Raw genomic sequence first — 57671 nt, forward strand, 5'->3', positions numbered from 1 at the left:
CTGTGCTCGCCGACTGGCGAAAACGGATGTCGACGTGACTCTGCTCGACCGCTCCGCCGGCCACCTGTTTCAGCCGCTGCTGTACCAGTGCGCGACGGGGAAGCTCAGCATCGGCCACATCAGCCGTCCGTTGCGCGAGGAATTCGCTCGCTACGACAACATCAGGACCCTGCTGGGCGAGGCGATCGCGATCGACCCGTCCGCGCGAACGGTCACCGCGCTGCGCCCGGACGAAACCCGCTTCGCCGTCGACTACGACGTCCTCGTCCTGGCAGCAGGTATGAGGCAGTCATACCTGGGCAACGAAGCGTTTGCACACTGGGCACCGGGTATGAAGACGCTCGATGACGCGCTGGAGATCAGGCAGCGCATCTTCACCGCATTCGAGATCGCCGAGACCTTGCCGCCCGGCGCCGAGCGGGCGAGCTGGCTCACCTTCGCGGTCGCCGGAGGTGGCCCGACCGGAGTGGAACTGGCCGGCCAGATCCGGGAAATGGCCACTCGCACCCTGGCGAACGAGTTTCACAGCATTGAGCCCGAGGAGGCGCGGGTGCTGCTCTTTGACGGTGGCACGCAGATCCTGAAGAGCTTCGCGCCCGACCTCGCCACGAAAGCGGCTCAGAAGCTGACGGATCTCGGCGTCGAGATGCACCTCGGCGTGCATGTGACCGATGTGCGCCGTGACGGCGTCACCGTGACCCCCAAGAAAGACGGCCCCGACAGACATTTCGCGACGCGGACCGTCCTGTGGACCGCGGGTGTCGAGGCTGTCCCGTTCGCCCGGCACGCCGCCGAAGTCCTCGATGCACCGACCGATCGCGCCGGCCGGATCCAGGTCGAACCGGACCTGAGCGTCGCAGGGCACCCAGAGATCTTCGTCATCGGTGACCTCGCCGGCCGCGACAAGCTGCCTGGTGTAGCCGAGAATGCCATGCAGGGCGGCCTTCACGCAGCGGCTTGCATTCGACGGGACCTCTCGGGCCGGCCCCGCCGCCGATACCGTTACCGCGATCTCGGATCCGCGGCCTACATCAGCCACGGCAATGCGCTGCTTGAAGTGGGCCCGGTCCGGGTCTCCGGCTACCTTGGCTGGCTCGCTTGGGGCCTGATTCATATCGCGTTTCTCACCGGCGTGAGCAACCGCATCAGCACCGTCTCGACCTGGCTGGCCTCCATCGCGCGCGCCGGCCGCTACCACCGCGCTTTCATGCTCGGCGGGGCGGACCGTCCCGAACAGCGCTACACATACTCGACGTGGGATCTCCCGGAACCGCCGCCACCGGTACACCGCTCTTCTCGACCATGACCTCGCCCGGCATCCGCCGACGACTCCTATGGTCAGGTCATGGCGGCGGGATCTGCCGGGAGACGTTGTCGCCGTCCCGATTTGACTGATCGCAACTGCCGCACATAGTTGTCGTATCTGCTGTCGAACGGTGGTCTCTACGGACGGCTGGCTCTGTCGGTTGCCGTGGTGCTGTGGCTCTACCGTCTTTTCAAGCACCGCTCCACGCCTGACCCATCCAGCGCGATCGGCAGGCATTCTTCCGTGACAGACGGGTGCGGTGACTAGCATCGGCCATCGTGGGTGGCGAACCTCCGGTCCCCGTGACGCGGACGCATCGGGCTGCGCAGAGGTTGTCCCGGTTGAATTTCGCGCAGATCAGACGTATCGCGCTTCTGCTGGTTCTGGCCGCCACCGCCGCGTTCGGCGGCCTCGACACCGTCGACAAGCGTGTCACCCCGTTCAGCGTCGCGCAGAAGTTCAGCGACGGGCAGTTCACGATCACCGTTGAGCGAGCGCGGTTCCTTCGTGAACTCAAGGGCGGCATGGCGACCATCGGCACCGCCCAACCGGGCAAGGTCTACCTCGGCGTGGTGGCGAACGTCGACAACACCGGCACCGTGCCCGGACGCCTGCGCAATCTCTTCGACCTGCAGGATCTGCCCGGCAAGGAATTCTTCGGAACGTTCCGGTTCCGCGACGGTTCATCGCTTCAAACCCTCGGTCCGGGACTCACCGAACAGTTGGTGTTCACATGGCTGCTACCCGAGTCGAGCGCGCAGTCGGTGCAGGCGGTGACGATCCGGGTGTGGAAAAAGCAGTACACGCAGCTGCTGGTCACCTACGGCGGCAAAGAATGGATCGATACCGACGACTACGGCCAGATCGTCGTTCCGGTCCAGGGGCTGACATGAGTCCGCGCATGCGCCGGGTGCTGGTCGTGATCGGGACTGTCATCACGATCGCGGCGGCCGCCGTGGTGTGGCAGAACCTCCCAACCCCGCCGGACGTCACGGGGCCGTTCGACGTGTATGGCCAAGCCGGGCAACGCACCGCCGGACGTGACGTCGCGGCAACCGTCACCGACGTCCGAGCCGCTGCCCTGGTGAATTCCGTTGCTCCTGCCGGTATTTGGGTGGTGGTCGATGCCACGCTGGAGGCCCCGGTCAGCACGGAGCTGCCCCGCAGTGACCTCATCGTCGGGCCGAACACCTACACCCCCACCGACCGGTTCTTCCTCAAGACCCTGCGCGATGACGTCAGCCCCGGATTCGAGCAACGGGGATCGTGGGTGTTCGACGTCGCACCGGCATTGATCGAGCCCGGGTCGTCCGAGCCGGTGACGCTGCGGGTGTGGACGGGCTACGACGAACAACTCGATTCCCGGCTCATCATCGATATTCCGCGTGCCGACATCGACCGGGTGCGCGCCGTGACGCTGGAACCTCCCGTGGAGAGTGCGTCATGAGAAGGTGGCTGTCGAGGCTGTGGGTACGCAACCTGATCGGGGCCGTCGTTGCAGCGGGGGCACTCGTCGTCGTCATCGCAACCACGCTGGGCGATCAGTGGGCGACGTACCGCCAGACGACGGTGCCCGAAGTCGTTGTGGCTAAAGGCCAGTCGGGAACGGCCGATGGCTTCACGTGGCGGGTCGAATCGATCAAACACTTGAACCGTAACCCCCTGCGGTTCGGGCCCGACCTGCCGGAGGGGGCCGTGTTGACGGTCGTGACCGTGGACAGGTCGGGTCCGGCCCGCGAGAATCCGGCGACCTGCACCGGTGTCATCACCGACGGCCAGCGACGGTGGTCGTCCGAGAAGGCGGGTGGAATGGCGCCTATCGCACCCGACGGTGTCTCGCTGCGATGCGAAAAGCCCGGCCTACAGCAGTTCGCGTTCGTGTTGCCTCATCAAGTGGTGCCCACCGCGCTCGACGTCACGACCTCTGAGGGTCGACTTCTGCTGCGGATGCTGCTGTAGCCTCTTCCTTTTCGAGCTGCTCGAGGCAGTACGCCACCGTGGATGCGATCAGGCAGACCCGCAACGGCTCGATGATCAGGTGGGAGGCGACGGCGATCGTCTCGGCGAAGCCGTACCAGAAGTTCAACGGATGCGGTCCGAGAAGCCATGCCACGAAACGGAACAGATACCCGTTTCCCACCTCGGGGCGATAGAAGGCGCCCGACATGTCGAGCCACGCCAACCCGAGGTAGCCGAGTATGTACAACGACAGCGCGAACACGCCGCCGTGAAGGATGAGGCGCGCCGAGTCGACGATCGTGCGGTAGTTGCCAAGCTTGGACAGCAGCCAGGAGCGCACCTTCTCGCCGAATGTTTCGGGCACGTCCCATCCGCGCTCTTTGAGCCTCTTTCGGCTCGCCGCCGCGCGATCGATCACCACATCGGCGCGCCTGCCTACGACGCGGCGGGCCGCGCGACGCCAGTCCGGCATGGACACGCCGTAGACGATGCCGGCGACGGCGAGCCACAGAAGTGGGATCGTGGCTCCACCGAACACCGTCCGCAGCACCGCCATCGCCGCGTCCCACAGGGCCTCCAGACCCGCGAAGTGCGAGAACAACTCGGCGCGTGTGTCGTTGAACCACACGACGATCCGTCGCTCACCGATCCAGCCCATCGGGTTGATCACCCAGCCGACACCCTCGCTGGCGGCGAAGCTCAAGGTGAGGAAGACCCAGAGAGCGTCGACGTAGACACGGACGGCGATCATCCAGCCGGGCAGCTTGTCTTTCAACTTGCTCAGCACATAACGCAGGACCAATGCCGAAACGATGATGATCCATGTGGTCGTGCTGATCGGCAGCTGGTCCGGATGAAGCTCGGTGGGAGGTTCGTTCGATGTGAGAGCCGCGGTCACCGAATCGTTGATGCGATAGTCGAGCGCCACCGTCTCGAACTCCAGCCAGTCCTCGGCGAACAGCTTCCACGCCAGATAGATCGCAAAGAACGGCACGATGATGTTGGCGAAGACGTCGACGCTGCGGGCCGTCCGCCGGGGCAGCGCCGCGAGCGCGGGAATCGCCGAACGCAGCACCAGGAACATCGCCACGTATGAACCGAGCCGAGCCATACCGGCGAACGGCATGATCAGCGAAGCCCAGACGTCGTTGTCCCAGCCCACCAAGGCCGCGAGCTCGATGGCGCCCTTGCGGCCGAGCCAGCCCAACAGATACAGCGCCGCCAGTTGCGGGAAGTAGCGCCACCACAGGTGCAGCGGCCGCAACACGTAGCGCACGACCACATCCTAGGGCGGCTGCGGTCGCGGTCGCGGGCTGACGAGCCAATCCGCTGCTCGGGACCCGACGCCGCCCGCGGCACACGCACCCCACGTGCGCACTGCGAATTGCGCTGTTACGCAAACACTTCCCGCCGCGCGGCCGTCCACTTCGCGCTGCCGGGGCCATCCGGAATCCCGGGGGCCCCACCCCCTTGACCGTGACGCCGATCACAGTAATATGACCAGTGGTCATCCCTGGGAGGTGCCGATGCCGACGGTGACATGGGCCCGCGTCGATCCGGGCCGTCGCGCGGCTGTGATCGAGGCAGCGGAGGCGGAGTTCGGCGCGCACGGCTACTCGCAGGGCAGCCTGAACGTCATCGCGCGCCGCGCGGGGGTCGCCAAAGGCAGCCTTTTCCAGTACTTCGCCGACAAGCGCGACCTCTACGCATACATCGCCGACCTGGGCAGCCAGCGCGTGCGCTCCTACATCGAAGATCGGATCAGGGAGCTCGATCCCGGCAGGCCCTTCTTCGAATTCCTCACCGATCTGCTCGACACCTGGGTGGCGTATTTCGCCGACCACCCGCAGGACCGCGCCCTGCATGCCGCGTCGAGCTTCGAAATCGACACCGATGCCAGGGTTTCCGTGCGCACGGTGATCCACCGCCATTACCTGGAGGTCTTGCGACCGCTGGTGCGCGATGCGCATGCGCGCGGCGACCTGCGCGCCGACTGCGACACCGACGCGCTGTTGTCGTTGCTGTTGATGATCTTCCCGCACATGGCGCTGGCGCCGTACGTGCGCGGAATGGACCCGATCCTCGGGCTCGACGACCCGACTCCCGACCAGCCGGCGCTCGCGGTGCGCAGGCTCGTATCCGTCCTCGCGGACGCTTTCTCTTCCACCAGCACAGCCCGGAAGACGACCAAGGAGGTCAGCAGATGACACGCAAGAACTCAGCCTCACTCGACGCGGGCGGACTCAACTGGGACAGCCTCCCGTTGAAGCTGTTCGCCGGGGGCAATGCGAAATTCTGGAATCCGGCCGACATCGACTTCTCGCGCGACCGGGAGGACTGGGAGTCGCTGACCGAACTCGAACGGGACTGGGCCGCCCAGCTGTGTGCGGAGTTCATCGCGGGCGAGGAGGCGGTCACCCAGGACATCCAGCCGTTCATGGCGGCGATGCGCGCCGAGGGACGTCTCGGCGACGAGATGTATTTGACCCAGTTCGCCTTCGAGGAAGCCAAGCACACTCAGGTGTTTCGCATGTGGCTCGACGCCGTCGGGCTGACCGAGGACCTGCACCACTACCTCGACGGCCTTCCGGCCTACCGCCAGATGTTCTATGAAGAACTGCCGAGTTCACTGGAGGCGTTGGCCGCCGATCCGTCCCCCGCCGCGCAGGTGCGGGCTTCGGTGACGTACAACCACGTCATCGAAGGCATGATGGCGCTGACGGGATATTATGCGTGGCACCGTATTTGCGTGGACCGCGGCATTCTGCCCGGCATGCAGGAGTTGGTGCGGCGCATCGGCGACGACGAACGGCGCCACATGGCGTGGGGCACGTTCACCTGCCGGCGCCACGTCGCCGCCGACGACTCGAACTGGAGGGTGTTCGAGGAGCGAATGAATGAGCTGATCCCGTTGGCGCTGAAGAACACCGAAGACGGGTTCGCGTTGTACGACGAAGTGCCGTTCAATCTCCAGATGGACGAGTTCCAGCAGTACGCGAGCGACAAGGGTATGCGCCGCTTCGGCACGATCAGCAGCGCCCGCGGCCGTCCGGTCGGCGAAATCGACCTGGACTACTCGCCATTGACGCTCGAGGACACCTTCGCCGACGAAGACAAGAAGGCGCTGGCCGCCTCGGCCTAGGCCGTAAGAGGCTCCCGGAGCGACGCGCCTCACTGACGCGTCACGAAGTAATGCACGCTGTGATAGACCTCGCGCAGCAGCATCGGGACCCGCGTGTGGAGAGTCTGGAACCGGCTGGTCGGCGTCGGGGACGGGTGAGCATCGAGGCCTACGTCCGCGGCGATACGGGTGGCACGGCGCATGTGCAGCGGATCGCTGACGATCAGGACCCGATGAATACCGTGGTCGGCGAGCAGCGGTTGCGCGAACGCGAGATTCTGTCTGGTGGTGCGCGATTGCGTCTCGATGAGCAAATGGTCTGCCGGAATCCCCTCCGCGATCAGCCAATTGCGGCCTGCCTCGGCTTCGGGGAGTGAATCACCCTGTCCGATCCCGCCCGTCAGGATGATCCAGTCGACCTGCCCGGAATCAAACAGCGATGCCGCGTGCCGCAGCCGTTCCTCGAACACCGGTGACGGCGTATCCCCGTCGACGGCTGCCCCGAGGACGATCGCTGCATCGGCCTGCGCGTGGTCGGAGCGCCCGCTGAAGGTGTCGATATCGACGGCAAGGGTGAGGACGCCTATCAGGAAGAGGGCCGGGGCGATTGCGATTCGTCGCAGTTGCCTGACGAGTCGTACGGGTCGGGTCCGTCCAGCGATCCGCACCACCGTCACGATACTGGTCACCGCGCTGATACCTTCGCGGCTTCGGCGGTTTGCCGACCGCGATCACCCGCCCAGGCCCTCGACAAGTCGGTGGACGGCCGCGGCGATCTGCTCGGGTTGGTCTTCGGGAACGAAGTGCTTGGCGGGCAGCAGCGTGGCGGTGTCGAGGCCCGCGGCGCGCTGAGCCTCGAGACCCTGTCGCCGCCATGGCAGCATCGTGTCGCGCTCGCCCCAGACGATCTGTACGGGATAGGACCGCTGCCCGACAGCGGAGCGGTAAAGGCTCTGTTTGTCGGCAGTGAGCTCAAATCCCCGCATGATCTTCAGAAAGGCCCGACCACCGTCGTCGCCCAACAGAAGCGGTCGCCAACAGAGGATTTCGTTCGTCGGCACCTGGCGGGTGACGCCAACCAGGCGCATGACTGTCACGAAGCTTCCGGGGATCCGCAGCGACTGCAGCCAGGCTTCGCCGATGCCGCGGTGCGCGAACGGTTCCATCGGCCAAGGCCGATGGAAGGTCGCGACGTCGATGAGGGTGTTGAGCAACGTCAGAGATTGCACCCTGTCGGAGATCGCGCTGGCGACTTCGAAGCCGATGGGTCCGCCGATGTCGTGTACGACGAGATGAAAGCGCTCGATTTCCAGGGCGTCGATCGCCGCCGTCATCCACTGCCCCAGTCCGGTCCAGGTGTAGTCGGCGTCGACCGGCCGTTCGGCAAGCCCGAGGCCGGGCAGATCGACGGCGATTCCGCGCAGACCGTGTCTCGCCAACGCGGGCAGCGTCTTGCGGAACAGGAACGACGACGCGGGGACGCCGTGGATGCACACCACCGGTGGCGCGTCGCGCGGCCCGTCGTCCAAGACGAATGATTGGATGCCGGCGGCACTGAAGTAGCGGCCGCTGGACCGGTGGCGCGCCAGAAGCGCCTCGACTGCGGTGGATGCCATCACGATCTCCTCGCCTGGATCCGATCCAGTATCCGCGGCCAAGCTTGCCGAACGATTAGAAAACCCTGACGCCAGGGATGGTGACTCTCGCCGGCCGGCCATTACCAGTCGCGTCGTGGACGGTGACCATCTTTCTATGACTACACACACCAACACCCACCGCACCATCCACTGGCTCGTCGCCGCCGCCGCAGCGGCGACCGTCGGTGCGGCACTTTTCACCGGCAGCGCGGCGGCGTTCACGGGCGACGGCGTTTCGAACACCGATCAACAGAGCGGCGGCACCGTTGTCGTCGCACCACCGACGGCCGCCGAGCAGTCGGGCTCGTCGGGCGTCATGAAGAAGTACAACGACACCGCGAAGACAATCGTGAGGCACATCCGGGGCTGACCGCCGACCCCCACGAACAATCCGTACTCGGTCACTCCTCGACCGCGGCTTCGACCGCTTCGACGCCCGCGGGACCGTCCGGTGTGCTGGCGACCAGCAGCCAGACCAGCGTCGCCAGCCCGGTGAAGATGGCCTGCACCGTCAGCAGGAATGCGATGTACTCATGCCAGCGGGACAGCACGTCGCCGCATCCCTGGCCGTCCCAGGGAAGAGTCGACAGCGTTGCGACCAGGGCGGCGGCCAGCACCGTCACCGTCGCCGCGGTCGCCGCACGCTGGCCGGCGTCGGTCAGCGTCCGCCGGAAGTAGTTGAACTCGACGCCGAGCGCCAGCAGCAGGACGGGTATCACCTCCGCGACCAGTTGGAAGAACACCGGGCTGATCGCACCGGTACAGAGTTGCGAGAGCACCGACATCTGTTCTGACGCCGAGAGATTCGCGATCTCGGATTCGAGTGCCGGGTCGAGTGTCCGGACGGTGTCGACGTCGAACAGGTCGACGTAGGCCGTCGCGGCCAGGTAGCAGAACCAGGTTCCGATGACGAGCGGGACGATTGCGCGCACCCGGGACCAGTCGACGGGCAACCTCAGCCGACGCTCGCTGTTGATCAGGGTGAGGGGGTCGGCGTTCAGCGACGCGACGATGGTCAGGCCCATTGCCGCGGCGTAGACAGTCGCGGTCACGAGGTCCACGCCGATCGAGTCCAGCGATATCAGTCGGAACACGTCGATACCGATCAGGACGGCGACGCCTGCGGACCACCAACCCCACAATCGCGGTGCATCACCGTCTGCCCGTGTTATCGCGCGTTTCATCAATCCGGCCGCTGTGAGCACCAGGGCGTCGACGACGATCACCGCGATCCGCCATGCCATCTCTTCGCCGGATGCGTTGGAAGGAAACAGTTGTGAGACGACCTGCTCGCTGTAGGAGAACGCGAAAACTATGAGGAAGACGACGCCGAAGACCGCGCGGTCCGCGCGCGGAGGTGCGGTGGCTTCAGACACTCTCGGCCCTCTCGATGTTGCGTCGGTCTGGGTCGCTCACCACGAGAACCCACACGAGTGTCGCCAGCCCCGTGGCGACGCCCTGCACGGCGATCACGAATGTCAGGTATTCATGCCAATAGCCCAGGACTTCACCGCAACCGCTGCCGTCCCAGGGCAGCGTCACGACTGCGAGAGCCAGTCCGACCGACATCACGGTCACGGTGGCAGCGGCGGCGGCACGTTGGACGGGCTCGGCAAGAGTTCGTCGGAAATAGTTGAACTCCACGCCAAGAGTGAGCAGCAGCAACGGGATCACTTTGACGACTTGCTGGAAGAACGCCGGGCTGACGGCTCCCTCGCAGAGGGTCGCATTGGCGCCGAGCTGCTGCTCCAGCGGCAAGGCCGCGACCTCTGCCGCCATCTCCGGATCGAGGATGCGCACGGTGTCGAGGTCGAAGAAGTCGTCGAAGGCGGTGGAGGCGAGGTAGAGGACGAAGGTCCCGATGACGAGCGGGACCACCGACCGAACGCGCGCCCAATCCGCCGGCGCCGCCGCGCGGCGCTCCTTGCTGAACAACGTCAGCGGGGAGGCGTTGAGCGACAACGCCATCAGGACTCCCATGAGGCAGGCCATGACGACGGACATCGAGACGTCGACCCACAATGGGTGAGAATCCGGAAGGAGAATCAACAGCACGTCGATGACGACGACGGCGGCGAACGCGATCCACCATGGGCGCCATAGTCGTTGGGCGTCGTCGTCGGCTTGGGCTATCCGGAACTTCAGCGCACCCACCGCCGCGAGCACGGCCACGTCGAGGCCGACCAGCCCGAGGATCCAGCCGAATACGTGGTCGTTGCCGGTCACATCGAGCACCGCGAACACGATGTCTTCGCTGTAGGAGAAGACGAAGAGAAGAAGGAAGACCACTGCCAGCACGGCGCGGTCGCGGTTGTGGCGCGTCAGCCTCGCGCGGTAGACGGTGTCAGCTTGGACCACCACCGCCCTCCTCGTGCTACGGCCCTCGCGCCTCGCTCAGCAGGATCAGGCTAAACCGCGGGGCCCGCGCGCGGGGGTTAACGGAGTCCGGCCGGGCTTCCCGGGGTTGAGGTCTGGTGCGGTACAGAGGTCAGCCCGCAGAGCCCACATTCGTCAGCAGCAGGGCGGCCTCGTTATACGGAAACGCTCGGTAGAGAAGCCGAGAACGCGGTACGACGAGCGCCGCGGCCTCGGCCTTGCTCACCACCCGTGGGTTGCCGAGCGCGACAGCCCGTCCACGCTTGCGCAGCACCGCCGGGCCACCGGCCAGAACGTTCTTCAACCAGTCCGTCTGTGGGCCGTAGCCGATGAGGATGGCGTAGCCATCATGGGTGCTGAAAACCAGGAGAGGCGTTCGGTATCGCTTACCCGACTTCCGCCCGACGTGCTCGAGCGTCCCGAGGTTTGGAAGCCACGGCGTGATCGAGCGAGCGGCCGGATTGGTGACTCGCTTGTTGAACTCTGCGATTCGGCGAGGAACGCGCATTCTCGGAGTCTAGGTATCGGTTGAGGTTCCTCGCTGACGCGGTGGGGGCGAACGCGGTGAGCGGCTCGCCGGTATACCGAGCTGGCTCAGGAGTCATCCGCCAGCACAGCCGGGCAGGGCGTTGGACACATGAAGCCGAGCGGAAGCCGCGGTTCGAGCCGCGGCACCTCTGGGTATGCGGTGCGCAGGTGTGTCGATCCGATGGGAGGCGTGCGATGGTGGGGCTGGGTGTGGCGTTGCTGGTTTTGGCGGCGGTTGCGATCCTGACCGGGCTGGTGTTCTACGGCAATGGCGCGGGAACGGTTCCCGACCGCCCCATGCGCGATACGACTGCCACGCGGCGGGGACTGTCGCGCATCGACTGGTCAGCTCTCTTCAGCACGATGAAGACTTCGGTCAAGGGAGCCACCGACGGCGACGCCGATCGACGCCAGCGGATGGCATCGCTAGGTGCATTCTTCGTACTCGCAGGCTTGATCCTAGTGGTCCTCGCCATCTTGGCGTTCATCGTCGCCATGGTTTGATCCGCAGGTAGCCGCTCTATCCTGCAGTCCGCCAAGGCGGGGACCGCTACAAACTCGGTGCCCCCAGTCGGACTCGAACCGACACTGTGCGGATTTTAAGTCCGCTGCCTCTGCCAATTGGGCTATGGGGGCCGCCGCTGTCAGCGCGCCGATGAGCACGCTACCGCGCGCGATCGTCGCGCAAACCGACCTGGCGCACCTCAGGCAAGATCAAGATAATGTCGACGTGCAGGTCGTTCCACTAGGAAAGGCACGAGAATGTCAGCGGTGACGAGGTTGCGTATCGGTCGACGGCTCACGATCGCCGGTGGATTCGCGCTCGCTGCGGTGGCGCCGATATTCGCCGCCGTCGTCGCTACCTCACCCAGCGTCCCCACCCAGCTGGCGGCCTGCCCGGCAGGCGAGGACAGCGACCTCTACAGCGGGACGTGCGTGCCATACCTGGTGCCCAACACCGCCTCCCCAGTCAACAACGCCTGCCCGCCAGGCGTCAGCGGCGCCGAGTGCACAGGCTCGACCGGCAATCTGGTGCCGCCTCATCCAGCACCCGGGCCCTCCCCCGAGTTGCAGGAATTGGAAGACGTCGTCACGCCGGGCTACTAGCACTCATCTGCGAACGTCCAGCAGGTCGTGATCGCGAACCGCGTCGACGTCCAGAGTCCGGTACCCGTAGAGGTCGAACAGCACGGTGATCCGGTCCGCGTCTCCGCCGAGCACGGTGCCCGCGCCCCATTCTTTGTGTTCGACCGCCGTCCCCATGGCAATGGCCGGCTCACCGTGGTCGACGGCGGTGTGCTCGCGGCAGCGATCGCAGTTGCCGCACGGCTCCGGCAGATAATCGCCGAAGTAAGCCAGCAGGAACTGCCTGCGACAGTCCGGCGTCTCGGCATACGACCGCATCATCTCGACGCGCGTGCGGTCGACGCGCTCCCCGATCTCCGCCATGTCCACCGCCCTGCGGATCGCCGCTTCGACCGGCATCCCCGTGCTGGTGAATCCTGACTTCGACGATTCGACCGCGCCTGCCTGCTCGAGCAGGTTGATCGAGGCGGTGAGCCGACGGCCACGCTCGTCGACCTCGCCGCGGAGTTGCTTGAGCCGCTTCGGCTTCCGGTTGTCCATCGCGGTGTAGACGCGGGTGAGCAGCTCCTCGTCCGGGTTGCGGGTGGCGAAGAAGTTTCCGAGCGTCAAGTCCTCGGCGCGGTAGAACAGGATCGCGTCCGCAGGCCCGCCGTCTCGGCCGGCGCGTCCCACCTGCTGGTAGTACGCGTCGACAGAGTCCGGCACCGACGTGTGCACTACGAACCGGACGTTCGCTTTGTCGATCCCCATGCCGAATGCCGAGGTCGCGACGACGACACCAACCTCGTCATCCCGAAAGCGGTCATGAACCTCGTTGCGCTGCTTGGTGTTTAGCCCGGCGTGATAACTGACCGCGGCCACACCGCGCCGCGTGAGCTCCTCGGCATAGAACTCGGTGTATTTACGGGTTGCGCAGTACAACAGCCCCGGGTGTGCGAGCTGCTGCACCACATCGAGGATATCCGCGCGCTTGCGCGCCTCCTCCGTGTGATGCCGGAGGTCGAGCGAGATGTTCGGCCGGTCGAATCCGCCCGAGATCACGGTCGGCTCACGCAGACCCAAGAACTCGACGATCTCACGGCGGACCACCGCCGACGCCGTTGCGGTCAACGCTGCGACCGGCGGCCAACCCAAGCGTTCGATCGCGTCACCGACCCGAAGGTACGTCGGGCGGAACTCGTGCCCCCACGCCGAAACGCAGTGTGCCTCGTCGACCACGACCAACGACGGCTTCACACCGGCCAGCCGCTTCATCACGTCGTCCTTCATGAGCTGTTCGGGCCCCAGGAACACGTACCGGGCCTCACCATCCTCGATGGCCGCCCACGCCCGGTCGACGGACTTCGCGCTCTGCCGCGAGTTGATCGCCACGGCTGCGGGAGCGTCCGACTCCTCGAGCGCGGCAATCTGGTCGTGCTGCAACGCAATCAAGGGAGAAATCACGATGACCGCTCGCGGCAACAACACCGCCGGAACCTGGTAGATCGCCGACTTGCCCGAACCAGTCGGCATCACCGCCAGCACGTCCCGTCCGGCAAGAATCGCGGTCATCGCCTCGAGTTGTTCTGGGCGCAGCGTCTGCCATCCGAATACCTTCTCGGCGACGTCGCGCAACCGGTCAGAGTCGTTCACCGCGTCATCAACGACAGGATCGCGCGGTTCAGCTTCCGCCGTGGCCAGCCCAGCCGCCCTTCGCCGGCCAATGCGGCACGTGCCGCATTGCGGCCGCAAACACCGTGCACTCCCCCGCCCGGAGACGCGCCTGCGCTGCCGAGATAGACGTTCTCGACCGGCGTCTCGGCGCCACCGAAGCCCGGGAACGGCCGAAAGATCAACTGCTGGAACAGCTGTGACGTTCCGCCGTTCACCGCGCCTGCATGCAGGTTGGCATCACTGGCCTCGAGGTCGGACGGGCGCTGGATCGACTTGCCGACGATGTGATCGCTGAACCCCGGCGCGTGCTTCTCCAACACCATGTCCACCGCCGCCGACAGCTGGTCTGCGGAGGCATCATCGGCGACACCTCGCGGCAGATGCGTGTAGGCCCATGCGCTTTCGGTGCCCTCGGGTGAGCGACTCGGATCGGAGGTCGTCATCTGACCGAACAGCAGGAACGGGTGCAGCGGCACCGTCTCGGTGTTGAGGTCGGCCATCCACCGGATGAGGCCGTTGTGGTCGGCGCCGAGGTGGACGGTTCCCGCGTCGTTCAGGCTCTTGGAGCGCCACGGGATGGGCGCGTCGAGCGCATAGTTGATCTTCAACACCGGGGTGTCCCAGACGAATCGGTCGAGGCTCTGCAGCACCGAACCGGGTAGCGCGTCAGCCGGCAGCAGTTCGCGGTAGAGCAGCGGAGCCGAGGTGTCGGCGATGACGGCGCGGCGCACCCGAACGGTCTCGCCGCCGGCGGTGTGGACGGCAACTGCGCGGCCACCTCGGACGTCGATCCGCTCGACTTGCTGTCGACACTTGATCTGGGCGCCCGCTGATGTGACGCGGTTGACCAGCGCCGCGGCGAGTTGTCCCGCGCCGCCGATTGGAACCGGGAAGCCGCCGTCCTGGGCCATCATGATGAGCATGTAGCCCATGACGCCGCTGCCCGGCGCGTCGATCGGGACGTCGGCGTGCATCGCGTTGCCCAACAACAAGAGTCGTGCGGCCTCGCCGTCGAACAGGTGCTCGGCCATCACCCCCGCGGGGAGCAGGAGTAGGTGCGCCAGTTGGAGGGCTTCGGCGGTACCCAGCTCACGCAGCAGTCCCACCGCCCCGCGCATCGGAGGGAACGGCGAGAACAGCGTCTCGAGCAGCGGTTCCTTGATGCGTTGCCATTGGGAGAACAAGTCGCGCCAGCGCGATCCGTCTCCTGCAGTGCGACGTTCGAGATCGTCTACGGTGCGGTCGAGTTCGCGCCAGATCAGCGGGGCGTCGTCGTCATCGGCGGAGCTTGCATGGCCGACGACCGCCGGTGAGTGCGACCAGCGCAGCCCGTGCTCCTCGAGGTGCAGTGCCTTGAGAGCCGGTGAGGTGACCGACAGTGGGTAGAAGGCGCTGTAGAGATCGCTGACGTAGCCGGGAAACAGTTCGGCGCTCTTCACGGCGCCGCCAGGTTGATCCTGCGCTTCCAGAACCAGCACGTCCCAGCCCGCGTCGGCGAGCATCGCCGCGGCGACCAAACCGTTGTGGCCGGCGCCGATCACCACAGCATCGGCTGAAGCCGGCACAGTCACCTCGAGATCAGCCTGTTCGACGCCGCTTTGACCGAGTCGGGAAGGAACCGGTTTACCAGGCCCATGCCCTTCGAAAGTGGCGATGACGCAACGATTTTCTTCCTTCCCTGCATCAGCGCGTCGTATCCCTGTTTTGCCACCTTGCCGGCGTCGTCCTTCGGCATTTTGCCGACCAGGGTGTCGAGCATGTTGACGCGTCGGAAGAAGTTGGTGTCGGTGGGACCGGGCATCAGCGCGGTGATGGTGACGTCGGTATCGCGCAATTCGTCTTGGAGCGCTTCGGCGAACGACTGCACGAACGACTTGGACGCGTTGTAGATCGTCTGATACGAGCCGGGCATCATCGCCACGATCGACGACGTGAAGAGCAGCTTGCCCGAGTTGGCGCTGACCATGTCGCCGAGGATCAGCTTGGCCAGTTGCACCGTCCCTCGGACGTTCAGGTCGATGACGTTGAAGTCCTCTTCGAGGCCGCGGTCGACGAAGCGGTTGCCGCCGCCTCCGGTGCCGGCGTTGAGGGCGGCGGCGTCCATCCGTCTGCCGTCTTCGGTGGCGCTGCTGTAGAGGCGATCGACTTCGGCCTCTTTGCGCAGATCGACCTGAACCGCGCGCACCTCGGTGCCGCTGGCGGCGAGTTTGTCGGCGCTGGCGTGGATGCCGTCGTCGTCGGCGGCGACGATGAGGTCGTATCCGTCGTCGGCAAACAGCTTCGCCAGTTCGAATCCGATCCCGCTCGAAGCGCCTGTCACAAGCGCGAGTGGTCGTCCTTGAGCCATGGTGGCGGGCTACCCGACGGGGCTCCCGTCAAACGCGCGGAGCATGCCGCCGACGTCAGCCGGTGTTGTGGTTGTCGTCGCTTGGAAAGCCAGCCGTCAGCTTGCGTCGCGATCATTGCCGTGGTCATCCCCGCCGTCGTCAGGACCCGCTCCGCTGACTTCGTCATCGCCCTCGTCGGGTATCAGGTAGCGGTTTGGGTGGTGATAGTTGTTGACGCGGGCTTGGCCGGTATCGAGCTGCGGCGGAGGAAGCCATGAGGTGCGCCCGTCTTTGCGTTTGCGGGTGCGCCAGCCGCCGGGTTTGACCCGCCGATTGTCGGGCCCACACGCGAGGGTCAGCTCGTCGATGTTGGTCTGACCCTCAGCGGCCCAATCGTTGACCGCGTGGTGAACCTGGCACTGATAGGCCGGGGCGGTACAGCCGGGCCTGGTGCAGCCCCGATCCTTCGCGAAGAGCACCAGCCGTTGGGCTTTGGACGCCAAACGTCGGCCGCGCCCGAGGTAGAGGGGTTCTTCGGTGGCCTTGTCGAAAATCGCCAGATACGGATGCGCCGCCGCGGCTTCTTTGATGACCTCGCTCATCGGCAGCAGTGAACCGCCGCCGGTGACCGCCTGCCCGGTGCCGGACTCCAACTCCTGCAAGGTGGTGGTGATCAGCAGCGTGGCCGGCAGCCCGTTGTGCGAACCCAGTTCGCCCGATGCGAGCAGGGCCCGGCACATCGCCCCCAACGCGTCGTGGTTGCGCTGCCCCACCGAGCGGGTATCCGAAGCCACCGCCTCGGGCGACGGCTCACCATCCGGGCAGGTGTTCTTGCCGTCGGGGTGGTCGCCGTCGGGGTTGTTCCTGCCGGGCGCGGCTTCGGTGGCTAACACGGCTTCCAATGCGGCCCGCGTCGCGGGGTCGAGCAGCCCCCGTAGCTCACTCATCCCGTCGAGGCGTTGACGACCCAACCGCAACCACCGCTGCGCCGCGCGCAATTCATCGGAGAAGTCCCCGTCGGGGTTCAGATAGGCCGCCAACCGCTGCGCGGCCGCACGCAACTCCTCGGGAGTGTGCTTCGCCGCAAGGCCAGCGAGTTGGGCTTCGGCGGCCTCACGCACGTCAAACGGTGTCGAGGCGGGGATCTCCTTGGCCAAGAACCGCCGAATCACCCGCACATGCTCGGCCCCCACCAGGCCCTTTGCCACCGCGGCGGCCGTGTGCGCCAACTCCGGTTGCAGTGTTTCGCCGGTCATCGCCCGCCGCGGCGCCAACTCCGCCGCTTCAGCCACCCGCCGACTCGCCTCAGCCTTGGAGATCCGCAACAACACCGTCAACGCGCCGGCCGCACTGTGCTCCCCCAGCTCCGCCAACGGCGCGCCCTGCAGCCCAGCGACCAGCCGATGCCCCACCATCGCTTGGCGGCGCGTGAAGGCCTCCCATTGGGCGGTCAACGCCAACTGCTCAGCGGTGCTCAAGGTGTCGAACGACTCGGCGACCATCGCGGACAGCTCGCGGTCCATCGCCGCGATCCGTTGGCTGATCTGCTCCGCCGCCATACTCGAACAATAGTTCGACCTACTGACAGCCAGGCCCCATTTGTGACCACTGAAACCAAAGAGACACAAGTGAATTGAGAGAAGACGGCCGGGCGTGGAGCCGGCCCGCTGGCCAAATCAATCCGCAAGACGTTTGAGCCGCAAGCGGTCCAGCAGGAATGATGTACGGATGGGAATACTGGGACGCAAGACCGGGGACCTGCGCGTCTACCTCGGCGCCGCGCCCGGTGTCGGCAAGACCTACTCCATGCTGGCCGAGGCGCACCGTCGTCTCGAACGCGGAACCGATGTGGTCGCCGCCATCGTCGACACGCACGGTCGCCGCAAGGTCGGCCAGCAGGTGGCGGGTATCGAAGTGGTGCCTCCCCGCACGACGGAGCACGGCGACCACGAGATCGACGTGGCCGCGATCATCCAGCGTCGGCCGAAGGTCGTGCTCGTCGACGACTTCGCCCACTCGAACGCACCGGGCTGCAAGAACAAGAAGCGTTGGCAGGACGTCGAAGAACTGCTCAACGCCGGCATCACCGTGATCACCACAGTCAACATCCAGAACCTGGAAAGCGTGTCCGACCTGGCCGCCCAGATCACCGGAGTCGAGGAATCCGACCGCATCCCCGACGAGGTGGTGCGCGCCGCCGACCAGATCGAGTTGGTCGACATCACACCGGAAGCGTTGCGGCGCAGGCTGGCTCACGGCAACGTCTACCCGCCCGAACGCGTCGACGCCGCACTGTCGAATTACTTCCGTCCCGAGAACCTCACTGCACTACGGCAATTGACCCTGCTCTGGCTGGCCGATCAGGTCGACGCCGCCCTCGCCAAGTACCGCTCCGACAAGAAGATCAGCGACCGGTGGGCGCCTCGCGAACGCGTGGTTGTCGGGGTCACCGGAGGCCCCGAGTCCGAGGTGCTGGTGCGACGCGCGTCGCGAATCGCCTCCCGTACGGGCGCCGACCTCAGGGTTGTCCACGTCGTGGACGGCGGTGGCCTGACCGCCATCTCGGACCAGCAGAAGAAGGCCGTGCGCGAACTGGCGGCAAGCCTGGGCGCCACCATGCACACCGTCGTCGGCGACGACGTCGCCACCTCGCTCATCGACTACGCGCACGACGTCAACGCGACCCAACTGGTCGTCGGGACCTCACGTCGTTCGCGGCTGTCGCGCATGTTCGACGAAGGCATCAGCGAGGCCGTCGTACAACAGTCGGGCAACCTCGACGTCCACATGGTCACCCACGACCAAGCCAGCACCGGCATCTCGTGGTCCCGCCTCTCGACTCGCCAGCGTCGGCTCACGTCATGGCTTGGCGCCGTGGCGATTCCGGTCGCGGTCTGTGCTCTGACGCTGGTGTTGCCGGACCGGTTCCGTCACATCGGCGGTCCCGGCGCACTGTTCTTCGTCGGCGTACTCGGCACCGCCGTGCTCGGCGGCCTCGCTCCGGCGATCACCGCCGCGGTGCTCTCGGGAGTGTTGATCACTTTCTTCCTCGTGGCTCCGGAGAACACGTTCTCCGTCCACGACACCGACACAGCGATCGCGACGCTGATACTGCTGCTCTTCGCCGTCACGGTCGCCACGTTCGTCGTTCGCGCGGCGCGGCGAGTGCGAGAAGCGCGGCGGGCCAACCAGGAAGCCGCGCTGCTGGCACTCTTCGCCGACGGTGTGTTGCACGACGCGGACCTGGACGGTCTGTTGGAACATCTCCGCGAAACGTACTCGCAGCGCGGTGTGAGCCTCGTCCGCAGCCAAACCGGTGAGATCCTCGCCTCCGTCGGCACCGATCCCTGCGCGGATGTCGACGACGCGGACACCTCCGTCGAAATCGGCGACGACGAGTACTGGATGCTGTTGAGCGGCCCGGCGTTGACCGCGCGCGACCGCCGCGTCCTCGGTGGCGTCGGCAAGCAGGCCGTCAACCTGCTCAGGCAACGAGAGAGGGCCGAGGCGAACAAGGCCGAAGCCGTAGGGCAGGCGGACAAACTGCGCCATGCACTCCTCACCGCCGTCAGCGACGACCTGCGCACCCCGCTAGCGGCCGCCAAGGCGGCGACGTCTCGAATCCGCAACGGCGACGTCGACATCTCCGCCGACAACACCGCCGAACTCCTCGCCACCGTCGAGGACTCCGTCGACCAGCTGACCGCGTTGGTGGCCAACCTGCTTGACTCGGCACGCCTGGCCGCAGGAGCGGTTCGCCCCGAGATGGTGCGCGTCGAACTCGAGCACGTGGTTCAGCGCGCGTTGCTTGGAATTCGCGCCGACACAAGCGGTTTCACTCGCCCGGGCAGCGAGCGGGTTAAGGTGGAGATCGACTCCGACGCGGTCCTGGCCGACAGTGAACTGCTCGAACGCGTGCTGGCCAACCTGATCGACAACTCGCTGCGCTACGCCGAGGGCAGCCTGGTGCGGGTGACCGCGGGGCAGGTCGGCGACCGGGTGCTCATCGCCGTCGTCGACGAGGGTCCTGGGATCCCGCGCGGCAGCGAGCAGCAGGCGTTCGCCCCGTTCCAGCGGCTCGGCGACGACGACACGATCGGAATCGGGCTCGGGCTGTCCGTCGCCTCCGGATTCGTCGAGGCGATGGGCGGAACCATCTCGGCGTCCGACACCCCCGGCGGAGGCCTGACGGTCGAGATCGACCTGCCCGCCGCACCGAACTAGGCCGTCTCCTCCGCCAGCGCGACCAGCGCCGCGCGCACCAGATCGGGTCGCTCGTCGACGATGAAGTGGCTGGCATCGACCGTCTGCAACCGGTAATCGTCCGCATTGGCGTTCTCGGCCGCAACCCACGATGGATGCACCACCGCATCGCCCAGTCCGAACAGCGCGCGAATCGGCACCGTCGCCCGTCGCGTCTCAGGACTACGCGCGCTGCCCAGGAGCTCCTTCGTGAGGAAGGTCCGGTACGTATCGCGCGCGGCCCGGGCGCACACCGGGTCGCGGAACCGGTCCGAAAAGACCCGGACGTCGGCGTCGGACATCTTCGAGCCGATGCCGAAGATCATCTTCTCGAGGAATGGTGTGCGGCGCTGCACCAGCACTCCGGCCGTCGCGATCGGTATCTGGTACGCGAAGCGCCATAGCCGGTGCAGAACATCGCGCGTCGACAACCACGGATAGGCCATATTGCAGGCCAGGTAACCGTCGAATCGCTCCGGCGCTCGCAGGATCATCAGGTATCCGACGAAGGCGCCCCAGTCGTGAGCCAACAGCAGTACGCGATCGAGGCCCAGAGCATCCAGAAGGGCGAGAACGTCAGTGGCGACGTCTTCCTTGGCCCACCGGTGCGGTGGCGGACCGGACCATCCATAACCAGGCAGGTCAGGTGCGATGATCCGGAGCCCCGCCGGGGGATCGGCAAGCAGATCCCGGTATTCCCAATGGTGTTGCGGCCAGCCGTGCAGCGCCACGACCGGACGCCCGTCGGCGGGGCCGGCCTCGGTCACGTGGAAGCGCACGCCGCGGGCGGTGACATGCGACCGTCGCACCCCTTCGATCGGCGGAGGAGCAGAGGTCATAACGCGACTATAGGAACTGCCGTCGCGCTAACGTGCGGTATGGCCGGATACCGAGCGCTGTTCGACGCCAGCATCGCTGATCCAGAAGGATTCTGGGCCGATGCCGCACGCGCGGTGACGTGGACGCGCGAGCCCACGCAGATCCTCGACGATTCGAACCCGCCGTTCTACCGCTGGTACCCCGACGGTGAGATGAACACCTGCGCCAATGCGCTCGACCGGCACGTCGACGACGGCCGCGGCGAGCAGCCGGCATTGATCTACGACTCACCCGTCACCGAGACGAAAGAGACCTACACCTACCGCGAATTGCGGGACGCCACTGCGAAGTTCGCCGGCGGCCTACGCGGCCTCGGCGTCACCAAGGGTGACCGGGTCGTCATCTACATGCCGATGATCCCCGAGGCGGTGATCGCCATGCTGGCGTGCGCGCGGTTGGGGGCGATCCACTCGGTGGTGTTCGGCGGGTTCGCCGCGCACGAACTCGCGACGCGCATCGACGACGCCCAACCGACGGTGATCGTCTCCGCGTCGTGCGGCATCGAACCGTCGCGCACCGTCGCCTACAAGCCGATGCTCGATGCCGCACTGGAGATGTCGGAGCATCCGCCCCGCAATTGCGTCATCGTTCAGCGCGACCATGAGCGCTGCGAGTTGTCGCCAGACCGCGACCTCGACTGGGAGGACGTCGTGGCCGCGGCGGCCGTCGACCCGGTGCCGGTGGCGGCGACGGATCCGCTGTACGTGCTCTACACGTCCGGGACCACGGGCAAGCCGAAGGGCATCGTTCGCGACAACGGCGGGCACGCGGTCGCGCTGCTGTGGAGCATGCGCAACATCTACGACATCGCGCCCGGTGACATCTTCTGGGCCGCCTCCGACGTCGGCTGGGTCGTCGGCCACTCGTACATCGTGTACGGCCCGCTGCTGCTCGGCGCCACGACGGTGCTCTACGAGGGCAAGCCGATCGGGACGCCGGACCCGGGGGCGTTCTGGCGGGTCGCCTCCGAATACGGGGTGAAGGCGCTGTTCACCGCGCCGACGGCCGTACGCGCGATCCGCAAGGAGGACCCCGAGGGCGAGCACATCGGCCGCTATGACCTGTCGAAGATGAAGTACCTGTTCCAGGCCGGCGAGCGACTCGACCCGGACACCTACGAGTGGGCCGCACAGAAGCTGAACATTCCCGTCGTCGACCACTGGTGGCAGACGGAGACCGGTTGGGCGATCGCCGCCAACCCCATGGGCCTGGAGCCCATGCCGATCAAGCCCGGATCTCCGACGGTTCCGATGCCCGGTTACGACGTCAAGATCCTGCATGTCGACGGCTCCGTCCGCGATGCCAACGAGGAAGGCGACATCTGCATCCGGCTGCCGCTTCCGCCGGGCACGTTGCCCACGCTGTGGGGTGACGACGACCGTTACCAGGCGTCGTACCTCTCCGAGCATCCCGGCTACTACCTCACGGGCGACGGTGGCTACCTCGACGAGGACGGCTACCTCTTCGTGATGGGCCGCATCGACGATGTCATCAATGTCGCGGGCCACCGGTTGTCGACCGGATCGATCGAGGCCGTGCTGGCCACCCACCCGGCGGTCGCGGAATGCGCGGTGATCGGGGTCCGCGACGAAATCAAGGGACAGGTGCCGCGCGGCTTCGTGGTGCTCAAGTCCGGCGCCTCGGCCGACGGGCTCGCCGAGGATCTCATCCGGTTGGTCCGTGAAGACATCGGCGCCGTAGCGTGTTTCAAGCTCGTCGACGTCGTACCCGCGCTGCCGAAGACCCGGTCGGGGAAGATTCTGCGCAAGACGATGCGGGGCATCGCGCACGGCCGGGACGAACCGCTGCCCTCGACGATCGAAGACCCCGCGGTGATCGAGGCACTCAAGCCGATCTTGAAGGGCTGAGCCCGCTCCACGCGCCCGATCGGCCTATATTCGGTGGCAGGCCCGCTCGGTCGTCGCCGGCGGGCTCACAACAAAGGAGTTGATTCGCGATGCGTACGTCTGCGGTCAAGGCCAAGAGCGGCTGTACCTGCAACTGTCACAAGTGCGATCAAGGTCATCACTGCGGAAATCCACCCAACTGCTACATCAAGAAGTAGCTCGGCGCGTGAGGGAGTCGGGCCAGGCCGTTCGCAGACCTGAGCCGCGAGCCTCGCCGCGCCATCAAAATTCCGGGTTTGTATCGACTCTCCCTGGGTAGTTGTCGCTGACCTCGACGGAAAGGAACGACGATGGTCAGCAGCCAACCGTCCGGCCCCACGGCCGCAACCCGCTACGGAGCGCCCGTGCAGAAGGCAGCGCTTGCTGTCGGCGCGGTGTTCTTGCTGGTCGGCATCCTGGGCTTCATCCCGGGCATCACGACGAACTACGACACCATGACATTCGCCGGCCACCACTCGGAGGCCCAGCTTCTCGGCGTCTTCAACGTCTCGGTCCTGCACAACCTCGTGCATCTGCTGTTCGGTGTGGCCGGTGTGGCCATGGCGCGCAGCTTCGGCAACGCCCGCAATTACCTGATCGGCGGCGGTGTCATCTACCTGCTGTTGTTCCTGTACGGCCTGGTCATCGATCACGACAGCTCCGCGAACTTCGTGCCGCTCAACACCGCCGACAACTGGCTGCACCTGGTGCTCGCCGTCGGCATGATCGCGCTCGGTGTGCTGCTGTCGCGGCGCGTCATCGAGGCGAACACCCCGTTGAACCGCAACACCCGTTAGGCGGCGGGCCGGTTAGCGTCCGCACCCGCAGGGTATTACCTGCCAGTCCGTCAATAACGGTTCCGGACGGAGGCAAGGGATGGCGACGAGACCGAAATACATGGCCGTGCAGGGAGCGGCGGTGATCGTGGGTGCCGTTCTGCTCCTCATCGGCGCCCTCGGCTTCGTCCCCGGCCTCACCCACGATTACGACCAGCTGGCATGGGCGGACCACCGATCCGGGGCCAGCCTGTTCGGCATGATCGCGGTGTCCGGACTGGGCAACGTGGTCAACCTGGTGCTCGGCGCCCTCGGCCTGGTCATGGCCCGGACATATGCCGCCGCGCGGTGGTACTTCTTGGGCGCTGGACTGGTGTACTTCGCCTTGTGCGCCTACGGATTCGCCGTTGCCGACGCGTTCGGCTGGATGTGGTTCGGCATGGGCCTCGTCATGGTGATCCTGGGCCTCACGCTCGCCGGTCAGCACGACCCGACCAAGCGTCGCAGGAGGATTCGCGCCTAGGCTGATGCGATGCTCACCGCACTGCTCTGGGGCGGCGTTGCGGCATCGTCGTTGGTCATCGGCGCGCTCGCCGGGGTGCTACGCGACTGGAACGCCCGGCTGATCGGGTTGGTGCTCGGCTTCGGCGCCGGAGCACTGGTGGCCAGCATCTCCTTCGAACTGGCCGAAGAGGGTTTCCACGTCGGCGGGGCGATTCCGGTAGCCGCAGGTCTGGCCATCGGCGGCCTCATGTTCTTCCTCGCCGACAAAGGCGTCGCGCGGATCGGCGGCAGGGGCACCGGCGCCGCCGGTCTGCCGCTCGCACTGGGTGCGCTGCTCGACGGCATTCCCGAGCAGGCGGTACTGGGCATCGGGATCGCCGGCGGCGGCGCAGTGAGCGTGTCCTTACTCGTGGCGATCTTCGTGTCCAACCTTCCCGAGGCGATCGGTTCGGCCAGCGACCTGAAGGCGGCAGGCACGCCGCGGGGGCGGATCGTGCTCGGCTGGATCGCCGTTGCGCTGCTGTGCACCCTGGCCACGCTCGCGGGATTTCAGTTCCAGGAGGCGGCGGGCCGCCAATTACAAGGCGGAATAGACGGTTTCGCCGCGGGCGCCCTGCTGGTCATGCTGGTGACGTCGATGATCCCCGAAGCCACCGAGAAGGCTCGCGATCAGGCGGGGCTGGCGGCGGTGCTCGGGTTCGCCGTCGCCGCCGGCCTGTCCCTGAGTAGCTAGGCCGTCTGTACTTCGTTGCGGCGCAGCGCTTCATCCGAAAGCCACGCGGACTCTCATGACACGTGGTTGTCTGGGTGAGTGAACACGGCGGTCGCGCCGGACACTGGCGCTCGACGCACACTGAACTTGGCGCTGGCCACGTGGGTCTCCGCCATCAACTTCTGGGCTTGGAACATGATCGGCCCGCTGTCGACCACATACGCGGGCGACTTGTCGCTCAGCAGCTCCGAGGCCTCGATGCTGGTGGCCACCCCGATCCTGGTGGGCGCGCTCGGACGGATCGTCGTGGGTTCGCTGACCGACCGGTTCGGCGGCCGCGTGCTGTTCATCGCGATCTCGCTCATCTCGATCGTGCCCGTGCTCGCGGTGGGCGCCGCGGGTTCGGCCGGGTCCTACCCCCTGCTGCTGGTGTGCGGCTTCTTCCTGGGCATCGCGGGCACCATCTTCGCCGTCGGCATCCCGTTCGCGAACAACTGGTATGAGCCGTCGCGCCGCGGCTTCGCCACCGGCGTGTTCGGCATGGGCATGGTGGGCACCGCGCTCTCGGCGTTCTTCACCCCCAGATTCGTCAAATGGTTCGGGCTGCTGCCCACGCACGTCATCGTCGCGGCCGCGTTGGCGGTCACCGCGGCGCTGTGCGTGTTCTTCATGCGCGACTCACCGACTTTCGCGCCCAACACCGATCGCGTGCTGCCGAAGCTGAAGGCGGCGGCCAAACTCCGCGTCACGTGGGAGATGTCGTTCCTCTACGCGATCGTGTTCGGCGGCTTCGTGGCGTTCAGCAACTACCTGCCCACCTACATCAAGACGATCTACCACTTCTCGGCCGTCGACGCGGGCGCGCGCACCGCGGGATTCGCACTGGCGGCCGTGCTGGCCCGGCCCGTCGGCGGAGCATTGGCCGACCGAATCGCACCGAAGTACGTCGTGCTCGGCTCCTTCGGCGGCACAGCGCTGATGGCGCTGATCGCCATGCTGCAGCCGCCGCCGGATGTGTGGTCGGCGACCACCTTCATCGCACTGGCGGTGTTCCTCGGCATCGGCACCGGCGGTGTGTTCGCGTGGGTGGCCCGTCGGTCACCGGCGCAGTCTGTCGGGTCGATCACCGGAATCGTCTCGGCCGCAGGCGGTTTGGGCGGCTACTTCCCACCCCTGGTGATGGGCTCGACCTATGACGCGGTCGAGAACGACTACTCCGTCGGCCTGATCCTGCTCGTCGCGACCGCGCTGATCGCGTTCGCCTACACCGCACTGCGGCTGCACAGCCACGAGCCGCAACCGAAGGAGGCAACCCAGTGACGACCACCGAGCCCCACATCGGCGGCCGGGTCGAAGAACTGCTCGAGCGCAGCGGCCGATTCTTCACTCCCGGTGAGGCTTCCAGGGACGGTCGGACCATCCACCGCCGTGGCGGCCGCGAGGGCGACATCTTCTACCGCGACCGGTGGAGTCACGACAAAGTGGTCCGCTCCACGCACGGCGTCAACTGCACGGGGTCGTGCTCGTGGAAGATCTACGTCAAGGACGGCATCATCACCTGGGAGACGCAGGAGACCGACTACCCGTCGGTGGGGCCGGATCGGCCGGAGTACGAGCCGCGCGGTTGCCCTCGGGGTGCGGCGTTCTCCTGGTACACCTATTCCCCGACGCGGGTGCGCTATCCATATGCGCGCGGCGAACTCGTCCGCATGTACCGCGAGGCCAAGTCGCGGCTGTCCGATCCGGTGTTCGCGTGGGCCGACATTCAGAGCGACCCCGAACGCCGCCGACGCTACCAACAGGCAAGGGGCAAAGGCGGTCTGGTGCGGATCAGCTGGGCCGAGGCGACCGAGATGATCGCGGCCGCTCACATCCACGCGATCAAGCGGTATGGACCGGATCGGATTGCCGGGTTCTCCCCCATCCCTGCGATGTCGATGGTGTCCTTCGCCGCCGGGTCACGGTTCATCGAACTGCTCGGTGGCGTGATGACGTCGTTCTACGACTGGTACGCCGACCTTCCCGTCGCCTCCCCGCAGGTGTTCGGTGATCAGACCGATGTGCCGGAGTCCGGCGACTGGTGGGACGCGTCGTACCTGATGATGTGGGGCTCGAACGTGCCGGTCACCCGCACGCCGGATGCACACTGGATGACCGAAGTGCGTTACCGCGGCACGAAAGTCGTCAGCATCAGCCCCGATTACGCCGACAACACCAAGTTCGCCGACGAGTGGATGCCGTGCGCGGCGGGCACCGACGGCGCGTTGGCCATGGCGATGGGCCACGTGGTGCTCTCGGAATTCTTTGTCAAACACAAGGTTCCGTTCTTCGTCGACTACGTCCGCAAATTCACCGACCTGCCGTTCCTGGTCAAGCTCGAGGAGCGTGACGGCAGGTTGGTCCCGGGCAAGAACCTGACCGCGGCCGACCTCGGCGGTGAGGTGGCGGCGCAGGAGAACGCGGCGTTCAAACCGGTCCTGCTGGATGCCGCGACCGACACCGTCGTCGTGCCGCAGGGGTCGTTGGGTTTCCGCTTCGGCGACGACGGCGTCACGAAATGGAACCTGGAACTCGGCGACCTGGTGCCGGCACTGACGGTGCTCTTCACGGAAGCCGGTGAGACGGCGGAGGTGGCGTTACCCCGGTTCGACACTTTCGATGGGCACGGTGAGACGTTGACCCGCGGGGTGCCGGTGCGGCGGGTGGGCGAGCACCTGGTCTGCACCGTGTTCGATCTGATGCTGGCGCAGTACGGGGTGGCGCGTCCCGGACTACCCGGAGACTGGCCGGCCGGTTACGACGATCCAAAGCCGTACACCCCGGCCTGGCAGGAGTCGATCACCGGAGTCGCTGCGTCCCAGGCGATCCGGATCGCCACCGAGTTCGCGCACAACGCCGAGGAATCCGGTGGCCGGTCGATGATCATCATGGGCGCGGGGATCTGCCAGTGGTTCCACGGCGACGCCACCTACAGGGCGGTGCTGGCGCTGGTGTTGCTCACCGGCGCGATGGGCCGCAACGGCGGTGGCTGGGCCCACTACGTCGGACAGGAGAAGTGCCGCCCGGTGACGGGCTGGTCCGCGCTGGCGATGGGTACCGACTGGTCGCGACCGCCGCGGCAGATGCCGGGCACGTCGTACTGGTACGTCCACACCGACCAATGGCGTTACGACGGTTACCGCGCCGACGCGCTGGCCAGTCCTCTGGGCCGTGGCCGGTTCCGCGATCGGCACACCATGGACGTGCTCGCCGCGTCGACCGCGATGGGTTGGAGCCCGTTCTATCCACAGTTCGACCGCTCGAGCCTCGACGTCGCCGACGAGGCCCGCGCCGCGGGCCAGGACATCTCCACCTACGTCACCGAACAACTCGCAGAGGGCACGCTCAAACTCGCCGTCACCGACCCGGACAACCCGGCGAACTGGCCGAGGGTCCTTTCGGTTTGGCGGGCCAACCTGCTGGGTTCCTCGAGTAAGGGCAACGAGTACTTCCTTCGCCACCTGCTCGGCACCGACTCGAACCTGCAGGCCGAGCCGACACCGGAAGCGCTGCGGCCCAACGACATCGCGTGGACCGATGACATTCCCGAGGGCAAGCTCGACATGTTGATGTCGATCGACTTCCGGATGACCTCGACGACGTTGCTCTCCGACGTCGTGCTGCCCGCCGCCACCTGGTACGAGAAGCACGATCTGTCCAGCACCGACATGCACCCGTACGTGCACGCGTTCAACCCGGCCGTCGACCCGCCGTGGGAAGCCCACTCCGACTTCGATGCGTTCGGCGCCATCGCCCGCGTGTTCAGCGCACTGGCCGCAAAGCATCTGGGTGTGCGCTCCGACGTGGTGCTCGGCGCCATGCAGCATGACACGCCAGGCGCGATGGCCTATCCCGGTGGTGTCGAGAAGGATTGGCGCGCCGACGGGAGCATCCCGGTGCCGGGTAAGACCATGGCGCCGATGGCGGTGGTGGAGCGCGACTATCCCGCGGTCGCCGAGAAATGGGCGGCGCTGGGACCGCTCGTCGAGAAGCTCGGGTTGACCACCAAGGGGGTCACCGTCCGCCCCGACAAGGAGGTCGGCGAGCTGGCGGCCAAATTCGGCGTGATGGATTCCGGTCGCGCACAGGGGCGTCCGGCCATCAACACGGCCGAACGGATGGCGGAGGCGATCCTCGCGCTGTCCGGCACCAGCAACGGGCGCCTGGCCGTCGAGGGTTTCCGTGAGCTGGAGCGCCGGACCGGACGCCGCCTGGTGCATCTGGCCGGCGGCAGCGAGGAGCGCCGCATCACGTTCGCGGACACGCAGGCGCGGCCGGTCCCGGTGATCACCAGCCCGGAGTGGTCGGGCAGCGAGACCGGTGGGCGTCGCTACGCGCCGTTCACCGTCAACATCGAGGAACTCAAGCCGTTTCACACGCTGACCGGCAGGATGCACTTCTACCTCGACCACGACTGGCTCGAGGAACTCGGCGAACAGCTGCCGATCTACCGGCCTCCGCTGGACATGTCGCGGTTGTTCGGTGATTCCGCGGTGGGTCATCACGACGGTGTGGGGCTGACGGTCCGGTATCTGACACCGCACTCGAAGTGGTCGATCCACTCCGAATATCAGGACAATCTGTTCATGCTGTCGCTGTCACGCGGCGGGCCGACGATGTGGATGAGCCCGGACGATGCGGCGAAAATCTCGGTGCGCGACAACGATTGGGTCGAGGCGGTGAATCGCAACGGCGTGCTGGTCTGCCGGGCGATCGTCTCGCACCGTATGCCCGAGGGCGTGGTGTTCGTCTACCACGTGCAGGAGCGGGTGATCGACGTGCCCCTGAGCGAGACCACGGGGAAACGCGGGGGCATTCACAATTCGTTGACCCGGCTGCTGATCAAGCCGAGCCATCTGGCCGGTGGATACGCCCAGACGGCGTTCGCGTTCAACTATCTCGGGCCGACCGGAAACCAGCGCGACGAGGTGACCGTCGTCCGGCGGCGCAGCCAGGAGGTGGTCTACCAGTGAAAGTCATGGCGCAGATGGCGATGGTGATGAACCTCGACAAGTGCATCGGCTGCCATACCTGCTCGGTGACCTGCAAGCAGGCCTGGACCAACCGGCCCGGCACCGAGTACGTCTGGTTCAATAACGTCGAAACCCGTCCCGGCCAAGGCTATCCGCGAACCTACGAAGACCAGGAGCGGTGGCGCGGCGGATGGATACGCGACCGGAGGGGTCGGCTTAAGCTGCGCGACGGCGGCCGGCTGAGCAAGCTGCTGCGGATCTTCGCCAACCCCAAGATGCCCAGCATCGCCGACTACTACGAGCCGTGGACCTACGACTACGAGAACCTGACCAACGCGCCGTTGGGTGAGCACATGCCGGTGGCGCCGCCGCGGAGCCTGATCAGCGGCGATCCGATGAAGGTTCAGTGGTCGGCGAACTGGGACGACAACCTCGGCGGGTCACCGGAGATCGTGTCCGGGGATCCCGTGCTGCGCAGGGTGAACGAGCAGGTCCGTCTCGAACTCGAGCAGACGTTCATGTTCTACCTTCCGCGGATCTGCGAGCATTGCCTGAACCCGTCGTGTGTCGCGTCGTGCCCGTCGGGGGCGATGTACAAGCGCTCCGAGGACGGCATCGTGCTCGTCGATCAGGACCGCTGCCGGGGCTGGCGGATGTGTGTCTCGGGATGTCCCTACAAGAAGGTGTATTTCAACCACAAGACCGGCAAGGCCGAGAAGTGCACATTCTGCTACCCCCGCGTCGAGGTCGGGCTGCCGACGGTGTGCTCGGAGACCTGCGTCGGCCGGCTGCGGTATCTCGGCCTGGTGTTCTACGACGTCGACCGCGTGCTCGAAGCGGCGGCGACGGAGAACGAGACCGACCTGTACGAGGCTCAGAAGTCGATCATCCTGAACCCGCACGACCCCGAGGTCATCGCCGGGGCCCGCGCGGAGGGCATCTCGGAGGAGTGGATCGAGGCGGCCCAGCGTTCACCGGTGTACGCATTGATCCACCGCTATCAGGTCGCGCTCCCCCTGCATCCCGAATACCGGACGATGCCGATGGTCTGGTACATCCCGCCGCTTTCGCCGGTGGTCGACGCGGTAGCGCGCGACGGTCACGACGGTGAGGAGATCGGCAACCTGTTCGGGGCGCTCGAGGCGCTGCGCATTCCGCTCGAGTACCTGGCCGGGCTCTTCACCGCCGGCGACACCGCGGTGGTGGAGGGCGTACTGCGGCGGTTGGCCGCGATGCGCTCGTACATGCGCGACATCAACCTCGGGCGCGAGACCCAGCCGCACATCCCACAAGCGGTCGGCATGACCGAGGAGCAGATCTACGAGATGTACCGCCTGCTTGCACTCGCGAAATACGAAGAGCGCTACGTCATTCCGACGGCATACGTCGCCGACGCCCATGCGCTGGAGGCGCAATCGCTCGAGGAGCCGGGCTGCTCGCTGTCGTTCGAGGGCGGCCCCGGAATGTACGAGTCGGGGCCGTTCGGCGAGGCCAGCGGCGCTCCGGTGCCCGTCGCGGTGGAGAGCTTCCATGCGCTGCACAACCGGCAGACCAGCGAGGGCATCGCGGTGACCGAGTCCCGCCCGTCACGGGTCAACCTGCTCAACTGGGACGGTCGCGGCGAACCCAGCGGGATCTTCCCGGAACGGAGCGCGGATCGATGAAGCTCCTTCGCAGCAAGCGGGACCCGACCCTCGAGCATCGACTCGTATGGCAGGCGGCCGCACTGCTGCTCGCGTATCCGGACGACCGACAGGGCGAACGGTTGACCACCGTCGAGGAGATGCTGACCCACCTTCGCGACGAGACCGCAAACCTGCTCGGCGCCACCGTCACCGCGCTCCGCGCAACGGGTCCGATGCAGGCGCAGATCGACTACGTCGACACCTTCGACATGCGGCGCCGCACCACGATGTACCTCACGTACTGGACCGCCGGGGACACGCGAAACCGCGGCAACCACATGCTGGCGTTCGCAAACACCTACCGCGAAGCCGGCGTGCGCCCACCGAAACACGAGGCGCCCGACTACCTGCCGGTGGTGCTCGAGTTCGCCGCGACCGTCGACGCCGAGGCGGGGCGGCGTCTGCTCGCCGAACACCGGGCGCCGATCGACCTGCTGCGCGCGGCTTTGGACGAGTCGGCATCGCCGTACGCACCTGCCGTGGCCGCGGTCTGCCAGACCCTTCCGCCCCGCACCGAGCAGGACGCGCAACGGGCCCAGCGGCTGGCGGCCGCCGGACCGCCAACCGAAACCGTTGGCTTGCAACCGTTCACGCTGACCGTACCGCCGCGACGCGCGCAAGGAGTATGACATGTCGGGCTGGGAGATCTTCTGGGACGTGATCCCCTACGTGACGCTGGCCGTTGTCGCGGTCGGGATCTGGTGGCGGTACCGCTACGACAAGTTCGGGTGGACCACGCGGTCGTCGCAGCTGTACGAATCGCGTCTGTTGCGCATCGGCAGCCCGATGTTCCACTTCGGCATCCTGGTGGTGATCGTGGGGCACATCATCGGGTTGGTCATCCCCGAATCATGGACCGATGCAATGGGACTCAGCGACCACGCCTATCACGTGCAGGCGCTGATCCTCGGGGGGATCGCCGGTGTCACCACGCTGTGCGGCATCGCGTTGTTGGTCTTCCGCCGTCGCACCACGGGCCCGGTCTTCCTCGCCACCACCGCCAATGACAAGGTGATGTACCTGGTGCTGGTGCTCGCCATCGTGGCCGGACTCTCGTGCACGCTGATCGGTGCGACGCCCGTTGGCGCCGAGCACGACTACCGCCTGACGGTGGCGCCCTGGTTCCGGTCCATCTGGGTCCTGCAGCCGCGCGGCGACCTGATGGCACAGGCGCCGTTGTGGTTTCACATCCACGTGATGATCGCGTTGGTGCTGTTCTGCCTGTGGCCGTTCACCCGGCTGGTGCACGTCTTCAGCGCACCCATCGGCTATCTGTTCCGGCCCTACATCGTCTATCGCAGCCGAGACGTCGTCGACCAGGGCGAGCTGGTCGGTTCACGCCCGCACCGCCGCGGCTGGTGATCAGCGGGTCAACACGAGGCGCTGTGCACCAGGACGCAACACCGGCCTTGGCTCGGGCTCAGCTCCGCGCGCGCGCCGGGCATCGCACTGCCGTCGAGCACGCCCTCGACCAGCTGAAGGTTCAGTCCGCAGACAACCTCCAGATGGTCCTTCGCCACCGAGTGAAACGGGCAGTTGCGCAGCGTGACACAGCCTTCGGCGTCCGCTTGGGGTAGATATCCGCAGTCGCGCAGCGCCGTCACGACATCACCGCCGGCGTCGACCGCGGCCTGGCGCCCCGTCTCTCGGGCGGCAGTGTTCAGTGCCGACCGCACCGTCCCCGCGGCGTCCTGTTCGATCGAGGTGACCAGCAGCCGGGCGAGCAGAAGGTAGTCGCGCGGCGGCACGCTGACGACGATCTCCTCCGCGCTTCGGGTGTAGAGCTTGGCCGGACGTCCAGCGCCGGGCCCGCCGCGACCGGCGGGGCGCTGATAGCTGACGGCCAACAGCCCCGCCTCGGCGAGTTTGTCGAGGTGATACGCGGCGAGGGTGCGGCCGATGCCCGCGGCCGCGGCGGCCGCTTCACGCGAGACCGGCTCGTCCCGCTCGACGACGAACTCGTGCAGTCGACGGCGGATCGGATCATCCAAGCTGGTCAGGGCCGTCAACGACGAGGGATCGGCGAACTGCGAAGCCACCGCGCAATTCTATCACTAAAGACTCTTGACAAAATGGGCGGGCGGGTGTGGTCTAAAAGACATAGAAGTTGATTCTAGAAGGGACGGCGTCATGACCACTTCGAACACCCCCGTACACGACCACTCGACGAGCCCGCTGCTGCGCGCTCGCACCGATCCCGTCTACGGCGCTTACCTGATCCTGCGGATCGGATTCACGGTGCTGCCGATCGTGATGGGTCTGGACAAGTTCACCAATGTGCTGACCGACTGGGAGGGCTACCTCGCGCCGTGGATCGTCGACCTCAGCCCGTTCACCGCGCACCAGACGATGTTGATCGTCGGCGTGATCGAGATCGTGGCCGGCATCGCGGTCGCGCTCAAACCGCGATACGCCGCGTATGTCGTCGCCCTCTGGCTCGCGGGCATCATCGTCAACCTGCTGACCTATTCCGGGTTCTACGACATCGCCCTGCGCGATTTCGGTCTGCTGTTGGGCGCGTTGACGCTGGGCCGGCTGGCCGCGGTGTACGACGCACCGTTGCACCCCCGCGCCTCACGATGAGCTAGGCGCCGACCGCCGCCGAAGAGAAGAACGCCCGATCGTCGCGGCGGAAGGTGCGCGTCTCGCCGGTGACGGAGATCGTGGCACGGGCTCGGATGTCCGCCGAGCTCGTGCCCACGCTCAACTCCACCGGACCCGGCTCCATGACCAGATCACCCGAGATACCCGTGTAGGCAAGAACACTCATCGGCAGCGCGAAGGTGATCGACATGGACGCACCCGGGTCCAGCTCGACGCGGGCAAACCCGACGAGCTGCTGCGCGGCCAGCGTGACGCCGATGGCGGTGTCGGCGGCGTACAACTGCACGACCTCGGACCCGTGGCGTTTTCCGGAATTGGTGACGACGACGGACGCCGTCACCGTGCCGCCCGCGTCGACCGTGTCGCTCGCGAGCTCCAGCGGGCCATACGCGAACGTGGTGTAGCTCAGGCCGTGACCGAAGGCGAACAGCGGCGTGGCCGCCATGTCGAGATAGCCGCTGTGCGGGTCGGCGTCGGTGCGCCGGTAACCACTGCCGGTCTTCTGGCCGTGATGAATCGGCACCTGCCCGACATGCCGCGGCATCGTGAGTGGAAGCCTCCCAGCGGGATTCGTGATGCCGAAGATCGCGTCAACGACGGCGGTCGCCTGATACGGGCCGGCGTAATAGGCGGTCAGCACCGCGGGCAACTGGTCGATGACGCCGCCGAGCGCGTACGGCCTACCCATCGAGAGGACCGTGACGGTCGGCTTGCCCACCGCACTCACCGCCTCGATCAACTCCACTTGCTGAGCGGGCAGTGCGATGTCGGCGGTGTCTGACCCCTCCCCCTCGGTACGCGCCCCCGACCACGACGACCGTCCTCCGGCCGCCAGGATCACGGCGTCGGCGTCCCGGGCCGCCGCGACGGCGGCGGCAATGTCGACCGGTTCGGCCGGCGTCACACCCGTGCCGGCGACGGCGTCCATCTCCGCACCGGGCAACAGCCGCCGAACGGCGTCTGTCAGCGACACAGCCGCGTAGTTGGACTCGATGTAGGCGCGCCGGTCGGTCGCGAACACCGGTCCGAGCTCGCCCGCGATCGCCATGAGCGCTTCCTGGGGCACCTCGCCCCCGAGTTCGATTCCCGCCATGGCCATTTCGCCACCGGTGGCCCGAGCTTCGAACATCTTAATCGCATCGGCGAAAGAATAGGTCGAGAACCCCGCTGCCACGTCGTCGGCGTGCGGACCGATGACCGCGATCCGCCGGAGGTCTCGGCGCAGCGGCAGGAGGTCGCCGTCGTTCTTGAGAAGCGTCACCGCACGCGCGGCCATGCGCGCCGACAGATCGGCACCCTCGCCCGCGACCGCTTCGATGACGATCGCATCCTCGGGAACATAGGGGTCGTCGAAGAGGCCGAGCGCGAACTTCTGGCACAGCACCCGTTGCACCGACCGGTCCAGCACCGGCTCGGAGATCCTGCCTTTGCGCACGGCGGCGGCCAACACCTCGCCGTAGCCGAAGACTTCCGGCAGCTCGACATCCATGCCGGCCATGAGCGCCAGAACACCGGCGTCCTCGGGGGTTTCGGCCACCCGCTGCCGCGTCTGCAGGAATTGAATCGCCACATAGTCGGATACGGTCGTCCCGGTGAAGCCCAGTTGGTCGCGGAGCAAGGTCGTCAACACAGTGTGCGATCCGGAGACCGGGACGCCGTCGAGTTCGCTGTAGCTGGGCATCACACTCGCCAGTCCCGCCAACCGGATCGCGGCCTCGAACGGCCGCGCGAGGACGTCGCGGAGTTCGCGGGGCCCGACCGCGGTCGCCGCCATGTTCTGACCGCCCTCGGTCACCGCGTAGCCGATGAAGTGCTTACCGGTGGCCGACACGCCCTGCGCCAGATCGTCGGACTGCAGGCCGCGCGTGTACGCGACGCTCATCGCGCTGGTGAGATAGGCGTCCTCACCGAATGTCTCGCCGATCCTGCCCCAACGGGCGTCGCGGGCGATGTCCATCACCGGACCCAGCGCCTGGCGCAGCCCAACCGCCCGCAATTGGCGGCGAACGAGGTCTGTCATCTCCTCGACCGCCGCGGTGTCCCACGTTGCGGCCATCGCGATCGGGGTCGGGAACGCCGTGAAGCCCGGCGCGACCACACCGCTCATCGCTTCGTTGTGGAAGATCGCGGGTATCTTGAGCCGGGTCTCGGTCATCAGGTGGCGCTGAATCGCGTTGACCGCCTTCGCCAGAGCGACGGGAGCCTTGTGGCCGATCATCCCGAGAGCGCAGACGTGTCCGATCCCGCTCCCGAGGAGCGCATCGAGCTTGCCCGGGTTGGTGCCCTCGGGCGTGAAGAGCGCCAGCGGGAACACCGAAGACAACTGCATCGCCTTCTCGTCGACGGTCATCTGGCACAACAGGTCTTGGGCACGAATCATCGGATCTGCCGTCACAATGCTGATTCACTCCTTGAACGGGGTCGCGCGCCTGGCTCCCCGCAGCGCGGCAAAGGGGACGATGAAGTACACCGCGATCACCAGGTAGCCGAAGATCGCGACGATCGGGAAGAACAGCCCGGCCGCGATGAACACGGCGTATCCGGCCAGCCCTGGGGTGAGCCTCTTGGTGATGAGCCTGACATCCGAATCGGCCGCTGCGCTTCGAATCAAGCGCTGCCACACCGTATAACGCCATATGAGAGATACCACTGCCGACACCAGGAGCAGGTTGATGCCATAGATGGTGACCGCCACCCGTTGGGCATCGCTTTCGCCGATGTAGTCGCCCAACAGCCGCGTGGGAAACGGAAGGAACGAAACAAGCATCAAGAGCAGCAAGTTCAGTCGGATGAGCGCGGGTGTGACCCGATCCAGGAATTCGGTGATCACGGTGTGTTCGAGCCACACCGCGCCGACCGTCGAGAAGCTCACCAGGTAGGTCAGATACGACGGCCATTGGCGGACCACGGCGCCCAGCAGGTCAGCTTCCGAGCCGTCGGGTACACCGATCTCGAGCACCAACAGTGTGATCGCGCGAACACGCCATCGCTGAACGCTTCCATTCGGGTCGTCCGGTATCCGGAGCGAGCACCGTAAGCCGGCTCAGCCGCCACAGTGCATCAGTATCCCTCCACCAACGTGCCGATGAAGCGGTTCTGCCACGCCGCCGCAAGGACCTTGGTCCTCGATTCCGTGGGCCTTCGGCCCACGACGAGGGCGCACCGCGATTTCTACACTGCGGCCATGACCTACGTGATCAGCAGTGCGTGTGTGGACGTGATGCACAAGTCGTGTGTGCCGGAGTGCCCGGTCGACTGCATCTACGAAGGTGCGAGATCGCTGTACATCAATCCCGACGAATGCGTGGACTGCGGAGCGTGCAGGATCGCCTGCGAAGAGGACGCGATCTACTTCGAGACCGACCTGCCCGACGACGAGCAACGCCACCTCGCCGACAACGCCGCGTTCTTCTCCGAGGTGCTGCCGGGCCGCGACGCTCCCCTCGGTACACCCGGCGGTGCCGCCAAGCTCGGCCGCATCGGCGCGGACACGCCTCTGGTCGCGGCGATGCCGCCGAAGTAGGGACCTAGGCCTCTAGCTCAGACGGCCGGAATGGCGCACAGTGGAGACCGACTTCGTGCAAGGAGGTTGACCGGGATGCCCAGAGGACAGAGCCTAGAAGAGCTCAATCGCAGGCGTTGTCTCGATCTCCTGCAACGGGTACGGGTGGGCCGGCTGGTGTTCACAGACGAGGGAGTGCCCGCGGTGCATCCGGTGAACTTTCGGCTCTGGCGCGACGACGTCGTGGTCAGGGTCGCTGAGGGTCCGAAGTTGATCGCGGCCACGAGCAATCAGCTCGTCGCGTTCGAGGCCGACGAGTTGGATCCCGACCTGCGGACCGGATGGAGCGTGGTCGTCGTCGGACGTGCCGAGGAGCTCACCGATGTCCAAGATCTTGTCGAGGTCTCGGGCACGTTCGTGCAGCCGTGGGTCGAAGGGCGCCGAGACCACTTCGTTCGTATCCGCTCGGAGAAGATCACCGGTCGGCAGTTCCAGGAGCGGGGGGTTCCGCGGTACCACGCGGTCAGCCAGGATGGGGTCCCGAAGTAGGCCTGACCCCCCCAACGGGGTCGGCAGCCTTGACGACGTGGAGAAGAAGCCTCCAAGCGACGCTCGCCGGCAATCGCTGCTGGACCGAATGTTGGTGCTACTCACAGTGGGTGCGCTCTCGGTCGGCGGCATCCTGTGGCTGCTTGGGAAACGAGAGCCAGCCGACATCTGCTGGATTCTGGCCACCCTGGTCGCGGTACTGCCCGCGGTGCTTTGGGTGATCTCGGGGTTGCGACAGGGCCGCCTCGGTGTCGACGTGATCGCGGTCCTCTCCCTCGCGGGCACCCTCGTCGTCGGCGAATACCTCGCCGGTGCGCTGATCGCGGTGATGCTCACCGGCGGGCACGCCCTCGAAGCCACCGCCGAGCGTCGCGCCTCCCATGACCTACGCGCGCTGCTCGAACATGCCCCACGGTTCGCCCGCCGCCGGGTCGGGGCGGAGGTCCGGGTCATCCCGATTGCCGACGTCGCGGTCGGTGACCTACTGGTGGTGGGTTCCGGTGAAACCGTGCCGGTAGACGGACGCATCGCCGACTCGGTGGCGGTGTTGGACGAATCGGTCCTCACCGGCGAAGCCATGCAGGTGGAACACCGGTCCGGTGAAACGGTCCGCAGCGGTGTGGTGAACGCGGGCAGTTCTTTTGAACTCCGCGCCACCGCCACCGCGAGGGACAGCACCTACGCAGGCATCGTGCGCCTGGCCGAAGACGCGCGAGCCGAAAGCGCGCCGATCGTCCGGTTGGCCGACCGGTACGCCGCGTGGTTCCTGCCCTTGACGCTCCTCGTCGCAGGTGCAGCCTGGCTGGCTTCTGGGTCAGCGGTGCGGGCAGTCGCCGTCCTGGTGGTGGCCACGCCGTGTCCACTGCTGCTCGCTGCGCCCGTCGCTATCGTCTCCGGTCTCTCGCGCGCTTCCCGCCACGGGGTGGTGATCCGCAGCGGCGGCGCGCTCGAGGCGCTGGGGAGCGCAACCACCCTGGTCATGGACAAGACGGGCACATTGACGATGGGCCGGCCCGGGGTTGTTGGCGTGCTGACCGGCCCCGGGCAAGACGCCGCCGAGGTCCTTCGGCTAGCGGCGTCGGTGGACCAGATGTCACCGCATGTGCTGGCCGAGGCGATCGTCACCGAGGCGCTGACCCGCGGGCTGAAGCCGTCGCTCCCGTGCGACGTGACCGAGCAGGCCGGACGCGGCGTCACGGGCACCGTCGACGGTCACCGCATCGAAGTGGGAAAATTCGCCGGCGACATAGACGACGTCGATTGGGCACGGGCAGCAGTGAATCGGGCGAGCCTGGATTCGTCGGCCATCGCCTGGGTGCGCGTCGACGGGGACACGGTCGGTGCGGTGTTGCTGCGAGATCCGTTGCGACGGCACGCCCCTCGCACAGTGCGCCGCCTGCGATCCGCTGGCCTGAACAGACTGGTCATGCTGACCGGCGACCGAGCGGAACCCGCACGCGAAGTCGCCACCGTGCTCGGCCTGGACGAGGTGTACGCCCAGCAGACCCCGGCCGACAAGGTCGCCGCCGTGGAAGACGAAAAGCGACGCGACGTGACCGTAATGGTCGGGGACGGCGTCAACGACGCGCCTGCACTCGCGGCGGCGACGGTGGGTGTCGCAATGGGCGCGCGCGGTGCGACCGCGTCCTCGGAAGCGGCCGACATCGTTTTGACCACCGACCGCCTGGACCGCCTGGCCGACGCCATGGACATCGCCAGATGGTCACGCCGAATCGCCGTGCAGAGCGCCGTGGCCGGGATGACACTGTCGTTGGCGGCCATGGTGATTGCCGCCCTCGGCTGGTTGCCTCCCGTCGCGGGCGCGCTGCTGCAGGAGGGCATCGATGTAGCCGTCATCCTCAACGCGCTCCGCGCACTGCGCGGAAACCCCGCCCTCGAGGTCGAGTTGTCCGCCGACACCGAGAACATGCTCCGGCAGTTCTCCGCCGAGCACGACGAACTCCGCGATACCGTCGATCTTCTTCGCGAGGCGGCCGACCGATTGGCCACGGGCGCGGATGCGGTGGCGCTGGAGTCGGTGAGCCGCGCGAACACCTTCCTCGTGAACCGGATTCTGCCGCACGAACAGGCCGAGGAGTCGCACCTCTATCCGGCGCTCGCCCGTCCGCTCGGGAGCGGGGAGGCCACGGCCACCATGAGCAGGACGCATGCCGAGATTCGCCGACTGTCCGATCGGATCGCCGCCCACATCGAACTCGCCAGGGCGAGCGGCGGCATACAACCCGATCAACGCGACGACCTCCTCGCGTGCCTGTACGGACTCCACGCGGTTCTGCGGCTGCACTTCCTTCAGGAGGAGGAGAACTACTTCACTCTTGCCGAGGACGACCCGCCGTCGGGTTAGCCGATGAAAGTGGCGAGGCGCCGGTAGCGCGTCAGCCCCTTCCACTCGTGTGCCCCCTCGCCGACAGCTCACGCCGTTGCGCCGGATCGAAAGGGCCACATGCCACTTCGACCGAAGTTGTTGACCATCGGCCCTACTCATCGACGTCTCAGGCGCGGATTGTGGACACAAGTCGCACAACGGCGACTAAGCGAGGTGAAAACAAGATGACTGAGCAATCCGATTCAGCAACCAACGCAACCCCGATCGTCGCGACCGGGCACCGTCCGGTGAACCAGATCCTGGCCTGGGCCGGCGTCGCCGCCGCTGTCGTCTTCATCCTTGCGGTGGTCTTCTTCTCCGGATTCGTCATCGGCCGCGGCATCGACGGCGGCGATCATCAGCGGCATTGGGAGCAAATGCACGGCAACGGCATGATGGCCCCGGGCATGATGACCCCCGGCATGATGACCCCCGGCATGACACCGCCTCGCAGGCCAGCGCCGGGCAACTGAGCCCCAGGTGATGGGGGCGCAGGAACGGCGCTGGACACCCGGCCATCAATCGCGCCGATTGCGACGTCGCTAGCGGGATGCTCGGTTAGCTTTCAGTCGTCCATCGAAGCAAGGAGCGCCATGACCGTGATCGCGGGCCTGCCGGCTCATGTCTTGTTCGTTCACTTCATGGTGGTTCTCGCGCCCCTGACTGCGGTGCTCGAAATTCTCTGTGCAGTCTGGCCAGCAGCTCGGCGGCGATTGGTCTGGCTGGTGCTGGCGCTGGCCACCGTCACGCTGGTTCTGACACCGCTGACGATTGAAGCGGGCGAGTGGTTGTTCGACCGCGAGCAGAATCCCGGAGATGCCCTGCAGGTCCATGCTGAGCGCGGCGAATGGATGATCTACTTTTCGGTGGCGATGGCACTCGTCGCCGTCGCACTGACCGTCCTGCATTGGCTCGACGGACGATCGGACCGGCGCCGGACGCTGGCCATTGTCGGGGTCGCGTTGACCGCCTCCATCGTCGGAATCTCATCGATCGTGGCGGTGGTCCGGATCGGCGATTCCGGCGCACGGGCGGTCTGGGGCGGTGAGCTGACCGAGGCCGACTGACTCGACGCTCGCCTCCCACTTGGAGGCCCTTCGGCCCTACGAGACGGCCGCGCCCGCATCCAGAATCGCGATATGACCACCTCTTACGGAACGGGGCCCGCGTCGGGCCAGTACGACGAAGACGACGAAGACCAGCTGTCGTCCGAGGACACCCTTATCGATCGTGGCACGGACGACCTACTCGACGAGGGCTATTCACCACCAGAGCGGCTCTGGGCGCGCGGCGCTTTCGGTCCGTCCGAGGGCATGGAGGAACTCCTCGCGGAGGAAGAAACCGACCCCGCGGCGCGATTGAATGTTTTGCTGGACAACAGCGAACAGCAACGCTCCGACGATGCGGAGCGTGAGGCCGAATTCCCCGAGCACCTGGAGGTCGGCCGCGCCCGTGCAGGCCGCCTGGTCGCACCGGACATGGGATTCGGTGAGGACGACGAGGCAGAGTTGGTCGCAGCCGATGTCGGAATCAGCGGCGGCGCAGCCTCAGCGGAAGAGGCCGCGATGCACATCGTCGAAGACGAGGATGACGAGCTGCGAAGCGACGATTGAGCTCAGGGAAGCGGTGCGCACCACTTCAGTTTGGTGCCACCCTCGAGCACGACGCCGACTGAGAATTCGCCGCCGACAGCGTCGGCACGCCGGCGGAGATTCGTCAATCCGCTTCCCGTGATGTCCTCGCTGATGCCGCACCCGTCGTCGACTACCTCGATGCACAGATCGTCTCCGACAACCACATTCACCGTCAGTGTCGAAGCTTTGGCGTGGCGAACGGCGTTGCTGACAGCCTCGCGCACGACCGCTTCTGCGTGATCTGCAAGGTTCGCATCGACGACCGACAGCGGGCCGGAAAATTGCACCGTCGTCCGCATGTCCGGCTGCGCGAACTGCGCTACGGCCTCGTCGAGCCGTTGGCGGAGACGGGTGATGCCCGCGTCACCACCATGCAGGTCGAAGATCGCGGTGCGAATCTCCTGGATGACCGATTGGAGGTCATCGACGCACTCATTCAACCTCTGCCGTACTTCGGGCTTGTGAGACCGAGGAATGGTGCCCTGCAGCGCAAGCCCGATCGCAAACAGCCGCTGGATGACGTGGTCGTGCAAATCACGGGCGATGCGGTCACGGTCACTGAGCACATCGAGTTCGTGCATCCGCCGTTGGGTTGTGGCCAGCTGCCACGCCAGCGCGGCCTGGTCGGCGAAGGCGGCCATCATGTCGAGATCGTCGGCGCTGAACGGCGGCGATCCGGGCGAGCGCGCGGCCACCAACACGCCGGCGACCGTATTGGACGCGCGTAGCGGTAGGACGAGAGCTGGGCCGGTGTGGGCCACGCCCGGCGCCAATTCCAGGCTCTCGAACCTACTCGGAGTCCGCTGTAGGTACGCCTGCCCGATCGGGGTGCCGCTCGTTGGCACGGTCCGCAGTGAGCCGTCCACCGAATCACCCGCGGTGGCGGCGATGACGAGCTCGTCGACCTCGTCTGCGGGAAGGTCGAGGTCTGCGGGAATCGCCACGACGGTCGACTTCGCGCCGCTGAGGTGACGCGACTCGTCGGCGACCAGGCGGAAGACGGATGCCGGATCCGTGCCGGCCAGAAGCTCGGTGCCGATGTCGCGCGTGGCCTCGATCCAGGACTGCCGCACCTTGGACTGTTCGTAGAGACGGGCGTTGTCGATCGCGATTCCGGCGGCAGCGGCGAGCGCCTGTACCAGCACCTCGTCGTCCTCGCTGAAGGGTTGACCGCCGGCCTTCTCGGTCAGGTAGAGGTTGCCGAACACCTCGCTGCGGATTCGCACCGGGACGCCGAGGAATGTTTTCATCGGCGGATGATGAGTCGGGAATCCGACCGATGCCGCGTGGTGCGAGATGTTCTCCAGCCGAATGGGTTTCGGATCGTCGATCAGGACGCCGAGCACACCTCGCCCTTCGGGGAGATGACCGATACGCTCACGCATCGACTCGTCGATGCCCTCGTAGATGAATTCCACCAGTTCGTGGTCGTGGCCGCGCACCCCCAACGCGCCATACTGTGCGTCGGCCAGTTCGATCGCGGTGTGCACGATCGTCCGCAGGGTTTGATCAAGTTCGAGGCCCGATGTCACGACCAGCATCGCGTCGACGAGGCCGTCGAGTCGATCCCGGCCCTGGACGATCTGCTCGACGCGGTCCTGAACCTCCATGAGCAGCTCACGGAGGCGCAACTGGGACAGGGTCTCGCGCACCGGCGGCCTGGCGGCCTCGCCCCACGATCCAACCGGCTGTGCCGGGTCAGCCATGCCGCCATGCTGCCACTTGTCAAGCCACTATGCGAGTAATTGGTGCTAATCGACGACCCCGTTACGTGCTGGCCACCGCGGTTATTCGCTCTCTCGGCAACTCGTACACCGTGGCTCGGGTCCGATCGTTCGCTATGGCCTCCTGCGCCCGATCTCGGATTCCACGCAGCATCTTCTGCTCCATGACGAAGTGGGGGATGTCGAACAGGGCGTGTCCGACCGCGCCCCCACTGCCCCTGACCAGCAGGCGCGTCCAACTGCCCGTGCGGCGGAGATGGAAGATCCACGCCCCGCCGGCCTTCTCCCCGCGCTGCAACCGGGCATAGTCCTCTGGCGAAACCAACACCAGGTAGGCCTCGGGCTCGATCGCGGCCACCACCTGCCGTCCGGCGTCGCCGTAGCGGCGCGCCAGCCACACGGTGTCGCCGACAGCGAGGTCCTGCCATTCCGGATGGATGCACTTCGCATTGTGGATAGCGGCACCCACTGCTCGTTCGAGAAGCGAGTAGCTGTAGAACCCCGCCCGGTCCTCCCCTATCTGGACCAGCCACGGCCACACCGCACCGATGGGTGCGTCGATCGTCACGGCCCGTGTCGTGCGTGGCGCGTCGGTCGCCACCAGTTCGTCGCCGGGCAACTCGGCGGTGATCTCAGGCTCGGTCGCCCCCCACGTGTAGATCCACGGCCGTACGTGGGCGCGGTACAACGCGACACCACCGAGCACCGCCATCGCCGTCGGCACCCATGCGTTCATCCTTGCCATGCGTCGACCGTAGGTCTGTGCGGGCGATCGACTAAGGGCCGAAGGTCCCTGCGCGACACGGCCGAAACGCTCTGTTTCACGCGTCGACCACCTTCCATGCTGAGCGCATGGCAGGCACACATTGGCTGGTGATGGAGCCTCCCTCGCACGGACCGCCCCCGATGTTCGAGACCCGGGTCGCAGGCGCGGGACGGCACCTGCCCGCAACGCACCTGGCGACCGACGACCTGATGTCGACCACACGCCATCACACCCACATCGATCTCGAACGGCTGACCGGAATCCGTGAGCGACGGGTGTCGGTGGGCGACGAGGACTCCTACACCCTGGCGACGGCCGCCGCGGTCGATTGCCTCACGAAGGCCGAACGTGATCCGGCATCGATCGACCTCGTCATCAACTGCAGCATCACGAAGTTTCGCGGCGGCCTGACACAGAGGCTGGAGCCGACCATGAGCTCCGCGGTGGCACACGCCATCGGCGCCCACACGGCGATGACCTTCGATCTCAACAACGCGTGTGCCGGAATGCTCACCGGAGTCACCGTTGCCAACAACATGATCAGGCAGGGCACCGTGAAGCGGGCCTTGATCGTCAGCGGCGAGTACATCTCGCAGCTGGGCCGGAATGCGGCGCGCCATGTGCACAACATTATGAGCAAGGAACTGGCCTCCCTGACCCTCGGCGACGCAGGTGCGGCGCTCCTACTCGAAAGGGCTCCGGCCGGTTCGGGCAGCATCATCCTGGCCGGTTTCACAACGCTGGCCGAGTACAGCCGACTCTGTCTCGGTTACCCCAAGGGCGACGACCCGGGGGCGCGGATGTTCACCGACGCACGGGGCATCCACCGGGCCGCCATGGCGAATACGCCCACGTTGCTGCGCGAGGTACTCCGGGAGGCGGGACGATCCATCGACGAAATCGACCACGTCATCACCCATCAGACGTCGGCGCGCGCGATCCGCAAGGGCATGGCCGAAGTCTCAGCCAAGTTCGGCGCCACACCGAAACACGAGGCGGTCGTCACCGTCGACCGCTACGGCAACACCGCGTCGACGACGCACACCGTGGCGCTCATCGAAGAGCTCGAGGCTCGGCGTATCTCACCCGGGGAGACCATCGCTTTGATCGCGTTGGCATCCGGTCTGGAGATCGGCTTCGTCCTCTTGACGCTGGACCGAGAGTTGGTGAGCCACTATGGGAACCGTGATTGACCAGATCGCCGTGGTGCACGGCGGCTGGCGGAACCGTCACAGTGCTCTGCGGCTGATCGACAGGGCGGCGAAGAAGTGCCTTCGCAAGGCTCGACGCAACGCCGACGAGGTGGACCTCCTCGTCAACGCGGGCATCTACCGCGACCGCAATCTCGGCGAGCCCGCCCTCGCCTCGATGATCCAGGACGACATCGGAGCCAATGACGAGCGGCCGCACACCGGCGGGCACGGCACCTTCTCGTTCGACGTCGCCAACGGCTCGTGCGGAATGCTCACCGCCCTGCACATCGTCGACGGCTTCCTGCGGTCGCGGGTGATCGACTGCGCATTGGTGGTCGCCGGTGACGCCGATCCGGGACGCGGTGCGAGCGAGGCATTCCCCTACAGCCCCGCAGGCGCCTCGCTGCTGTGCGGCTGGTCCGAAGACGGACGCGGGCTCGGGCCGGTCTGGTGGGAACGGTCGCAAGACGACGACACGGTGTCGGCCACCATCGGGATGGTGGATCACCGCAATCTTCTGAGGATTCGCGAATCACGCTCTGCGGAACGTTGTTTCGCGCGTACCGCGGTGCGTGCGGCACAGCGCTGCCTCACCGAATCGAATACCGAAATCGCTGAGATCGCGTCGATAGTGGCGGCGCCGGCTGGGCCGGCATTCCGAGCGGAGCTGGCGGCCGAGCTGGACATCCCGATCGAACGCATCATCGTCGGCGACGACCAGCACATGCACACCGCCGCCCTGGCGGCCGCGCTCGCTAAGGCCGCCGACGCCACCCCGACCGGCGGCCTGGTGATGATCATCACCGCGGGCGCGGGCGTGACGGCCGGGGCAGCCCTGTACCGGACGTAGCGGAAACCCTTCAGGCGGGGAGGAAGTCGACCTGCGTCGGCTCGGGAACCCGGGCGAAGAAGCGCTCCACGTCGGAGCGCGTCGGGGCGACGGTGCCCGGCGTCAACAGCATCGCGGTGGCTGCCGCAACACCGAACCGAACCGCCTCATTCAACGGCCAGCCACGGCTGAGACCGACCACGATCGCGGCGACCATCGCGTCGCCGGCGCCCACGCCGCTGACGACGTGCACCGGCACGGCAGGGATTCGTTCATTGCGTCGCGGGGTCACCACGAGAGCCCCATGGGATCCGAGGGACACCACCACCGACTGGGTGATGCCGCGGTCGATCAACTCGCGGGCAGCGGCGAATTGCGCCGCCTCCGTGACCAGGTCACGACCCACACATTCGCGCAGTTCGCGGATGCTCGGCTTGAGCAGGAACACCCCGGACGTCACATGGGCCAGCCCACCGCCCGAGGTGTCGAGCACCAGAAGTGAACCGGTCTCGCGGCAGATGTCCGCCACGCGCTGATACCAGTCCGGCGGCACCGACGGCGGCAGGCTGCCGCTGGCGACGACGAACTCGGCCGACGCGGCCGCCGCCCTCAATTCGTCCAGGCACCGCGCCTGCTCCTCCGGAGTGATCTGCGGACCCGGTAACACGAAGCGGTACTGCTTACCGGTGGTGCGTTCGTTGACCGTGAAGCTCTCGCGGGTCGAATCGGCGATCGGTATGACTCGCGAAGGCACACCGGCCTCGGCAAGCAGCTTCTCCACTTGGCCGCCGGTCGAACCCCCTACCGGAAACACGGCCGACGCCGGTACTCCCAGGACGCTGGCGACGCGCGAGACATTGATGCCGCCGCCACCCGCGTCGTACCGCGCTCCGGCGCAACGGATCTTGTCGGTGGGGCGCACGACGTCCGCACTGGTCGTGATGTCGAGCGCAGGGTTCATCGTCAATGTCGTGATGACGGTTCGGCTCTGCCCCCGACTACGTTGCATCACAAACCCGTCGGGTAGGTTTCGGGCGACTCCCCGGCGACCCACACACTGCTCACCTCGAGCGGTTCGAGCGCACGGGTCCGATCGATGTGGATGATGGCGTCGAACTGTTCGCCCGGGCGCACGTGGTAGTAGTGGCTCTGACGTTCCGTCGCCGGGAGGTAGATCACACCGATGGCCCGCGACAGCCGCACCACATCGAGCGGGCGGGCGGATGCGCGGCTGATCAACGGCGAGATCAGGAAAGCCGGTCGCTCCGTCTCGTGAAACAGTTCCTCGATGCTGCCGTTCAACGCGGGCCGGACGACCTTGCGCTCGGCGATGCCGCCCCACTCGCTGGCAGCGGTGACCGTGCCCGAGTAGGTCGTCAGACCGATCAGCCGACAGCCGTCGCCGTAGCGCTCCCGCACGAGCTGGCCGAGAGTCAGTTGACCGTCGCTGCCGACCTCCGTGGCGCGCGCGTCGCCGACGTGAGAGTTGTGAGCCCACACCACAATCCGGGAGGTGTGGGCCCCGTTCCGCCGGTCCAAATGGGTCAACAGCGCTTGTAGCGTCTGGGCCATGTGTTGGTCCCGCAGATTCCACGACGTGACGCGGCCGCTGACCATGGCGCGGTAATACCGTTCGGCGTCGCGCACGGTCAGAGCGTTCTGCTGCGCGTAGAACGCCTCGTCTTCGGTCAACAGCCCATCGCGACGTGCGTACTCCAGTGTGATCTTCTGCGTTTCGACCAGTTGCTCGACCACCTCTCGTTCGCACGACAGTCCCGCGCCGAATGCGGCCGCGAACCCGTAGGCCTGACCGTCATCGGCTGAGGCATGGTCGAAGCAGGAGTAGCGCACTCTCGCCCGCGCCGCGGCCTGCGGGTCCACCTGGTCGAGATAGGCGATCACCTCGCGCATCGACCGGTGCAGGCTGTAGAGGTCGAGCCCGTAGAAGCCTGCCTGCCGTCCACCGCCGGCCGTATCGATCCGTTGGTTGTGACCGTGCAACCAGTCGACGAAGTCACGGACCACGACATTGCGCCACATCCATGCGGGAAATCGTTCGAAGCCGCGCAGCGCTTCCTCGGCCGAGCTGTCGGCACCCCGACCGTGAACGTATCGATTGACCCGGTAGGCGTCCGGCCAGTCGGCCTCGGCGGCAACGCCGCAGAAACCCTTCGCCTCGATCAGCCACTTGGTGATCTGGGCCCGCGCCTCGTAGAACTCGTGGGTGCCGTGAGAACTCTCGCCGATCAGGACGACCCGGGCATCGCCGATGATCTCGTCGAGAGCATCCACCGGCGGCATGCCGCCGGGCGCATCCACGGCCGCACGGTCGATCACCTCCGCAGGCGCCTCCTGCAGCCGGATTCGGGCGGTGGGGAGACCGGACGTGGGTGTGGCCAGTAGATCCCGCACTTCCTCGTCGCTGACCTGGTGGAAGTCCCAGAACGACTCTCCCACCGCCAGAAACGGCGTCGGCATGCTTGCGCACACCACGTCGTCGGCGATCCCCGCGAACTCCCGGCAGGTCGACTCAGGCGCCGCAGGCACGGCGACCACGATCTCGGCGGGGTCGGACTCACGCAACGCCTGTATCGCGGCGAGCATGCTGGCCCCCGTGGCCAACCCGTCGTCGACCAGGATCACGGTCTTACCGGTGACGTCCACCGGAGGGCGGCCGCCACGGTAGGCCGCCTCCCGCCGGAGCAACTCGCGGCCTTCCCGTTCGGCGACATCGCGGAGTTGCTGAGGCGTGACCCGAAGCGCGCGCAGCATGTCGTCGTTGACGACGACGCGACCCCCGCTCGCCAACGCCCCGACCGCGAACTCCTCGTGCCCGGGCGCGCCGAGTTTGCGTACGACGAAGGCGTCAAGCGGAGCGGCCAGCGCCGCGGCGACTTCCCAGGCGACCGGGATCCCACCCCGCGGAAGACCTAGCACGACAACGCCTTCCCTGCCTCGGTAGGCGCCGAGCATCCCGGCCAGAACCCGGCCCGCTTCGCGGCGATCGCGGAACACCCGCCGCGGCGCGTTCCTGACCGCCGCCCGTGCACGCGTCATCTCGCTTCTCCGTTTCAGAGGTCAGTACGTGAACTTGGCCGGCTGATGGGTGACGGCCTCAATGTCGCTGGCCGACACCGACATCAGCCGCTTGCCGAGATCCGTCAGTGCACGCGATACGGCAAGCTCGTCGCCGATCTCGGCCACGTTTCGGTCGGCCGGATCGAGCCGGGCCATACCGATGCCGACCTCCTCCCTCTCCCGCCAGGACAATCGAGCCTTGGCTTTGGTGAGGCCCATGTGCTCGTCGATCGAGACCTCGACGGTCCAGTGCTTGACCACGTGGTCTGAGTCAGGCTTGCTCATGTCGCCATCTCCTCGATGATCAGAGTTCGATTCCCACGTCGAATCCGACCATCCGGAGCGCGATTCCGGATAGGGGCCGAAGTCCCACCTCGAGGGGCCGTTCGCCGGGCACGATCCGACCCCGCGGCCTTCCGTGTCCCACATCCGGCGGCGACTCGAGGACTAGCGGCCCTAGTAGCGCGATGCGTAAGCGGCCATGGTGGAGCCATGACGAACTTGCTGCGGGTAGGAGGGGCCCTCGCGGTGTTGTACGGAGCGCGGCGCTTCTACCGCAACTGGGGCACGACGAAGGAAGAATGCCGGATGCGGCTGGCCGGCGACGAACTGCTCGACGGGCCCGTCGTCCAGAGCACCGAGGCGGTATGGATCGACGCCCCGCCCTCGACTGTGTGGCAGTGGCTGGTCCAGATCGGCCAGGATCGTGGTGGCCTGTATACGTTCGAGGCCTTCGAGAACTTCGCGGGTCTGCAATACCGGAACGCCGACCGCATCCATCCTGAGTGGCAGGACCTGGCACCGGGGGACGCTGTGCGGCTGGCCCCCAAGGGCTGGATGGGCCTACGGGACGGGATCGTCTTGCAGGTGGTCGACGTCGTCGCCGGCGAATCGATCGTGTTGCGATCCATGTCACCGGCGCTGTGGGACACCGTGTGGTCGTTCCACATCGTTGCGCACTGGGATGACCGCTGTCGGTTGATGGTACGGACCCGCACGCGGCTCCGGCACCCAGGCCAGGTGCTGGCCGACGAGTTAGCGGGGCCGGCAAGGGCCTTCGTCACCCGCGGGATGCTGCTCGGCATCAAACGCAGGGCGCAGCAACAGTTTCAGGCCGAGACATCCGCCGGGAAGGCCACCGGCGACTTGCACCGCACGGTGTGATCGACGACGCCGCCGAGCCGCTCAGACGACCGTGAATCCGCGATCGGGTTCCGAGCCGAAGTGGAACCGGCGGCCCGTCACACGCAGCGGACGGATCCGCACGTAATGGGGTTTGACCGTGGCCGTCCACGGAAGCAGCTGCGCCCGCTCGGCCTCATCGATCTCGTCATCGGTGCGAAGTGTCCGGGCCAGGCCCCTGATCACCACGCTCCAACCCTCGACGGCGTTGTGGTCGTCGGCCTCGAACAACACGTTCTTGTTGATCACCGCGCTGCTCAACTTCGTGCCCTCGGCCGTGCGGAACAGCACGGTGCGGTTCTGGATCACGAAGTTGACCGGGAAGATCTCCGGCTCGCCGCCGACGCTGGTCACGAGGCGCCCCAGCGAGGAAGCCGACATCAGGTTCCAGCATTCGCTCTCGGAGAGGATTTCGATCGGTCGCGTCGGTGTGGACATGGTTACGACGGTACGGAGAACAAGCGCCAGGCGACGCTGCCAAAAGTCCCTTCGGCTAATGCCCTAAAGGCCCTGTATTCCGGGAGGGTTAGCAGGACGATAGAGCCCATGAGCAGCGCCGTGATCGAGGCCGCCGCCATGGGGGAACTGGTCAGCACGCTTCAGCAGCGTGGTTACCGGGTCATCGGACCCACCCGGTCCGAGAATGCGATCGTCCTGGCCGAATTGGCCTCTGCCGACGATCTGCCCCGGGGCTGGGGCGTGGACACCGGACCCGGCCATTACCGGTTGCGCAAACGCGACGACGACGCGCTGTTCGGCCATTCAGCCGGACCGCAGTCCTGGAAACAGTTCCTCCACCCACCTCGGCAGCAGCTGTGGTCCTCCGAAGGCGAGACGTCCGAAGAGCCTCCGAAATACGCGTTCCTCGGGGTGCGGGCCTGCGATCTGTCCGCCATCGCCGTCCTCAACGGCGTGCTCGGCGTGGCCAGTCATCCGGACCAGGGGTTCGTCGGTCGGCTGGCGCGGATCTTCGTCGTGGCCGTCAACTGCACCGAACCCGGCGGGCTGTGCTTCTGCGCGTCGATGGGCACCGGACCCGAGGTCGGGCCCGGCTACGACCTGGCGCTCACCGAACGCATCGACGGCAACCGACACAATTACCTGGTCGACGTGGGAAGCGAAGTTGGCGAAGACGTGCTTTCCGCTCTGCCGCACCGCGATGCCACCCCCGACGAGATCGACTCCGCTCGAGGCGATGTCGCGGACGCGGCCGACAAGATGGGCCGCCGGATGCCTGCCGGCGACCTGCGCGAGCTGCTGATCGACTCACGCGAATCGCCTCAGTGGGATGAGGTGGCCAGTCGATGCTTGACGTGTGGGAACTGCACGATGGTCTGCCCCACGTGTTTCTGCACCACCGTCGAAGACACCACCGATCTCACGGGACAGCACGCCGAGCGATGGATGCAGTGGGCGTCGTGCTTCGAGTTCGACTTCACGTTCATTCACGAAGGGAGCGTTCGGCAATCGGGCGCCTCGCGATACCGCCATTGGATCACCCACAAGCTCGGCACCTGGCATGACCAGTTCGGCAGTTCTGGCTGCGTCGGTTGCGGGCGATGCATCGCCTGGTGCCCCACCGGAATCGACATCACCGAGGAGATGCACAACCTCGCCGCCCGGCAGGCCGAAGCCGGTGAGGACTGAAACCGAGGCGCCGCAGGCGCCGTCGTCAGCGATGACCCCGGTGCCGTACCGGGTGCGCCGCCGAACCGACGAGAATCGCGATTCGGCGACGCTGTCCCTGCAACCGGTGCACGATCCGCTACCGACACCCCGGCCCGGTGAGTTCATGATGATGTACGCCTTCGGTATCGGTGAGATCGCGATCTCCGTCAGCGGCGTACCGGAATCCGGCGGCGACGAGATTCTTCACAGCGTTCGGTCGGTCGGCGCGGTCAGCCGCGCACTTCACGGCGCCGACCCCGGCAGCGTGATCGGCATGCGGGGGCCGTTCGGCACCGGCTGGCGACTGCCCGAGGCGGCCGGGGACGACGTGGTGATCGTCGCGGGCGGCGTCGGCCTGGCACCGCTTCGGCCGGTCGTCCTGGCCACGCTGACCGATCGCGACTCCTACGGTCGGGTGACCCTCATCGCGGGCGCGCGCTCGCGCGACGACTTCCTTTTCGCCCAAGAGCTCGCCGACTGGTCGCGTAGCGGAGTCATCGACGTGCACATGACCGTCGACGTCCCGATACAGGGGTGGCCCGGCGAAGTCGGCTTCGTCACCGAACCCCTACGCCGCACACCGGTTCGGGCCCACCGCACCACCGCGTTTCTGTGCGGCCCCGAAGCCATGATGCGCAACAGTGCCATCGAGTTGCTCCGGAAAGGCATGCCCCCAAACAAGATCCAGGTATCGCTGGAACGAAACATGCAATGCGGAATCGGATGGTGCGGACACTGCCAGCTCGGTCCCCTGCTGTTGTGCCGGGACGGACCGGTCGTCGGGTACGACGTCGCCGAAGCCCTGCTCAGCGTGAAGGAGCTGTAAGTGGGAACACCGAAACTTGCCGTGTGGAAGTTCGCATCCTGTGACGGCTGTCAACTGACCTTGCTGGACTGCGAGGACGAACTGTTGACGCTGGCCGACCAGGTGCAGATCGCCACGTTCCTGGAGGCGTCGAGCGCCACCGTCGCCGGCCCCTATGACGTATCGCTGGTGGAGGGCTCGATCACGACGGCGGCCGATGAGCGTCGTATCAAAGAGATCCGGGAACAATCCGAAGTGCTCGTCACGATCGGCGCGTGTGCCACCGCCGGCGGGGTCCAGGCCCTGCGGAACTTCGCCGATGTCTCCGAATTCGCCTCGGTCGTCTACGCCAAACCGGAATACATCGACACCCTGGCGACCTCGACGCCCGCCTCGGCACACGTCGCGGTCGACTACCAGATCCAGGGTTGTCCGATCGACCGAGGGCAACTGCTGGACACGCTGACCGCACTTCTGGTGGGGCGCAAACCGCGGTTGCCGGCCAAAACGGTTTGCACGGAGTGCAAGAACCGCGGCGTCACGTGCGTCGTGGTTGCCGACGGGACCCCGTGCCTGGGACCGGTCACCCACGCCGGATGCGGCGCGCTGTGTCCCACCTATCGGCGCGGCTGCTACGGATGTTTCGGGCCCGCCGCCACCCCCAACACCGCCGCGCTCATTCCGGTGTTGCGCCGGGACGGAATGTCGGCCGCCGGTGTCGACCGCGTCTTCGCCACCTTCAACGCGGTCAACTTCAACCACGAACGGAATGACCGGTGAGCGAAGAGATCCGGACGTTGAGCGTCGGGGCGCTGACGCGGGTGGAGGGAGAAGGCGCCCTGCACGTCACCCTGCGTGACGGGAGCGTGGACACCGTCGAGTTGAACATCTACGAACCACCCCGCTTCTTCGAGGCCTTCCTGCGCGGCCGCGCCTACACCGAACCACCCGACATCACCGCCAGGGTGTGCGGCATCTGCCCCGTCGCCTATCAGGTGAGCGCGTGCAACGCCATCGAGGACGCGTGCGGGGTGACGGTCGATCCGGAACTGGTGGCGTTGCGGCGACTTCTTTACTGCGGGGAGTGGATTCACAGCCACGCGCTGCACATCGTGCTGCTGCACGCACCAGACTTCCTCGGCTATCCCGACGGGATCAGCCTCGCTCGGGACCACCCCGAGTTCATCGAGCGCGGACTGGCGTTGAAGAAGGTCGGCAACCGGCTGATGGAGAAGATCGGTGGTCGCGCGATCCACCCGATCAACGTTCGGCTGGGCGGATTCTATTCGGTCCCACAGCCGCGCGAGTTTGACCCGCTGGCCGAGCAGCTTCGTCGCGCCATGGACGACGCGCTGTGGTTGCTGGGCAGAGTGGGTGAATTCGACTTCCCGGAAGCCGAATTCGACCACGAGTTCCTGGCGCTGACGGCGCCCGACCGCTATCCGATCGAGAACGGCACCATCCGAAGAAGCGGGGGGCACCCGTTTGCGGTCAGCGAATTCAGCGACCACGTCGTCGAGGCGCAGGTGCAGCGGTCCACGGCGCTGCACGCCACACTGGACGGCGCCCGCTACCTGACCGGTCCGCTCGCCCGGTACTCGCTGAACTCCAAGACCCTCTCCCCCGTCGCCCGCGAGGCGGCCGCCCGCGCGGGGCTGGGTGAGGTATGCCGGAATCCGTTTCGGAGCATCCTCGTCCGCGCTGTCGAGATCGTCTATGCGATCGACGAAGCATTGCGCATCATCGCCGCGTACCGGACGCCCGACCGCCCCTTCGTCGACGTCCCCGCCCGGGACGGGACCGGCCACGGTGTCAGCGAGGCGCCCCGCGGGCTGCTGTATCACCGGTATGACGTCGGCGCGGACGGTCTCCTGCGGGCGGCCGTCATCGTTCCGCCCACCGCTCAGAACCAGGCGGCCATCGAGCACGAGATGGCCGAACTCGTCGGCGCGAACCTCACGTTGGCCGACGACGCGCTCACCGCGTTGTGCGAGAGGGCGATCCGTAACCACGACCCCTGCATCTCGTGCTCGGCTCACTTCCTGACGCTCACGCTCGACCGGTTGTGAGCGGCGATGTGGTGATCGGGGTCGGCAACAGCTTCCGCCGCGATGACGGAGTCGGCCCTGCCGTCGCCGAGGAGATCGCCAGGCGTGCTCTCCCAGGTGTGCGGGTGCTGCTTGCCACGGGTGAGCCCGGCGCCCTCCTCGACGCATGGAACGGCGCCGCCCTCGCGATCGTCGTCGACGCCGCGATGGGCGATGGGGCCAGTCCCGGTCGGATTCGGCGATGGACTCCGGACGAGAACAGACCACCGCGGGTCGTCAGTTCACACGCGATCGGCCTACCGGAAGCATTCGCGTTGGGAGAAGCATTGGGGCAGTTGCCCGATCGCCTGGTCGGGTTCAGCGTGGACATTGTCGACGCGGGCCACGGTGTCGGTATGACGGCAGATGTCGCCGCCGCCATCCCCGGCGTGGTCGACGCGGTGCTCGCCGAACTCGATCACTCCATGTGATCGGAACCCTGCTGCGCCTAGGACCGGCCGGGTGCGGGCGCCTCAGGTTCGCTGGGGAACCTGATGACGCTTCCGGGCTTGAGTTGCTGGACCCGTCCACGGCACTCGACGGTCACCGGCGGAACATTCTGGGGCCCGACGCTGACTTCGGCTCCGCGACCGCTGACCCGCACATGTAGGTGATGGCCACGATAGTGAATCGGAAAGCCCAACGCCCCCAATGATTCCGGCCAGTGCGGTGACAGCACGATGCGGTTGCCGCGCACTTCCAGGCCGGTGAAGCACCGCTGCATCAAGTCGACGCTGCCCGCCATCGCGGCGAGGTGAACGCCCTCCGACGTCGTACCGCCCTGAATGTCGTCGACATCGGATTTCAACACATCGCGAAAGAAATCGACGGCGTGATCGCGGTTCGCCCGGGCCAGCACCCACGAATGCACGACGGCGCTGAGCGTGGAACCGTGCGAGGTGCGGGCGATGTAATAGTCGACCATCGCAGGGATCATCTCCGGCGCAAGCTGGTAACCGAGCCGATTGAGCAGTTCGCGCAACTCATCGGACGACAGCAAGTACAACAACATCAGCACATCGGCCTGCTTGGAGGCTCGGTAGCGGTTGACGTCGTCGTCCTCCGCCTCGAGGATCCGGTCGAGGCGCTGGATGTTGCCGTAGCGGGCCCGGTACCCGTCCCAATCGAGTTCCTCGAGCCCGTCGTAGCCCTCGAACTGGCTCACCATCCCGTCGTGGAAGGGCACGAACATGCGGCGGCTCACGCGGTCCCAGTGTTCGAGCTCCTCGTCGGTCAGCCCGAGCTTCTCCCGGAGGTCGAGTCGGTTGGGCAGTGGCATCTCTTGAAGGGCCTCGACGGCACGCAGGATCACCCAGACCGCCATCACGTTGGTGTAGGAGTTGTTGTCGACACCGGTGTACGGCCGATCGGGATAGCCGGAGTGGAACTCGTCGGGCCCGATCACACCGAGGATCCGATACCGGTCGGCGGCTTCGTCGTAGGTGGTCCTGCTGACCCAGAATCGCGCGATCTCGATCAGCATCTCGGCACCGTAGTCGATAAGGTATGCCAGGTCGCCGGTGACCTGATAGAACTGCCACACGTTATAGGCGATCGCGATACCGATATGGTGCGCAAGGTGACTCGCATCCGGATTCCACCGGCCGGAGTGGGGATTCAGATGTAGCGACGGGCTTTCCTCGCGGCCGTCGCTTCCCGACTGCCACGGAAACATCGCCCCGGCATAGCCGGCGAGCTTGGCGGCACGACGAGCCTCGACCAGCCGACGGTACCGGTACCGCAACAGCGCTCGCGTGATGGTCGGAAACCGCAGATTCAAAACCGGGAAGATGAACAGTTCGTCCCAGAACACGTGGCCGCGATACGCTTCCCCGTGCAAACCCCGTGCCGGAACGCCGACGTCCAGGTCCTCGCTTTGATACGACACGGTCTGCAGCAGATGCAGCAGATGCAGTCGCAGGATCCTCAATTCCTCGGGGTGGCCGTCGAATTCGATGGACAGTCGCTCCCAGAT

Annotated in this window: 54 protein-coding genes, 1 tRNA gene and 1 pseudogene (2 of these 56 only partly in view); 34 read left to right on the forward strand and 22 right to left on the reverse strand. The window is 66.5% G+C overall.

Features of this window, described 5'->3' with window-relative positions:
* The 4 genes from A5752_RS20335 to A5752_RS20350 all read left to right on the forward strand — a co-directional run.
* Positions 1 to 1306: the 3' portion of an NAD(P)/FAD-dependent oxidoreductase gene (locus tag A5752_RS20335; protein ID WP_067089265.1), read on the forward strand. It extends 56 nt beyond the left edge of the window; only the last 1306 of its 1362 coding nucleotides appear in the window; its start codon lies off the left edge, out of view; the stop codon is at positions 1304 to 1306.
* 278 nt (positions 1307 to 1584) lie between these two features.
* A complete protein-coding gene (locus A5752_RS20340) occupies positions 1585 to 2199 on the forward strand; it encodes a hypothetical protein (RefSeq protein WP_231983467.1) in 615 nt (204 codons plus the stop codon).
* Complete coding sequence (locus A5752_RS20345; RefSeq protein WP_156614028.1) at positions 2196 to 2753, forward strand: hypothetical protein; 558 nt, start codon at positions 2196 to 2198, stop codon at positions 2751 to 2753. Before A5752_RS20340 ends, A5752_RS20345 begins: the two co-directional genes overlap by 4 nt.
* The gene (locus A5752_RS20350; RefSeq protein ID WP_067089274.1) at positions 2750 to 3265 is read left to right on the forward strand and encodes a hypothetical protein; all 516 of its coding nucleotides are present in this window, start codon (positions 2750 to 2752) and stop codon (positions 3263 to 3265) included. The genes A5752_RS20345 and A5752_RS20350 overlap by 4 nt, the downstream gene beginning before the upstream one ends.
* On the opposite strand, the gene A5752_RS20355 is transcribed toward A5752_RS20350, so the two are convergent.
* Positions 3222 to 4541, reverse strand: coding sequence for a hypothetical protein (locus A5752_RS20355; protein WP_067089608.1), 1320 nt, complete (start codon positions 4539 to 4541; stop codon positions 3222 to 3224). The genes A5752_RS20350 and A5752_RS20355 overlap by 44 nt on opposite strands.
* 250 nt (positions 4542 to 4791) lie before the next feature.
* On the opposite strand from A5752_RS20355, the gene A5752_RS20360 reads away from it, so the two are divergent.
* On the forward strand, positions 4792 to 5472 hold the full coding sequence (locus A5752_RS20360) for a TetR/AcrR family transcriptional regulator (RefSeq protein ID WP_067089610.1): 681 nt from the start codon (positions 4792 to 4794) through the stop codon (positions 5470 to 5472).
* Positions 5469 to 6407, forward strand: coding sequence for a R2-like ligand-binding oxidase (locus A5752_RS20365; RefSeq protein ID WP_067089276.1), 939 nt, complete (start codon positions 5469 to 5471; stop codon positions 6405 to 6407). Before A5752_RS20360 ends, A5752_RS20365 begins: the two co-directional genes overlap by 4 nt.
* A gap of 29 nt (positions 6408 to 6436) precedes the next feature.
* Here A5752_RS20365 and A5752_RS20370 read toward each other — a convergent pair whose 3' ends face one another.
* The gene (locus A5752_RS20370) at positions 6437 to 7063 is read right to left on the reverse strand and encodes a YdcF family protein (RefSeq protein ID WP_231983468.1); all 627 of its coding nucleotides are present in this window, start codon (positions 7061 to 7063) and stop codon (positions 6437 to 6439) included.
* Positions 7064 to 7117: 54 nt separating this feature from the next.
* The gene (locus A5752_RS20375) at positions 7118 to 8002 is read right to left on the reverse strand and encodes an alpha/beta fold hydrolase (RefSeq protein ID WP_067089279.1); all 885 of its coding nucleotides are present in this window, start codon (positions 8000 to 8002) and stop codon (positions 7118 to 7120) included.
* A gap of 136 nt (positions 8003 to 8138) precedes the next feature.
* Between A5752_RS20375 and A5752_RS20380 the strand changes: the two genes are divergently transcribed.
* Positions 8139 to 8393, forward strand: a complete 255-nt coding sequence (locus A5752_RS20380) for a hypothetical protein (protein ID WP_067089282.1) — start codon at positions 8139 to 8141, stop codon at positions 8391 to 8393.
* A gap of 31 nt (positions 8394 to 8424) precedes the next feature.
* On the opposite strand, the gene A5752_RS27220 is transcribed toward A5752_RS20380, so the two are convergent.
* The 3 genes from A5752_RS27220 to A5752_RS20395 form a co-directional block, all read right to left on the reverse strand.
* A complete protein-coding gene (locus A5752_RS27220) occupies positions 8425 to 9399 on the reverse strand; it encodes a hypothetical protein (RefSeq protein ID WP_082963990.1) in 975 nt (324 codons plus the stop codon).
* Entirely contained in the window at positions 9392 to 10384 is a 993-nt protein-coding gene (locus A5752_RS27225; RefSeq protein WP_082963991.1) for a hypothetical protein, read from the reverse strand. The genes A5752_RS27220 and A5752_RS27225 overlap by 8 nt, the downstream gene beginning before the upstream one ends.
* A gap of 127 nt (positions 10385 to 10511) precedes the next feature.
* On the reverse strand, positions 10512 to 10907 hold the full coding sequence (locus A5752_RS20395) for a nitroreductase family deazaflavin-dependent oxidoreductase (protein ID WP_067089284.1): 396 nt from the start codon (positions 10905 to 10907) through the stop codon (positions 10512 to 10514).
* Positions 10908 to 11122: 215 nt separating this feature from the next.
* Between A5752_RS20395 and A5752_RS20400 the strand changes: the two genes are divergently transcribed.
* Complete coding sequence (locus A5752_RS20400) at positions 11123 to 11431, forward strand: hypothetical protein (protein WP_067089286.1); 309 nt, start codon at positions 11123 to 11125, stop codon at positions 11429 to 11431.
* Between the two features lie 58 nt (positions 11432 to 11489).
* On the opposite strand, the gene A5752_RS20405 is transcribed toward A5752_RS20400, so the two are convergent.
* Positions 11490 to 11563, reverse strand: a tRNA-Leu gene (locus A5752_RS20405).
* Between the two features lie 135 nt (positions 11564 to 11698).
* Between A5752_RS20405 and A5752_RS20410 the strand changes: the two genes are divergently transcribed.
* Positions 11699 to 12034: a hypothetical protein gene (locus tag A5752_RS20410; RefSeq protein WP_231983469.1), complete on the forward strand. Its 336-nt coding sequence runs from the start codon at positions 11699 to 11701 to the stop codon at positions 12032 to 12034.
* Between the two features lie 3 nt (positions 12035 to 12037).
* Here the strand turns inward: A5752_RS20410 and A5752_RS20415 are convergent, their stop codons facing one another.
* The 4 genes from A5752_RS20415 to A5752_RS20430 all read right to left on the reverse strand — a co-directional run bounded on the left by A5752_RS20415 (position 12038) and on the right by A5752_RS20430 (position 17552).
* Positions 12038 to 13645 carry a RecQ family ATP-dependent DNA helicase gene (locus A5752_RS20415; RefSeq protein ID WP_067089291.1) on the reverse strand — a complete coding sequence of 536 codons (1608 nt, stop codon included), beginning with the start codon at positions 13643 to 13645 and terminating at the stop codon, positions 12038 to 12040.
* A complete protein-coding gene (locus tag A5752_RS20420) occupies positions 13642 to 15237 on the reverse strand; it encodes a phytoene desaturase family protein (RefSeq protein WP_067089294.1) in 1596 nt (531 codons plus the stop codon). Before A5752_RS20420 ends, A5752_RS20415 begins: the two co-directional genes overlap by 4 nt.
* Positions 15234 to 16013: an SDR family NAD(P)-dependent oxidoreductase gene (locus A5752_RS20425; RefSeq protein WP_067089296.1), complete on the reverse strand. Its 780-nt coding sequence runs from the start codon at positions 16011 to 16013 to the stop codon at positions 15234 to 15236. The genes A5752_RS20420 and A5752_RS20425 overlap by 4 nt, the downstream gene beginning before the upstream one ends.
* Positions 16014 to 16109: 96 nt before the next feature.
* On the reverse strand, positions 16110 to 17552 hold the full coding sequence (locus tag A5752_RS20430) for an HNH endonuclease signature motif containing protein (RefSeq protein WP_067089299.1): 1443 nt from the start codon (positions 17550 to 17552) through the stop codon (positions 16110 to 16112).
* A 169-nt stretch (positions 17553 to 17721) separates the two neighbouring features.
* Here A5752_RS20430 and A5752_RS20435 point away from each other — a divergent pair, with 169 nt between their 5' ends.
* Positions 17722 to 20217 carry a sensor histidine kinase gene (locus tag A5752_RS20435; RefSeq protein WP_067089301.1) on the forward strand — a complete coding sequence of 832 codons (2496 nt, stop codon included), beginning with the start codon at positions 17722 to 17724 and terminating at the stop codon, positions 20215 to 20217.
* Here the strand turns inward: A5752_RS20435 and A5752_RS20440 are convergent.
* Entirely contained in the window at positions 20214 to 21074 is an 861-nt protein-coding gene (locus tag A5752_RS20440) for an alpha/beta fold hydrolase (RefSeq protein WP_067089304.1), read from the reverse strand. The two genes, A5752_RS20435 and A5752_RS20440, sit on opposite strands and share 4 nt — an antisense overlap.
* 39 nt (positions 21075 to 21113) lie before the next feature.
* On the opposite strand from A5752_RS20440, the gene A5752_RS20445 reads away from it, so the two are divergent.
* The 9 genes and pseudogenes from A5752_RS20445 to narI all read left to right on the forward strand — a co-directional run.
* Positions 21114 to 22982 carry a propionyl-CoA synthetase gene (locus A5752_RS20445; RefSeq protein ID WP_067089306.1) on the forward strand — a complete coding sequence of 623 codons (1869 nt, stop codon included), beginning with the start codon at positions 21114 to 21116 and terminating at the stop codon, positions 22980 to 22982.
* A gap of 329 nt (positions 22983 to 23311) precedes the next feature.
* Positions 23312 to 23797 (forward strand): DUF4383 domain-containing protein, encoded by a 486-nt coding sequence (locus A5752_RS20450; RefSeq protein WP_067089308.1) that lies wholly within the window; start codon positions 23312 to 23314, stop codon positions 23795 to 23797.
* Positions 23798 to 23876: 79 nt separating this feature from the next.
* Positions 23877 to 24299 carry a DUF4383 domain-containing protein gene (locus tag A5752_RS20455; RefSeq protein ID WP_067089311.1) on the forward strand — a complete coding sequence of 141 codons (423 nt, stop codon included), beginning with the start codon at positions 23877 to 23879 and terminating at the stop codon, positions 24297 to 24299.
* A 9-nt stretch (positions 24300 to 24308) separates the two neighbouring features.
* The gene (locus A5752_RS20460; protein WP_067089313.1) at positions 24309 to 25013 is read left to right on the forward strand and encodes a ZIP family metal transporter; all 705 of its coding nucleotides are present in this window, start codon (positions 24309 to 24311) and stop codon (positions 25011 to 25013) included.
* A gap of 120 nt (positions 25014 to 25133) precedes the next feature.
* Complete coding sequence (locus A5752_RS20465; RefSeq protein ID WP_286159396.1) at positions 25134 to 26312, forward strand: nitrate/nitrite transporter; 1179 nt, start codon at positions 25134 to 25136, stop codon at positions 26310 to 26312.
* A complete protein-coding gene (locus A5752_RS20470) occupies positions 26309 to 30004 on the forward strand; it encodes a nitrate reductase subunit alpha (protein ID WP_067089318.1) in 3696 nt (1231 codons plus the stop codon). The genes A5752_RS20465 and A5752_RS20470 overlap by 4 nt, the downstream gene beginning before the upstream one ends.
* Complete coding sequence (gene narH / locus A5752_RS20475) at positions 30001 to 31668, forward strand: nitrate reductase subunit beta (protein WP_067089321.1); 1668 nt, start codon at positions 30001 to 30003, stop codon at positions 31666 to 31668. Before A5752_RS20470 ends, narH begins: the two co-directional genes overlap by 4 nt.
* On the forward strand, positions 31665 to 32318 hold the full coding sequence (narJ, locus tag A5752_RS20480; protein ID WP_067089323.1) for a nitrate reductase molybdenum cofactor assembly chaperone: 654 nt from the start codon (positions 31665 to 31667) through the stop codon (positions 32316 to 32318). The genes narH and narJ overlap by 4 nt, the downstream gene beginning before the upstream one ends.
* Positions 32317 to 33051: pseudogene (gene narI, locus A5752_RS20485) on the forward strand (respiratory nitrate reductase subunit gamma); the annotation flags it as partial. The gene narJ and the pseudogene narI, both read left to right, overlap by 2 nt.
* Before the next feature lie 8 nt (positions 33052 to 33059).
* Here the strand turns inward: narI and A5752_RS20490 are convergent.
* Complete coding sequence (locus A5752_RS20490; RefSeq protein ID WP_067089329.1) at positions 33060 to 33728, reverse strand: helix-turn-helix transcriptional regulator; 669 nt, start codon at positions 33726 to 33728, stop codon at positions 33060 to 33062.
* A 91-nt stretch (positions 33729 to 33819) separates the two neighbouring features.
* Between A5752_RS20490 and A5752_RS20495 the strand changes: the two genes are divergently transcribed.
* Entirely contained in the window at positions 33820 to 34272 is a 453-nt protein-coding gene (locus tag A5752_RS20495; protein WP_067089331.1) for a DoxX family protein, read from the forward strand.
* A 1-nt stretch (position 34273) separates the two neighbouring features.
* Here A5752_RS20495 and A5752_RS20500 read toward each other — a convergent pair whose 3' ends face one another.
* Positions 34274 to 36688, reverse strand: a complete 2415-nt coding sequence (locus A5752_RS20500; protein WP_197500692.1) for a beta-glucosidase family protein — start codon at positions 36686 to 36688, stop codon at positions 34274 to 34276.
* Between the two features lie 9 nt (positions 36689 to 36697).
* Positions 36698 to 37255 (reverse strand): TMEM175 family protein, encoded by a 558-nt coding sequence (locus A5752_RS20505; protein WP_286159394.1) that lies wholly within the window; start codon positions 37253 to 37255, stop codon positions 36698 to 36700.
* A gap of 222 nt (positions 37256 to 37477) precedes the next feature.
* Between A5752_RS20505 and fdxA the strand changes: the two genes are divergently transcribed.
* The 6 genes from fdxA to A5752_RS20535 all read left to right on the forward strand — a co-directional run bounded on the left by fdxA (position 37478) and on the right by A5752_RS20535 (position 42343).
* Entirely contained in the window at positions 37478 to 37816 is a 339-nt protein-coding gene (fdxA, locus tag A5752_RS20510) for a ferredoxin (RefSeq protein WP_067089623.1), read from the forward strand.
* A 75-nt stretch (positions 37817 to 37891) separates the two neighbouring features.
* Entirely contained in the window at positions 37892 to 38344 is a 453-nt protein-coding gene (locus tag A5752_RS20515; RefSeq protein ID WP_067089335.1) for a pyridoxamine 5'-phosphate oxidase family protein, read from the forward strand.
* Positions 38345 to 38432: 88 nt separating this feature from the next.
* A complete protein-coding gene (locus A5752_RS20520; RefSeq protein ID WP_067089338.1) occupies positions 38433 to 40709 on the forward strand; it encodes a heavy metal translocating P-type ATPase in 2277 nt (758 codons plus the stop codon).
* A 206-nt stretch (positions 40710 to 40915) separates the two neighbouring features.
* Positions 40916 to 41203, forward strand: a complete 288-nt coding sequence (locus tag A5752_RS20525) for a hypothetical protein (protein WP_067089341.1) — start codon at positions 40916 to 40918, stop codon at positions 41201 to 41203.
* A 120-nt stretch (positions 41204 to 41323) separates the two neighbouring features.
* Positions 41324 to 41797, forward strand: coding sequence for a DUF2231 domain-containing protein (locus A5752_RS20530; RefSeq protein ID WP_067089343.1), 474 nt, complete (start codon positions 41324 to 41326; stop codon positions 41795 to 41797).
* A 72-nt stretch (positions 41798 to 41869) separates the two neighbouring features.
* Positions 41870 to 42343: a DUF5709 domain-containing protein gene (locus tag A5752_RS20535; RefSeq protein ID WP_067089346.1), complete on the forward strand. Its 474-nt coding sequence runs from the start codon at positions 41870 to 41872 to the stop codon at positions 42341 to 42343.
* 2 nt (positions 42344 to 42345) lie between these two features.
* Here A5752_RS20535 and A5752_RS20540 read toward each other — a convergent pair whose 3' ends face one another.
* Together A5752_RS20540 and A5752_RS20545 are read right to left on the reverse strand one after the other, a co-directional pair.
* Positions 42346 to 44070 (reverse strand): GAF domain-containing sensor histidine kinase, encoded by a 1725-nt coding sequence (locus A5752_RS20540; protein WP_082963994.1) that lies wholly within the window; start codon positions 44068 to 44070, stop codon positions 42346 to 42348.
* Between the two features lie 61 nt (positions 44071 to 44131).
* Positions 44132 to 44833 carry a hypothetical protein gene (locus A5752_RS20545; RefSeq protein WP_067089349.1) on the reverse strand — a complete coding sequence of 234 codons (702 nt, stop codon included), beginning with the start codon at positions 44831 to 44833 and terminating at the stop codon, positions 44132 to 44134.
* 107 nt (positions 44834 to 44940) lie between these two features.
* Between A5752_RS20545 and A5752_RS20550 the strand changes: the two genes are divergently transcribed.
* Both A5752_RS20550 and A5752_RS20555 read left to right on the forward strand, forming a co-directional pair.
* On the forward strand, positions 44941 to 46047 hold the full coding sequence (locus A5752_RS20550; protein ID WP_067089352.1) for a 3-oxoacyl-ACP synthase III family protein: 1107 nt from the start codon (positions 44941 to 44943) through the stop codon (positions 46045 to 46047).
* Complete coding sequence (locus A5752_RS20555) at positions 46031 to 46897, forward strand: beta-ketoacyl-[acyl-carrier-protein] synthase family protein (protein ID WP_067089628.1); 867 nt, start codon at positions 46031 to 46033, stop codon at positions 46895 to 46897. Before A5752_RS20550 ends, A5752_RS20555 begins: the two co-directional genes overlap by 17 nt.
* 10 nt (positions 46898 to 46907) lie before the next feature.
* On the opposite strand, the gene A5752_RS20560 is transcribed toward A5752_RS20555, so the two are convergent.
* The 3 genes from A5752_RS20560 to A5752_RS20570 are packed head-to-tail and all read right to left on the reverse strand — an operon-like array spanning position 46908 to position 50239.
* Entirely contained in the window at positions 46908 to 47885 is a 978-nt protein-coding gene (locus tag A5752_RS20560; RefSeq protein ID WP_067089630.1) for a 1-phosphofructokinase family hexose kinase, read from the reverse strand.
* Positions 47885 to 49933, reverse strand: coding sequence for an erythromycin esterase family protein (locus tag A5752_RS20565; protein WP_067089354.1), 2049 nt, complete (start codon positions 49931 to 49933; stop codon positions 47885 to 47887). Before A5752_RS20565 ends, A5752_RS20560 begins: the two co-directional genes overlap by 1 nt.
* A gap of 21 nt (positions 49934 to 49954) precedes the next feature.
* A complete protein-coding gene (locus A5752_RS20570) occupies positions 49955 to 50239 on the reverse strand; it encodes a DUF1876 domain-containing protein (RefSeq protein WP_067089357.1) in 285 nt (94 codons plus the stop codon).
* A gap of 207 nt (positions 50240 to 50446) precedes the next feature.
* On the opposite strand from A5752_RS20570, the gene A5752_RS20575 reads away from it, so the two are divergent.
* On the forward strand, positions 50447 to 51118 hold the full coding sequence (locus A5752_RS20575; RefSeq protein ID WP_067089360.1) for an SRPBCC family protein: 672 nt from the start codon (positions 50447 to 50449) through the stop codon (positions 51116 to 51118).
* Between the two features lie 21 nt (positions 51119 to 51139).
* Here the strand turns inward: A5752_RS20575 and A5752_RS20580 are convergent, their stop codons facing one another.
* The gene (locus A5752_RS20580) at positions 51140 to 51574 is read right to left on the reverse strand and encodes a pyridoxamine 5'-phosphate oxidase family protein (protein ID WP_067089363.1); all 435 of its coding nucleotides are present in this window, start codon (positions 51572 to 51574) and stop codon (positions 51140 to 51142) included.
* Between the two features lie 108 nt (positions 51575 to 51682).
* Between A5752_RS20580 and A5752_RS20585 the strand changes: the two genes are divergently transcribed.
* The 5 genes from A5752_RS20585 to A5752_RS20605 are packed head-to-tail and all read left to right on the forward strand — an operon-like array spanning position 51683 to position 56127.
* Positions 51683 to 52783: a 4Fe-4S dicluster domain-containing protein gene (locus A5752_RS20585; protein ID WP_067089365.1), complete on the forward strand. Its 1101-nt coding sequence runs from the start codon at positions 51683 to 51685 to the stop codon at positions 52781 to 52783.
* A gap of 31 nt (positions 52784 to 52814) precedes the next feature.
* A complete protein-coding gene (locus tag A5752_RS20590; protein ID WP_067089368.1) occupies positions 52815 to 53630 on the forward strand; it encodes an FAD/NAD(P)-binding protein in 816 nt (271 codons plus the stop codon).
* Entirely contained in the window at positions 53631 to 54389 is a 759-nt protein-coding gene (locus A5752_RS20595; RefSeq protein ID WP_067089371.1) for an NADH-quinone oxidoreductase subunit B family protein, read from the forward strand.
* A complete protein-coding gene (locus tag A5752_RS20600) occupies positions 54386 to 55678 on the forward strand; it encodes a Ni/Fe hydrogenase subunit alpha (RefSeq protein WP_067089374.1) in 1293 nt (430 codons plus the stop codon). The genes A5752_RS20595 and A5752_RS20600 overlap by 4 nt, the downstream gene beginning before the upstream one ends.
* Entirely contained in the window at positions 55675 to 56127 is a 453-nt protein-coding gene (locus A5752_RS20605; RefSeq protein WP_067089377.1) for a hydrogenase maturation protease, read from the forward strand. Before A5752_RS20600 ends, A5752_RS20605 begins: the two co-directional genes overlap by 4 nt.
* Before the next feature lie 17 nt (positions 56128 to 56144).
* On the opposite strand, the gene otsB is transcribed toward A5752_RS20605, so the two are convergent.
* Positions 56145 to 57671, reverse strand: the final stretch of a protein-coding gene (otsB, locus tag A5752_RS20610) for a trehalose-phosphatase (protein WP_231983470.1). The gene runs 2172 nt beyond the window's last position; 1527 of the gene's 3699 nt are visible here — the last part of the coding sequence; its start codon lies off the right edge, out of view — the gene reads right to left on this strand; its stop codon occupies positions 56145 to 56147.

It is taken from the genome of Mycobacterium sp. 852002-51961_SCH5331710 (genome assembly GCF_001665535.1).
In the GTDB taxonomy this organism is placed as follows: Bacteria; Actinomycetota; Actinomycetes; order Mycobacteriales; family Mycobacteriaceae; genus Mycobacterium.

Bases quoted from the DNA above. Each gene is read 5' to 3' on its own strand.
- A5752_RS20345 (WP_156614028.1), top strand. From the start codon at position 2,196: ATGAGTCCGCGCATGCGCCGGGTGCTGGTCGTGATCGGGACTGTCATC.
- A5752_RS20350 (WP_067089274.1), top strand. From the start codon at position 2,750: ATGAGAAGGTGGCTGTCGAGGCTGTGGGTACGCAACCTGATCGGGGCC.
- A5752_RS20360 (WP_067089610.1), top strand. From the start codon at position 4,792: ATGCCGACGGTGACATGGGCCCGCGTCGATCCGGGCCGTCGCGCGGCT.
- A5752_RS20365 (WP_067089276.1), top strand. From the start codon at position 5,469: ATGACACGCAAGAACTCAGCCTCACTCGACGCGGGCGGACTCAACTGG.
- A5752_RS20375 (WP_067089279.1), bottom strand. From the start codon at position 8,002: ATGGCATCCACCGCAGTCGAGGCGCTTCTGGCGCGCCACCGGTCCAGC.
- A5752_RS20380 (WP_067089282.1), top strand. From the start codon at position 8,139: ATGACTACACACACCAACACCCACCGCACCATCCACTGGCTCGTCGCC.
- A5752_RS20395 (WP_067089284.1), bottom strand. From the start codon at position 10,907: ATGCGCGTTCCTCGCCGAATCGCAGAGTTCAACAAGCGAGTCACCAAT.
- A5752_RS20400 (WP_067089286.1), top strand. From the start codon at position 11,123: ATGGTGGGGCTGGGTGTGGCGTTGCTGGTTTTGGCGGCGGTTGCGATC.
- A5752_RS20425 (WP_067089296.1), bottom strand. From the start codon at position 16,013: ATGGCTCAAGGACGACCACTCGCGCTTGTGACAGGCGCTTCGAGCGGG.
- A5752_RS20430 (WP_067089299.1), bottom strand. From the start codon at position 17,552: ATGGCGGCGGAGCAGATCAGCCAACGGATCGCGGCGATGGACCGCGAG.
- A5752_RS20435 (WP_067089301.1), top strand. From the start codon at position 17,722: ATGGGAATACTGGGACGCAAGACCGGGGACCTGCGCGTCTACCTCGGC.
- A5752_RS20440 (WP_067089304.1), bottom strand. From the start codon at position 21,074: ATGACCTCTGCTCCTCCGCCGATCGAAGGGGTGCGACGGTCGCATGTC.
- A5752_RS20445 (WP_067089306.1), top strand. From the start codon at position 21,114: ATGGCCGGATACCGAGCGCTGTTCGACGCCAGCATCGCTGATCCAGAA.
- A5752_RS20450 (WP_067089308.1), top strand. From the start codon at position 23,312: ATGGTCAGCAGCCAACCGTCCGGCCCCACGGCCGCAACCCGCTACGGA.
- A5752_RS20455 (WP_067089311.1), top strand. From the start codon at position 23,877: ATGGCGACGAGACCGAAATACATGGCCGTGCAGGGAGCGGCGGTGATC.
- A5752_RS20460 (WP_067089313.1), top strand. From the start codon at position 24,309: ATGCTCACCGCACTGCTCTGGGGCGGCGTTGCGGCATCGTCGTTGGTC.
- narJ (WP_067089323.1), top strand. From the start codon at position 31,665: ATGAAGCTCCTTCGCAGCAAGCGGGACCCGACCCTCGAGCATCGACTC.
- A5752_RS20495 (WP_067089331.1), top strand. From the start codon at position 33,820: ATGACCACTTCGAACACCCCCGTACACGACCACTCGACGAGCCCGCTG.
- fdxA (WP_067089623.1), top strand. From the start codon at position 37,478: ATGACCTACGTGATCAGCAGTGCGTGTGTGGACGTGATGCACAAGTCG.
- A5752_RS20515 (WP_067089335.1), top strand. From the start codon at position 37,892: ATGCCCAGAGGACAGAGCCTAGAAGAGCTCAATCGCAGGCGTTGTCTC.
- A5752_RS20520 (WP_067089338.1), top strand. From the start codon at position 38,433: ATGTTGGTGCTACTCACAGTGGGTGCGCTCTCGGTCGGCGGCATCCTG.
- A5752_RS20525 (WP_067089341.1), top strand. From the start codon at position 40,916: ATGACTGAGCAATCCGATTCAGCAACCAACGCAACCCCGATCGTCGCG.
- A5752_RS20530 (WP_067089343.1), top strand. From the start codon at position 41,324: ATGACCGTGATCGCGGGCCTGCCGGCTCATGTCTTGTTCGTTCACTTC.
- A5752_RS20535 (WP_067089346.1), top strand. From the start codon at position 41,870: ATGACCACCTCTTACGGAACGGGGCCCGCGTCGGGCCAGTACGACGAA.
- A5752_RS20540 (WP_082963994.1), bottom strand. From the start codon at position 44,070: ATGGCTGACCCGGCACAGCCGGTTGGATCGTGGGGCGAGGCCGCCAGG.
- A5752_RS20545 (WP_067089349.1), bottom strand. From the start codon at position 44,833: ATGGCAAGGATGAACGCATGGGTGCCGACGGCGATGGCGGTGCTCGGT.
- A5752_RS20550 (WP_067089352.1), top strand. From the start codon at position 44,941: ATGGCAGGCACACATTGGCTGGTGATGGAGCCTCCCTCGCACGGACCG.
- A5752_RS20555 (WP_067089628.1), top strand. From the start codon at position 46,031: ATGGGAACCGTGATTGACCAGATCGCCGTGGTGCACGGCGGCTGGCGG.
- A5752_RS20560 (WP_067089630.1), bottom strand. From the start codon at position 47,885: ATGCAACGTAGTCGGGGGCAGAGCCGAACCGTCATCACGACATTGACG.
- A5752_RS20565 (WP_067089354.1), bottom strand. From the start codon at position 49,933: ATGACGCGTGCACGGGCGGCGGTCAGGAACGCGCCGCGGCGGGTGTTC.
- A5752_RS20570 (WP_067089357.1), bottom strand. From the start codon at position 50,239: ATGAGCAAGCCTGACTCAGACCACGTGGTCAAGCACTGGACCGTCGAG.
- A5752_RS20575 (WP_067089360.1), top strand. From the start codon at position 50,447: ATGACGAACTTGCTGCGGGTAGGAGGGGCCCTCGCGGTGTTGTACGGA.
- A5752_RS20580 (WP_067089363.1), bottom strand. From the start codon at position 51,574: ATGTCCACACCGACGCGACCGATCGAAATCCTCTCCGAGAGCGAATGC.
- A5752_RS20585 (WP_067089365.1), top strand. From the start codon at position 51,683: ATGAGCAGCGCCGTGATCGAGGCCGCCGCCATGGGGGAACTGGTCAGC.
- A5752_RS20590 (WP_067089368.1), top strand. From the start codon at position 52,815: ATGACCCCGGTGCCGTACCGGGTGCGCCGCCGAACCGACGAGAATCGC.